General features: G+C 54.9%; 55 protein-coding genes and 1 pseudogene (1 of these 56 running past the window's edge). 30 read left to right on the top strand and 26 right to left on the bottom strand.

What is annotated here, in order from left to right:
- The 3 genes from BG55_RS06890 to exoX form a co-directional block, all read left to right on the top strand.
- A protein-coding gene (locus tag BG55_RS06890) for a DNA polymerase III subunit theta (RefSeq protein WP_034935866.1) crosses the window boundary here: on the top strand, positions 1 to 36 show its 3' portion. Its footprint begins 195 nt before the window's first position; 36 of the gene's 231 nt are visible here — the last part of the coding sequence; its start codon lies beyond the left edge, outside the window; it ends in the stop codon at positions 34 to 36.
- Between the two features lie 84 nt (positions 37 to 120).
- Entirely contained in the window at positions 121 to 879 is a 759-nt protein-coding gene (locus tag BG55_RS06885; RefSeq protein ID WP_034935865.1) for a carbon-nitrogen hydrolase family protein, read from the top strand.
- Between the two features lie 11 nt (positions 880 to 890).
- Positions 891 to 1,553 (top strand): exodeoxyribonuclease X, encoded by a 663-nt coding sequence (exoX, locus tag BG55_RS06880; protein ID WP_034935862.1) that lies wholly within the window; start codon positions 891 to 893, stop codon positions 1,551 to 1,553.
- Positions 1,554 to 1,720: 167 nt separating this feature from the next.
- Here exoX and BG55_RS06875 read toward each other — a convergent pair whose 3' ends face one another.
- Positions 1,721 to 2,293 (bottom strand): TetR/AcrR family transcriptional regulator, encoded by a 573-nt coding sequence (locus BG55_RS06875; RefSeq protein ID WP_034935860.1) that lies wholly within the window; start codon positions 2,291 to 2,293, stop codon positions 1,721 to 1,723.
- Positions 2,294 to 2,631: 338 nt separating this feature from the next.
- Here BG55_RS06875 and BG55_RS06870 point away from each other — a divergent pair, with 338 nt between their 5' ends.
- On the top strand, positions 2,632 to 3,582 hold the full coding sequence (locus BG55_RS06870; protein ID WP_200871600.1) for a quinone oxidoreductase family protein: 951 nt from the start codon (positions 2,632 to 2,634) through the stop codon (positions 3,580 to 3,582).
- A complete protein-coding gene (locus tag BG55_RS06865; protein WP_034935856.1) occupies positions 3,582 to 4,454 on the top strand; it encodes an arginase family protein in 873 nt (290 codons plus the stop codon). The genes BG55_RS06870 and BG55_RS06865 overlap by 1 nt, the downstream gene beginning before the upstream one ends.
- 72 nt (positions 4,455 to 4,526) lie before the next feature.
- On the opposite strand, the gene BG55_RS06860 is transcribed toward BG55_RS06865, so the two are convergent.
- Together BG55_RS06860 and BG55_RS06855 are read right to left on the bottom strand one after the other, a co-directional pair.
- Positions 4,527 to 6,587, bottom strand: coding sequence for a S9 family peptidase (locus tag BG55_RS06860; RefSeq protein WP_034935855.1), 2,061 nt, complete (start codon positions 6,585 to 6,587; stop codon positions 4,527 to 4,529).
- Positions 6,588 to 6,715: 128 nt separating this feature from the next.
- On the bottom strand, positions 6,716 to 7,369 hold the full coding sequence (locus BG55_RS06855; RefSeq protein ID WP_034935852.1) for a tellurite resistance TerB family protein: 654 nt from the start codon (positions 7,367 to 7,369) through the stop codon (positions 6,716 to 6,718).
- A 235-nt stretch (positions 7,370 to 7,604) separates the two neighbouring features.
- Between BG55_RS06855 and BG55_RS06850 the strand changes: the two genes are divergently transcribed.
- Positions 7,605 to 8,423, top strand: a complete 819-nt coding sequence (locus BG55_RS06850) for a sugar phosphate isomerase/epimerase family protein (protein WP_034935851.1) — start codon at positions 7,605 to 7,607, stop codon at positions 8,421 to 8,423.
- A gap of 253 nt (positions 8,424 to 8,676) precedes the next feature.
- Here the strand turns inward: BG55_RS06850 and BG55_RS06845 are convergent, their stop codons facing one another.
- The gene (locus BG55_RS06845; RefSeq protein WP_034935848.1) at positions 8,677 to 9,090 is read right to left on the bottom strand and encodes a YebG family protein; all 414 of its coding nucleotides are present in this window, start codon (positions 9,088 to 9,090) and stop codon (positions 8,677 to 8,679) included.
- Between the two features lie 138 nt (positions 9,091 to 9,228).
- Between BG55_RS06845 and purT the strand changes: the two genes are divergently transcribed.
- A complete protein-coding gene (gene purT, locus BG55_RS06840) occupies positions 9,229 to 10,407 on the top strand; it encodes a formate-dependent phosphoribosylglycinamide formyltransferase (protein ID WP_034935846.1) in 1,179 nt (392 codons plus the stop codon).
- Positions 10,408 to 10,508: 101 nt separating this feature from the next.
- Here the strand turns inward: purT and BG55_RS06835 are convergent, their stop codons facing one another.
- Entirely contained in the window at positions 10,509 to 11,147 is a 639-nt protein-coding gene (locus BG55_RS06835; RefSeq protein WP_034935845.1) for a bifunctional 4-hydroxy-2-oxoglutarate aldolase/2-dehydro-3-deoxy-phosphogluconate aldolase, read from the bottom strand.
- A gap of 223 nt (positions 11,148 to 11,370) precedes the next feature.
- Positions 11,371 to 12,846 (bottom strand): glucose-6-phosphate dehydrogenase, encoded by a 1,476-nt coding sequence (gene zwf / locus BG55_RS06830; protein ID WP_034935843.1) that lies wholly within the window; start codon positions 12,844 to 12,846, stop codon positions 11,371 to 11,373.
- A 375-nt stretch (positions 12,847 to 13,221) separates the two neighbouring features.
- On the opposite strand from zwf, the gene BG55_RS06825 reads away from it, so the two are divergent.
- From BG55_RS06825 to BG55_RS06800, 6 genes are all read left to right on the top strand, one after another.
- Positions 13,222 to 14,106, top strand: coding sequence for a MurR/RpiR family transcriptional regulator (locus BG55_RS06825; protein WP_034935839.1), 885 nt, complete (start codon positions 13,222 to 13,224; stop codon positions 14,104 to 14,106).
- A 105-nt stretch (positions 14,107 to 14,211) separates the two neighbouring features.
- A complete protein-coding gene (gene pyk / locus BG55_RS06820; protein WP_034935838.1) occupies positions 14,212 to 15,654 on the top strand; it encodes a pyruvate kinase in 1,443 nt (480 codons plus the stop codon).
- Between the two features lie 469 nt (positions 15,655 to 16,123).
- Positions 16,124 to 17,677 carry a pyridoxal phosphate-dependent decarboxylase family protein gene (locus tag BG55_RS06815; protein ID WP_034935835.1) on the top strand — a complete coding sequence of 518 codons (1,554 nt, stop codon included), beginning with the start codon at positions 16,124 to 16,126 and terminating at the stop codon, positions 17,675 to 17,677.
- An 8-nt stretch (positions 17,678 to 17,685) separates the two neighbouring features.
- Positions 17,686 to 18,975: a lysine N(6)-hydroxylase/L-ornithine N(5)-oxygenase family protein gene (locus tag BG55_RS06810; protein ID WP_034935834.1), complete on the top strand. Its 1,290-nt coding sequence runs from the start codon at positions 17,686 to 17,688 to the stop codon at positions 18,973 to 18,975.
- 1 nt (position 18,976) lies between these two features.
- Positions 18,977 to 21,331 carry a GNAT family N-acetyltransferase gene (locus BG55_RS06805; RefSeq protein WP_034935831.1) on the top strand — a complete coding sequence of 785 codons (2,355 nt, stop codon included), beginning with the start codon at positions 18,977 to 18,979 and terminating at the stop codon, positions 21,329 to 21,331.
- Between the two features lie 94 nt (positions 21,332 to 21,425).
- Positions 21,426 to 22,661: an MFS transporter gene (locus BG55_RS06800; RefSeq protein ID WP_034935829.1), complete on the top strand. Its 1,236-nt coding sequence runs from the start codon at positions 21,426 to 21,428 to the stop codon at positions 22,659 to 22,661.
- Positions 22,662 to 22,705: 44 nt separating this feature from the next.
- Here BG55_RS06800 and lpxM read toward each other — a convergent pair whose 3' ends face one another.
- The 3 genes from lpxM to znuA all read right to left on the bottom strand — a co-directional run bounded on the left by lpxM (position 22,706) and on the right by znuA (position 26,232).
- Entirely contained in the window at positions 22,706 to 23,677 is a 972-nt protein-coding gene (gene lpxM, locus BG55_RS06795; RefSeq protein ID WP_034935827.1) for a lauroyl-Kdo(2)-lipid IV(A) myristoyltransferase, read from the bottom strand.
- Between the two features lie 263 nt (positions 23,678 to 23,940).
- Positions 23,941 to 25,272, bottom strand: a complete 1,332-nt coding sequence (gene mepM / locus BG55_RS06790; protein WP_034935825.1) for a murein DD-endopeptidase MepM — start codon at positions 25,270 to 25,272, stop codon at positions 23,941 to 23,943.
- Positions 25,273 to 26,232: a zinc ABC transporter substrate-binding protein ZnuA gene (znuA, locus tag BG55_RS06785; RefSeq protein WP_034935824.1), complete on the bottom strand. Its 960-nt coding sequence runs from the start codon at positions 26,230 to 26,232 to the stop codon at positions 25,273 to 25,275. It abuts the gene before it with no gap.
- Between the two features lie 77 nt (positions 26,233 to 26,309).
- On the opposite strand from znuA, the gene znuC reads away from it, so the two are divergent.
- The 3 genes from znuC (at position 26,310) to BG55_RS06770 (ending at position 28,527) form a co-directional block, all read left to right on the top strand.
- Positions 26,310 to 27,062: a zinc ABC transporter ATP-binding protein ZnuC gene (gene znuC, locus BG55_RS06780; RefSeq protein ID WP_034935822.1), complete on the top strand. Its 753-nt coding sequence runs from the start codon at positions 26,310 to 26,312 to the stop codon at positions 27,060 to 27,062.
- Positions 27,059 to 27,844, top strand: coding sequence for a zinc ABC transporter permease subunit ZnuB (znuB, locus tag BG55_RS06775; protein WP_034935820.1), 786 nt, complete (start codon positions 27,059 to 27,061; stop codon positions 27,842 to 27,844). The genes znuC and znuB overlap by 4 nt, the downstream gene beginning before the upstream one ends.
- A gap of 206 nt (positions 27,845 to 28,050) precedes the next feature.
- Entirely contained in the window at positions 28,051 to 28,527 is a 477-nt protein-coding gene (locus BG55_RS06770) for a GNAT family N-acetyltransferase (protein ID WP_034935818.1), read from the top strand.
- 244 nt (positions 28,528 to 28,771) lie between these two features.
- On the opposite strand, the gene ruvB is transcribed toward BG55_RS06770, so the two are convergent.
- The 6 genes from ruvB to aspS form a co-directional block, all read right to left on the bottom strand.
- The gene (gene ruvB, locus BG55_RS06765) at positions 28,772 to 29,776 is read right to left on the bottom strand and encodes a Holliday junction branch migration DNA helicase RuvB (protein ID WP_034935816.1); all 1,005 of its coding nucleotides are present in this window, start codon (positions 29,774 to 29,776) and stop codon (positions 28,772 to 28,774) included.
- Positions 29,777 to 29,784: 8 nt separating this feature from the next.
- Positions 29,785 to 30,402 (bottom strand): Holliday junction branch migration protein RuvA, encoded by a 618-nt coding sequence (gene ruvA / locus BG55_RS06760; protein WP_034935814.1) that lies wholly within the window; start codon positions 30,400 to 30,402, stop codon positions 29,785 to 29,787.
- A gap of 117 nt (positions 30,403 to 30,519) precedes the next feature.
- On the bottom strand, positions 30,520 to 31,041 hold the full coding sequence (gene ruvC / locus BG55_RS06755) for a crossover junction endodeoxyribonuclease RuvC (protein WP_034935812.1): 522 nt from the start codon (positions 31,039 to 31,041) through the stop codon (positions 30,520 to 30,522).
- 43 nt (positions 31,042 to 31,084) lie between these two features.
- Complete coding sequence (locus tag BG55_RS06750; protein ID WP_034935809.1) at positions 31,085 to 31,828, bottom strand: YebC/PmpR family DNA-binding transcriptional regulator; 744 nt, start codon at positions 31,826 to 31,828, stop codon at positions 31,085 to 31,087.
- A 138-nt stretch (positions 31,829 to 31,966) separates the two neighbouring features.
- The gene (nudB, locus tag BG55_RS06745) at positions 31,967 to 32,401 is read right to left on the bottom strand and encodes a dihydroneopterin triphosphate diphosphatase (RefSeq protein WP_034935808.1); all 435 of its coding nucleotides are present in this window, start codon (positions 32,399 to 32,401) and stop codon (positions 31,967 to 31,969) included.
- Positions 32,401 to 34,200, bottom strand: coding sequence for an aspartate--tRNA ligase (aspS, locus tag BG55_RS06740; protein ID WP_034935806.1), 1,800 nt, complete (start codon positions 34,198 to 34,200; stop codon positions 32,401 to 32,403). Before aspS ends, nudB begins: the two co-directional genes overlap by 1 nt.
- Positions 34,201 to 34,629: 429 nt before the next feature.
- Between aspS and BG55_RS06735 the strand changes: the two genes are divergently transcribed.
- From BG55_RS06735 to BG55_RS06690, 10 genes and pseudogenes are all read left to right on the top strand, one after another.
- Positions 34,630 to 35,193: a hydrolase gene (locus BG55_RS06735; RefSeq protein ID WP_034935805.1), complete on the top strand. Its 564-nt coding sequence runs from the start codon at positions 34,630 to 34,632 to the stop codon at positions 35,191 to 35,193.
- Positions 35,194 to 35,285: 92 nt separating this feature from the next.
- Positions 35,286 to 36,110: a DUF72 domain-containing protein gene (locus tag BG55_RS06730; RefSeq protein WP_034935802.1), complete on the top strand. Its 825-nt coding sequence runs from the start codon at positions 35,286 to 35,288 to the stop codon at positions 36,108 to 36,110.
- A 120-nt stretch (positions 36,111 to 36,230) separates the two neighbouring features.
- A complete protein-coding gene (locus tag BG55_RS06725; protein WP_034935800.1) occupies positions 36,231 to 36,626 on the top strand; it encodes an MAPEG family protein in 396 nt (131 codons plus the stop codon).
- 87 nt (positions 36,627 to 36,713) lie between these two features.
- A complete protein-coding gene (gene cmoA, locus BG55_RS06720; protein ID WP_034935797.1) occupies positions 36,714 to 37,454 on the top strand; it encodes a carboxy-S-adenosyl-L-methionine synthase CmoA in 741 nt (246 codons plus the stop codon).
- Entirely contained in the window at positions 37,451 to 38,419 is a 969-nt protein-coding gene (cmoB, locus tag BG55_RS06715; RefSeq protein WP_034935883.1) for a tRNA 5-methoxyuridine(34)/uridine 5-oxyacetic acid(34) synthase CmoB, read from the top strand. Before cmoA ends, cmoB begins: the two co-directional genes overlap by 4 nt.
- A gap of 167 nt (positions 38,420 to 38,586) precedes the next feature.
- Positions 38,587 to 39,429, top strand: a complete 843-nt coding sequence (locus BG55_RS06710; protein WP_034935796.1) for a DUF3289 family protein — start codon at positions 38,587 to 38,589, stop codon at positions 39,427 to 39,429.
- A complete protein-coding gene (locus BG55_RS06705) occupies positions 39,426 to 39,818 on the top strand; it encodes a DUF943 family protein (RefSeq protein ID WP_034935793.1) in 393 nt (130 codons plus the stop codon). The genes BG55_RS06710 and BG55_RS06705 overlap by 4 nt, the downstream gene beginning before the upstream one ends.
- Positions 39,819 to 39,851: 33 nt before the next feature.
- Entirely contained in the window at positions 39,852 to 40,247 is a 396-nt protein-coding gene (locus BG55_RS06700; protein WP_071994989.1) for a DUF943 family protein, read from the top strand.
- Between the two features lie 7 nt (positions 40,248 to 40,254).
- Positions 40,255 to 40,521: pseudogene (locus BG55_RS06695) on the top strand (DUF3289 family protein); the annotation flags it as partial.
- Positions 40,518 to 40,910: a DUF943 family protein gene (locus BG55_RS06690; protein ID WP_034935789.1), complete on the top strand. Its 393-nt coding sequence runs from the start codon at positions 40,518 to 40,520 to the stop codon at positions 40,908 to 40,910. The pseudogene BG55_RS06695 and the gene BG55_RS06690, both read left to right, overlap by 4 nt.
- A gap of 150 nt (positions 40,911 to 41,060) precedes the next feature.
- Here the strand turns inward: BG55_RS06690 and cutC are convergent, their stop codons facing one another.
- Positions 41,061 to 41,816 (bottom strand): copper homeostasis protein CutC, encoded by a 756-nt coding sequence (cutC, locus tag BG55_RS06685; protein ID WP_034935788.1) that lies wholly within the window; start codon positions 41,814 to 41,816, stop codon positions 41,061 to 41,063.
- Between the two features lie 119 nt (positions 41,817 to 41,935).
- Here cutC and BG55_RS06680 point away from each other — a divergent pair, with 119 nt between their 5' ends.
- Complete coding sequence (locus BG55_RS06680) at positions 41,936 to 43,096, top strand: MalY/PatB family protein (RefSeq protein WP_034935786.1); 1,161 nt, start codon at positions 41,936 to 41,938, stop codon at positions 43,094 to 43,096.
- Here BG55_RS06680 and BG55_RS06675 read toward each other — a convergent pair.
- Positions 43,091 to 43,651 (bottom strand): VOC family protein, encoded by a 561-nt coding sequence (locus BG55_RS06675; protein WP_034935784.1) that lies wholly within the window; start codon positions 43,649 to 43,651, stop codon positions 43,091 to 43,093. The genes BG55_RS06680 and BG55_RS06675 overlap by 6 nt on opposite strands.
- Before the next feature lie 642 nt (positions 43,652 to 44,293).
- Here BG55_RS06675 and argS point away from each other — a divergent pair.
- Complete coding sequence (argS, locus tag BG55_RS06670; protein WP_034935782.1) at positions 44,294 to 46,024, top strand: arginine--tRNA ligase; 1,731 nt, start codon at positions 44,294 to 44,296, stop codon at positions 46,022 to 46,024.
- A gap of 129 nt (positions 46,025 to 46,153) precedes the next feature.
- Here argS and flhE read toward each other — a convergent pair whose 3' ends face one another.
- The 9 genes from flhE to BG55_RS06625 form a co-directional block, all read right to left on the bottom strand.
- The gene (gene flhE / locus BG55_RS06665; protein WP_034935781.1) at positions 46,154 to 46,546 is read right to left on the bottom strand and encodes a flagellar protein FlhE; all 393 of its coding nucleotides are present in this window, start codon (positions 46,544 to 46,546) and stop codon (positions 46,154 to 46,156) included.
- Positions 46,546 to 48,627 (bottom strand): flagellar biosynthesis protein FlhA, encoded by a 2,082-nt coding sequence (flhA, locus tag BG55_RS06660; protein ID WP_034935778.1) that lies wholly within the window; start codon positions 48,625 to 48,627, stop codon positions 46,546 to 46,548. Before flhA ends, flhE begins: the two co-directional genes overlap by 1 nt.
- Positions 48,627 to 49,772: a flagellar biosynthesis protein FlhB gene (gene flhB, locus BG55_RS06655; protein ID WP_034935776.1), complete on the bottom strand. Its 1,146-nt coding sequence runs from the start codon at positions 49,770 to 49,772 to the stop codon at positions 48,627 to 48,629. The genes flhA and flhB overlap by 1 nt, the downstream gene beginning before the upstream one ends.
- 204 nt (positions 49,773 to 49,976) lie before the next feature.
- Positions 49,977 to 50,621: a protein phosphatase CheZ gene (cheZ, locus tag BG55_RS06650; protein ID WP_034935775.1), complete on the bottom strand. Its 645-nt coding sequence runs from the start codon at positions 50,619 to 50,621 to the stop codon at positions 49,977 to 49,979.
- A 9-nt stretch (positions 50,622 to 50,630) separates the two neighbouring features.
- On the bottom strand, positions 50,631 to 51,020 hold the full coding sequence (gene cheY, locus BG55_RS06645; RefSeq protein ID WP_034935773.1) for a chemotaxis response regulator CheY: 390 nt from the start codon (positions 51,018 to 51,020) through the stop codon (positions 50,631 to 50,633).
- 49 nt (positions 51,021 to 51,069) lie between these two features.
- Positions 51,070 to 52,119: a protein-glutamate methylesterase/protein-glutamine glutaminase gene (locus BG55_RS06640; RefSeq protein WP_034935771.1), complete on the bottom strand. Its 1,050-nt coding sequence runs from the start codon at positions 52,117 to 52,119 to the stop codon at positions 51,070 to 51,072.
- Positions 52,119 to 52,991 (bottom strand): protein-glutamate O-methyltransferase CheR, encoded by an 873-nt coding sequence (gene cheR, locus BG55_RS06635; protein ID WP_034935770.1) that lies wholly within the window; start codon positions 52,989 to 52,991, stop codon positions 52,119 to 52,121. The genes BG55_RS06640 and cheR overlap by 1 nt, the downstream gene beginning before the upstream one ends.
- Before the next feature lie 25 nt (positions 52,992 to 53,016).
- Positions 53,017 to 54,630 (bottom strand): methyl-accepting chemotaxis protein, encoded by a 1,614-nt coding sequence (locus BG55_RS06630; protein WP_034935768.1) that lies wholly within the window; start codon positions 54,628 to 54,630, stop codon positions 53,017 to 53,019.
- A gap of 40 nt (positions 54,631 to 54,670) precedes the next feature.
- A complete protein-coding gene (locus tag BG55_RS06625) occupies positions 54,671 to 56,350 on the bottom strand; it encodes a methyl-accepting chemotaxis protein (RefSeq protein WP_034935766.1) in 1,680 nt (559 codons plus the stop codon).
- 646 nt (positions 56,351 to 56,996) lie between these two features.
- Between BG55_RS06625 and BG55_RS06620 the strand changes: the two genes are divergently transcribed.
- Positions 56,997 to 57,497: an RNA polymerase sigma factor gene (locus BG55_RS06620; protein ID WP_034935764.1), complete on the top strand. Its 501-nt coding sequence runs from the start codon at positions 56,997 to 56,999 to the stop codon at positions 57,495 to 57,497.
- Positions 57,494 to 57,671, top strand: a 178-nt coding sequence (locus tag BG55_RS23485) for a FecR/PupR family sigma factor regulator (RefSeq protein ID WP_152542672.1), incomplete at its 3' end; no start/stop codon positions are given. The genes BG55_RS06620 and BG55_RS23485, both read left to right, overlap by 4 nt.

Below are 57,671 nucleotides of genomic sequence, written 5' to 3'. Positions count from 1 at the left end.
TTTTCACGCCTGCCTTATGAACCGAAACAAAAATAGTATTTAATATTCGTGTTATTCCCTTGTGTTTACGCTGCGCTTAGGATGAGATACGTCTTCTGAAACTGCTATGCAGGAGAGTATATGTCCGTCTGGAGTGTCGCTGCGGCACAATCAGGGTCGCGTTCCGGAGAGACTGACTGGAACATCTCGCACCATCTTGAATTTATCCATCAGGCTGCTGAACATCAGGTTAATGTTCTGATTTTCCCCGAATTATCCCTGACGGGCTACGAGCTGGCCCTCAGCCGTGAACTGTCGATGAATATGGACGATCCCAGACTGGAACCCTTTGCTATCGCCGCCAGCCAGCATCAGATGATTATTGTCATCGGGTTGCCGTTACTGGATGGCGATCACACCCTGCTGTGCCCGTTGGCGTTTCTACCCGATGGCACACGTCTGGCGTATGGCAAGCGCAACCTGTTTGGTGATGAAAATCTTTTTTTTCAGGCGGGTGCCGGGATCCCGCTGTTTGGCTATCAGCGGCATAACATCGCGCTGGCGGTTTGCGCAGATATCAGCGTTGAGGAATACGCCCGGGACGCGGCCCTTCGCGGTGCTAATCTTTACGCCACGGGTGTACTGGCATCGGAAAAAGGTTATCAGCATGGCTGCGACTTTCTGGTGCGCTGGGCTACGCAATACAAAATGGCGGTGCTGATGGCTAATCATGCCCTGCCGACCGGTGGTTACCAGAGTGCCGGGAAAAGTGCCGTCTGGGACGAACAGGGTCGTCAGGTCGTGCAGGGTGGTAGCGGCGAACAGCTGGTCATCGCTCGCAGGACGGAGAGTGGTTGGCAGGGAGAAGTGCATCCGGTGCGCTTACCGACGGTAATCTGACAGAGAGCATTATGTTACGTGTGATCGATACTGAAACCTGTGGCCTGCAAGGCGGCATTGTCGAAGTGGCCTCAGTGGATGTCATTAACAACACCATTGTCAATCCCATGAGCGATCTGATTTGCCCCGATCGCCCCATCAGCCGTCAGGCTATGGCCATTCACCGCATTACTGAATCGATGGTGGCCGGTAAGCCCACCATCGAGCAGGCTATCCATCGCTATCATGGCAGCAACTATTACGTTGCCCATAACGCCAGTTTTGATCGCCGAATGCTGCCAGAGATGCAGGGTGAGTGGATTTGCACCATGACGCTGGCACGAGGTTTGTGGCCGGGCAGAAAATACGGCAACCAGGCGCTGCGGGAATCCCTGCAACTGGAGGTGGAAACGCCGCCTGGCCTGCACGCACACCGGGCGTTGTATGACTGCTACGTGACAGCGTCACTGCTTATTCGCATCATGACGTTTTCTGGCTGGGATGCCGGGGAAATGGTTCGCAGGATGCAGGTGCGTGGTTCTGCTGTCACTTTCCCATTTGGCAAATACCGCGGCAGTAAAGTTGATGAAGTGGTAAAGCGTGATCCCGGTTATCTGAAGTGGATGCTGAAAAACATTCCCGACCTGAATGCCAGCCTGCGTAGCGCCATTGAGCGGGCCCTGTCGGCAGAGTAAGCCGTGCGCCCAGCCTTTCACCGCCCCTGCGAATCTTTGCTGAAGCCCTGCTGCGCAACTGTTAAGCGGATATAAGCGTCATTACCGCCGGAATATGACCCTCATCGGGTCTGAATGGCCTGCCTCAACAGGCACAGACGCCCGTGTTCTGCTGGCGCAGAAATTTTTCAGCACAGCAGGCGGCGAAGCGTATCGCGAAAAGCGGGCAAGTCACGTTCAACTGAAAAGTCTTTGTTAATGGCTTTGCGGCCAATCAGCCCATCGACCAAAGCAAAAAGCATGATGGTCATCTCGTCGGTATCGATATCGTGGCGAAACTCTCCGGCAGCAATCCCCTGCACAATAATCTCCGCTATCCCCTGCCGCATGGCGATGTCGCTGGCAATAAATGTCTGCTGAAGGGCATGATTGCGCGCCGATTCGGCCATAATTTCTACCCAAAGGCGGTGGGTGACCGGATAACCGACGTCGCTGATACATGAACCAAGTAAAGAACAGACGCGCTGGAGAAAGGTTCCCTGATATGACTGCTGTTGAGCACTGAGTGCTGATTGTTGTTCTTCCAGCACAATAGCGGAGATGAGCTCATCTTTACCTTTGAAATAGGTGTACATCGCCCCCTGGCTGATACCCGCACGGGTAGCAATTTCTCTTACGCTGGTTGCGTTAAACCCCTTTTCAGCGAAACAGGCGGCGGCGGCGGCAACCAGCTTGTGATATGTTTCTGAATCTTTCAACATGACTCCACTCTCCTGTCGTGGCTGATTCTATCTTCTTTTGTGACGGGATAGCCATCAAACATTGATTCCCTTCCTGCTCACCCGTCAATTGCTGAAAACATCACCGCTTATTGCTGTGCCGTTTTTACGCTTTTCAGTAGGCTGCCAGTGAACGCGAGGCCAGCCAGCAGCAGTGGATGCGCGTTGTCAGCCATGCCCTTCAGCTCCAGGTTTTAAACAAAGCCGGTTGCGAAACAGACTAGGACACTGCAAAATGAATGAACGATCATTCATTTTCACAAAATTAAGGTGAGTCAATGAAAGCACTGGTGACAAATTCGTTCGGCCCGGAACCACAGATGCAAATCGAAACAAGAGCAATTCCTGAGACAAAACCGGGTTATTCTCTGATCAAAATGCATGCGGCCACCGTCAACCCCCTCTCAAACCTCATTCGTCTGGGAGAATTGCCACTGGCTGAAGCGCCTCTGGTACTGAGCAATGATGGCGCAGGAATTGTTGCCCGCAGCGATCTGTTTCCTGCGGGCACGCTGGTCGCTCTGTATGGCGGTGGTCAGTGCGGTATCACAGAGGATGGTTTTCAGCAGCAATGGGTGCTGGTGGAAAACAAACGACTGATGCCTTTACCGGCTGATTACCCTCCGGAGGCCGCTGCTGCGCTGCCGGTCAATTACATTACAGCCTGTCAGGCAGTCAACCGCCTCGGCAAAGTAAAGCCCGGAGACAGAGTGGTGATCAACGGCGCAAGCGGCTCTGTCGGCCATGCCCTGATCCAGACCGCCATACTGGCCGGTGCGGAGGTCATGGCTGTGGTTTCATCGGACGCTAAAGTGGCGTATGCCCGACAGGCTGGCGCGCAACATGTCATTAATTTATCGATGCAGGATCTGAAAAAAACCATCCTCAGCCTTACCAATAATCAAGGGGCTGATGTGGCATTCGATCAGGTGGGTGGGGAGCAGCTCCCGGCGTTACTCAGTGCCGTTCGGCCCAGGGGAACCGTGGTGTCCATTGGTTTTATTGGCGGTACGGAAGGAAAAATTGATATTCCGGACCTGGTTATCCATGAAAAAAAACTGCTCGGTTACGATACATGGATGGAAAGTGATGAGGAGATCGCCATCGCCATGAAGGCGGTGCAAAGGCATGTTGCCGAAGGGCATCTGCAGCCACGCATTGACAGTGTCTGGCCGATGGATAACTACGCCGAAGCTTATCACAGACTCTCTTCCCGCCAGGCCGCAGGCACTGTCCTGCTCAAACTCAATGATGACGGAGGGAGTAAATAATGAGTACTGCTGTGCATAACACCCTCAGACTGCTGTTCCCACAATGGCAGGGTGGCAATAACGAAAACTACTATTTTGGTTCACGTCTGCTGGCCTGGCTTGCTCCACCCACTATCGGGCCCACAGAAGAGGTGCCCGTCGTGCAGCCAGCGTCGACACCGCTGGTCACTGAAAATGGTATTGTCGGGCGGGAGCAAATCCGTACACAACTGGCGGCGGCCAGAAAAATTATCCACAGACACCAACCCGACAGTATGGTGGTTCTGGGAGGTGACTGTCTGGTATCACTGGCCCCCTTCTCTTACCTGGTTGAAAAATATGGTGACGACCTGGGTGTGCTGTGGGTCGATTCGCATCCGGATGTGATGGATCCACAACATTTTTCCCACGCTCATGCCCATGTGCTGGGCGCACTGATGGGATACGGCGACCCGGATCTGACTGAAAATATTCAGCGCCCTCTCTCCCCATGCAACATCATGATTGCCGGTATTCATCATCCCCTGCCGCATGAAGAGGCATTTATCGCCCGGCACGGTATCGCCACCTGCGGCCCGCAGGAGATTAAAAACGGTGCGCAGCCGGTGACAGACTGGATAGAGAAACAGGGCATTAAATATCTGGCGGTGCATATCGATCTTGATGTGTTGGATCCGACCCTGTTCCGCTCTGTGCTGTTCGCAAGAACCGCCAGAGGTAAAGACGATTTTGCGGGTGCAGCGGAAGGCAGACTGACAATCAATGAGGTGGTGACGCTGGTCAATCACGCCGCCAGCAGGTCGCAAATAGCCTGTATAACCCTGGCGGAACATCTTCCCTGGGATGCCATCAACCTGAAGAAAATGCTGGAATCTTTGCCGATGCCGGGCTGATGCCCGACCAGCCATCCTGCCCGCCACTCTGCGGGCATTCGGCAGAGTGGCGGCAGTCTTCGGGAGTAAAATTCAGTCAGCCGTGGGAGCGAGATTGCCCTGTGCCAGCGCGATCAGAAAGGTAAACTCATCCGCCACCCCTTCATAGAAGGTAAAGCGACCCGATTTACCGCCGTGGCCGGAGTCCATGTCGGTGTCGAGTATCAGCAGATTGTTATCGGTTTTCACATCACGCAATCTGGCAACCCATTTTGCCGGTTCCCAGTACTGCACCTGCGAGTCATGCAGGCCGGTAGTCACCAGCATGTGCGGATAGTTCTGCGCAATGACGCCATCGTACGGACTGTACTGACGGATATAATGATAGAACGTCTCGTCAGCCGGATTTCCCCATTCATCATATTCAGCGGTCGTCAGGGGAATTGACTCATCCAGCATGGTGGTTATCACATCGACAAACGGTACCTGAGCCACAATGCCATGAAAACAGGATGACGCCATATTGACCACCGCTCCCATCAACAGGCCACCCGCGCTGCCGCCCATGGCGTAAATTCTTTCCGGATCGCCATAGCCCTGCGCCACCAGCGCGTGGGTGGCATCGATAAAATCGTGAAAGGTATTCATTTTATTGAGCAACTTTCCGTCATCGTACCACTGCTGCCCCAGCTCACCGCCACCACGAATATGCGCAATGGCGAAGACAAAACCCCGATCTAACAGGCTCAGGCGACTGGCGCTGAAATCAGCATCCATACTGCTGCCGTAAGCACCGTAGCCGTATACCAGCAGTGGATTTTTTTTCGGCTGGAAATGTTGCCGGTGATAAACCAGCGACACCGGCACCTTCACGCCGTCGCGCGCGGTTATCCAGTGCCGTTCACTGCAATAATCGCCGGCGTTGAAACCTTTTACTTCAGTCTGCTTGAGCGTCCTGCGCTCGCCACTGTCCATGTCCAGCTCGTAAAGGGTATCGGGCGTGGTCATCGAGGAGTAACCGTAGCGCAGCAGCGCAGTTTCCGGTGAGGGATTGTAAGAGAGCCAGGTTACGCAGGCAGGGTCATCGAAAGCAATTACCACATCCCTGCCGGTCTTGCGACAGATCTGCCGCAGTCTGGTCTGCCCCTGCTCGCGTTCCTGCACCACCAACCAGTCACGGAACAGGCTGAAATCCTCCAGAAGAACAGGCGTGCGTGCCGGGATCAGGGTTTGCCAGCTGTCCTCACTGAACTGCTGGCTGTAATAAAGTGCAAAATTCTTCCCTTCCCGGTTCGAGCGAACCCAGAACTGTTGCTGATAGTGATCCACCGCGTACTCGTGATCTTTACGGCGTGGACAGAATATCTGTGGCTCAGCCGTGGCGGAATCCGCATCCAGCAACAAAATTTCACTGGTGGTGGTGCTGTTCAGACTGATAACAACAAACTGCTCAGAGGTGGTTTTGTGAACGCTGACGTAAAAGGTGTCGTCCTGCTCTTCATAAACCAGTTCATCTTCCTGTTGTGAGGTGCCAGGTCGGTGACGCCATACCTGCCACGGCAGCAGAGTCTGCCTGTCTTTCAGCACGTAATAGAACGTGCCGCTGTCCGCCCATGCAAATCCTGAAGAGACATGCTCCAGCACTTCCGGATACCACTCGCCGGTGGTCAGATTGAAGAAACGAATGTCGTACTGACGGCGTGACAGATAGTCCTCTGCCACCGCCAGCAGTTGATTATCCGGACTGATACCCAGTCCGCCGAGGGTATAAAAATCTGCGCCTGCCGCTCGCTGATTGCAGTCAAGCAGGATCTCCCATTGCTCCGGTGTGGCAGTGTCTTCCGGCTGGCGGGTATAAATTGCATACTCTTTGCCTTCCTCGTAGCGGCTCTGATAACGCCAGCCCCTTTTAACATAGGGCACGGAAAACTCACGTGGCGGAATACGTTGAATAATTTCCTTCAGCACCTCCTGCCGCAACGCCTGGTGCGGTGCCATAATCGCGCTGCCGTACTCATTTTCAGCTTCGAGATAGTCAACAACATCCTGCTGCTGACGCTGGTCATCACGCAGCCAGTAATAGTTATCGATGCGCGTCTCACCGTGCAGGGTCATTTCAACAGGAATTTTTCTGGCGATTGGGGGTTTCGGCATTATCGGACATCCACTAAGTCAGTCATGTCTGCTTAGTGTGGCATTTACCGCGCTGATTGTCAGGCGGGAGCCTGAAGCGGTCGGTGATAAAACAACAGCTTGGGGACAAAGATGCCCCCGGCGGGTGATCAGGCAGATAATTTTTGCTTTTCAGCCTGAATATCACTGGCAATACTCTCGCGAACATCCTGGGGTATTTTCAGTTCGTCTGCGAGAGCCTGAAGGTAGCTGCGCTCCATGAAATGGTCCACGTCAATCACCAGATTACTGAGGAAATAGACCTCCAGCGCTTCCTCCTCATTACTGATGTCCTTCGCCAGCTTTTGTGGATCCAGGGGCATATCAATGGCCTGCTGGATCATTCGCTCACCCTCTGCGCCCAGCCCGGCCTGCTGAATATGCTGGTCGATCGCCTGTCGCTCGTTATTGTCAATATGACCATCGCTTTTCGCCGCAAACACCAGCGCCTGCACCAGACGCTCCGCACGACGGTCTGGTGGCGAGAACTGCTGACCGAACTGCGGCTGGTCGCGGTGGGTTTCAGCGATACGCTGCTTATATTTATTCCACAGCACCGCCCCCGCCGCCGCGCTGCCGCCGATGATCAGCGCATTTTTCCCGTATTTCGTCAGCAGTTTGCGCGAAGATTTACTCGCTATCAGCAGGCCTGCCAGACCACCCAGCGCGCCCGGTGCCAGCATCTTGCCTAATCCCTCGCCACCACTTTTTCCCTGCTTACCATTGCCCAGCATATTTTGAATTTGTTTCAGCCAGTCAGCCATCGTCTTTCCTTTCAGTGACAGAAAACGTCCAGCATAGAGGGCGTTACGTCAAGAACCGTCAAGTCTGGAAAAGCCCCGAAAACAACCAGCTACACTTCGCTAACAAAGGAACAACACTATAATTAGCATGATAATCATTATGCCTGGCATTCGCGCAGGGAAGACAGCGGCATCTCAGGTTTTGACGGTAGAACTGATTCGACACTTAATCGCCGGATATCGGCTGAGGAAAATCATGCGATTTGCTCATAATCCCCTGTTTATCAACACGGTTATTTTAGGGGGAACACCCGAAGAAAAAATTGAGGCCGCAGCGCAGGCGGGCTTCAGTCAGATTGAACTCTGGCGGCAGGATGTGGAGAAAGCGGGCGGCGGCGTGCCGGGGATTATTGACCTGGTCAGCGCTAAAAATCTGGCATTTACCGATTATCAGGTGCTGCTGGATTTCGATGGCGCACCGGACGCCGTTCGTCAGCGAAAATGTGATGAAGCTTTGGTGATGCTGGATACGGCAGTGGCTCTCGGTGCAACCACGCTGCTGACGCCAGCATCAACCGCTGATAATTGTCTTGCCGGGCGCGAAGAGGAGGATATCCGCTGGCTGGTAGATGAGGCAGGCAGGCGGGGACTGAGGGTGGCCTTTGAAGCTATGGCATGGAGTACACACATTAACAATACTGCGGCAGCATGGCAGCTGGTGCAGCGTATCGATCAGCCGAATCTTGGTCTGGTGGTCGATGCTTTCCACATCTTTGCCCGTCGGCGCTCGGTAGCAGACCTGGCAGGGATCCCGATGGATAAAATCTTTCTGGTACAGCTGTCCGACCTCGCCGCCCTGCCCGATGAGCACGCGCTGGTCGACATCGCACGTCATAAGCGCCTGTTACCCGGCGAGGGGTGTTTCCCGCTGAACACCCTGCTGGATTATCTGGCAGAGGGTGGCTACAACGGACCTCTTGGCCTGGAAGTCTTTAACGACCAGTTGCATCAGCGTGCAGCTCACGACGTGGCAATAGAAGCCATGTCTGCCCTGAAGCGATGTTGTGGCATCTGAATAAATCTGCCGCTGTGCTGCAATGGAAAACGTCGTCCAATCCGGCGACGCTCCGGAGCCGGTTCGACGGGTAAACCCGGTTCATCTGGCAAACTGGTCGCCGCATCGCATCTCCTGTGGTTACCCCGTAAAATAAGGTAACAGCACGCACGTCGTGGAGCACAACGCCAGACTCCCGGCACACTGCCGGTCACCGAAGTCGCAGGCCCCGGATGAGAGGACCGCAGCAACGGACGGATTTCGTTTGCTGACCTCAGGCTACCTTACTGGCGCGGGAGGGTTTGCCTGCACCGATCGCTTTCAGTTTGTTCTTCGGTTCTGCTTCATCCGTGGCGTCTGCCAGAGTGTCGCTTTCCTGCCCGGTATCAACAGCCTTGCCGGGCTCCCCGGCCGGGTTCAGGTCGTTGCCTTCCATGCTCACATTCGCACGCTCAGGTTGTTTGCTGGTACGCAGAATATGTGCAAGGGCATCTTTATTCTCTGCGAGGAACAGTCCGAGTATTTCGCGCTGCTCTTCGTCAATCGTCAGCGGGGCCACACCAAGCCAGTCGGAGAAGACTTCCGCCATATCCAGCATTTTGTCGTAGGCATCGGCTTCTTTTTTACTGGCGAAAGTCATTTTTTCCTCACCTTTTCTGACCACAACATATTTTATTTCAACAGCCATTGTTTCCACCTTATTTAACTGTATTTTTATACAGTATAACAGTGATGATTTCCCTTCTCAAGCCCGTAAATCGGATGTATGCGCAATCGTTTTCGTTTATACTGCGCGCGTTTTTTTCCTTCCAATCAGGTAGACATTATGACAACTCTTGGTACTGCGCTGCGCCCCGCCGCCACGCGTGTAATGCTGTTAGGATCGGGTGAACTTGGCAAAGAAGTCGCGCTGGAATGCCAGCGCCTTGGCGTGGAAGTTATTGCCGTCGATCGCTATGCCGACGCACCCGCCATGCATGTGGCGCATCGCAGCCATGTCATCAACATGCTGGATGGCGAAGCACTGCAAGCCCTGGTGGCGTCAGAACGTCCTGACTTTATTGTGCCGGAAATCGAAGCCATCGCGACAGATATGCTGATTGAGTTGGAAAAACAGGGGCAAAAGGTGGTGCCGACCGCGCGTGCCGCCCGTCTGACCATGAACCGCGAAGGCATTCGTCGCCTGGCCGCTGAAGAGCTCTCCCTGCCCACCTCAGACTACCGCTTTGCCGATGATGAGCAGGCTTTTCATCAGGCCGTCCAGGCAATTGGCTTCCCGTGCATCGTCAAGCCGGTCATGAGCTCGTCCGGTAAAGGACAAAGTTTTATTCGTGAAGCCTCACAGCTGAAGGCAGCCTGGGAATACGCCCAGCAGGGTGGACGCGCCGGGGCCGGGAAAGTGATTGTTGAAGGTGTGGTGAAATTTGATTTTGAGATAACCCTGCTGACTGTCAGCGCGGTTGATGGCATCCATTTCTGCGCCCCCATTGGTCACCGTCAGGAAGAGGGGGATTACCGCGAATCATGGCAACCCCAACAGATGAGCGCCCTCGCCCTGCAACGCGCTGAGGAGATCGCAGCAAAGGTGGTTACCGCGCTGGGTGGTCAGGGCCTGTTTGGCGTCGAGCTGTTTGTCTGTGGTGATGAAGTGGTGTTCAGCGAGGTTTCTCCACGTCCACACGATACCGGGATGGTCACGCTGATTTCGCAGGACCTGTCAGAGTTCGCACTGCATGTCCGTGCCTTCCTCGGCCTGCCAGTGGGCGCTGTTCGCCAGTATGGTCCGGCGGCCTCTGCGGTGATCCTGCCTGAACTGGACAGCGACAACGTGCAGTTTGCGCAGCTGGCAGAGGTGCTTGGGGCAGGTCTGCAACTGCGTCTGTTCGGCAAGCCTGAAATTCACGGTAAGCGGCGGATGGGGGTTGCGCTGGCAAGCGGTGAAGATATTGCCGATGCGATACAACGTGCCATCAACTGCGCAGCGGGCGTCAAAGTCAGCGGCTGAGAAGCATAAAGGTTTGGCACAGTGCGCTTCTCCCCGCTCCGCCAATAAAGAAAGGATGGCATTTGCCATCCTTTCGCGCTTTACCGGCTGGTCCGGAAGCGTTAAGCCGCACCGGCAACGGCTTCTTTCGCCAGTCGGGTAATGCGTTCATAATCCCCGGCTTCCAGCGCATCCGCAGGCACCAGCCACGAGCCGCCAATACAAAGCACGCTTTTCAGGGCCAGATAATCACGGTAATTAGCCGGTGAAATCCCGCCGGTTGGACAGAAACGTACCTGCGGGAAGGGTCCGCCAATCGCCTGCAACGCCTTAACGCCACCGTTGGCTTCCGCCGGAAAAAACTTAAACTCACGCAGCCCGTAATCCATCCCGGTCATCAACTCTGAAACCGTACTGATGCCCGGGATCAACGGCACGGAACCCGCTACGGCGGCTTTCAGCAGCGGCTCGGTCAGACCCGGACTGATGGCAAACTGCACGCCTGCATCAGTGACTGCTTTTAACTGCTCCGCATTCAGCACCGTGCCCGCGCCGACGATAGCTTCCGGCACCTCGTTGACCATCGCTTTTATCGCCTCCATCGCACAGGCGGTACGCAGCGTCACTTCCAGCACTTTCACGCCGCCCGCCACCAGTGCCTTCGCCATTGGCACCGCATGTTCCAGCTTGTTAACCACAATCACCGGCACAACCGGGCCGGTCGTCAGGATCTGTTCTGCACTTATTTTCCAGTTACTCATCGACCTGCTTCTCCTGTCTTGCCAGCCCTGGGAGTGACTGGCTAAAGCGACGCGCAACGCGTCTGGATAGTGATGTTGTTCACTACCATACAGGACAGTTGCCCGGTACGTCCATGTGATTGAACTTTTTTTGAAACAGCGGTTTATTTTTTAACGTCGGCGCAGGGCATCACCTTTCAGCAATAAAAAAACCCGCCTGAGCGGGTCTTATCGTACGGTGAAATCACTCAAATTCATTCCAGGAACGGCCATCACGGGTGATCATCGCCACCGAGGCAACCGGTCCCCAGGTGCCGGCCTGGTAAGGCTTGGGCGCTTCTTTATCTGCCGCCCAGGCTTCCATGATTGAATCGACCCACTTCCACGCCTCTTCCACCTCATCACGGCGAACAAACAGCGCCTGAATGCCGCGCATGGTTTCCAGTAACAGACGCTCGTAGGCATCCGCCAGATGCGACTGGTTAAAGGTTTCTGAGAAGCTCAGATCCAGCTTGGTGGTTTGCAGATTGTGTTTGTGGTCCAGTCCGGGAACCTTGTTAAGGATCTGGATCTCAACCCCTTCATCCGGCTGTAAACGGATGGTCAGCTTGTTCTGTGGCAGTTCCTGCCAGGATTCTTTGAACAGGTTGAGCGCCGGATTTTTGAAATAGACCACCACTTCAGAACACTTGGTTGGCAGCCGTTTACCGGTACGCAGGTAGAAAGGCACGCCTGCCCAGCGCCAGTCGTCAATATCCACGCGGATAGAGACAAAGGTTTCCGTATTGCTGGTTTTGTTGGCGTCTTCTTCTTCCAGGTAACCCGGTACTTTCTTACCCTGCACAAAGCCCGCGGTATACTGGCCACGCACGGTTTTATCACGCACGTTAGTGTGGTCAATACGACGCAGCGAACGCAGCACTTTTACCTTTTCATCACGGATACGGTCGGCAGAAAGATCGGCGGGTGGTGACATGGCAATCATGGTCAGCACCTGTAACAGATGGTTCTGGATCATGTCACGCATCTGACCCGCTTTATCAAAATATCCCCAGCGCCCTTCGATACCCACTTCTTCTGCCACGGTGATCTGCACGTGGTCGATGGTGCGGTTATCCCAGTTTGAGGCAAACAGCGAATTGGCAAAACGCAGCGCCAGCAGGTTCAGTACCGTCTCTTTACCCAGATAATGGTCAATGCGGAACACCTGGTTTTCTTCAAAAAATTCACCGACCTGATCGTTAATTTCCTGGGAGGTTTCCAGTGAAGTACCCAACGGCTTTTCCATCACCACACGGGCTGGCTGGGCATTAAGTTTGGCAGTGCCCAGACCTTTGCAGATAGCGCCAAACGTGCCCGGCGGCATGGCGAAATAGTTAATGGTCACGCGTTTTTTCTGGTCCAGCATTTTACCCAGTTTGGTAAAATGGCTGGTGTCGTTAACGTCCAGGTTACAGAAGTCGAGGCGGCTGCTCAGTTTGTCCCAGAGTGCCTCATCAATCTTCTCCTTCATAAAGGTTTCCAGTGCTTCCCGCACCACTTTGGTCCAGGCTGCTTTATCCCAGTCCGCCCTTCCCACGCCAATAATGCGTGACTCTTCATGAATCTGACCGGCTTTTTCCAGCTGATACAGGGATGGCAACAGTTTCCGGCGAGCAAGATCGCCTTTAGCACCGAAAATGACCAGATCGCATACCTGGGCCGTTTGTGTAACCGCCATTATATTCTCCTCGTTGCAGGATAAGCCTGACCTGCTAAATCCGTAACACTCAGGCTCTTATTGTAATTTTCTTTCAGTACAATGTACTGCTTTTGTTCGCTCCGCGTAAACCGACCTGCACGCCTGCCGCACAGAGAAACCAGATTGTGCAAATTTTAACGGCGGTAAACAGGTCTTTTATTGCGCGATTATTGATCGTTTTTTGTCGACTGGCCTGCGCGGGTAAAACCGGACAGAGTTCAAATTCTGGCAAAAAAACGTGACAAAGCGCACCCGCCCTCTGCCCCCGCCCTGAGCACGCTTGTATATTCTCTACAAAATGACATCGATTTCTCCTTTGGTTGAAATCGCCAGAATGTATCAGCGGACACCGTTATGACTATGCTGGAAAGAATTCAGTCTCAGCTGGAAAATCTGAGCAAATCCGAGCGCAAAGTGGCTGACGCCATTGTTGCCGCCCCCGAAACAATAATCCATCTCAGTATCGCCCTGCTGGCCCGCCAGGCTGGGGTCAGTGAACCCACCGTCAACCGTTTCTGTCACCGTTTACAGACCCGGGGCTTTCCGGACTTTAAGTTAGAGCTGGCGCAAAGTCTTGCCACGACGGGCACGCCCTGGGTCAGCCGCGTAATTGACGAAAACGACAGCGTGGAGACCTGGTCCGGCAAGATATTTGAATCGGCGATGGCAGGTCTGGACAGGGTTCGCCACAATCTGGATCCTGTCGCCATCACTCGCGCGGTGGACCTGCTGAGCCGGTCTCAAAAAATTGCCTTTTTCGGCCTGGGCGCGTCTGCCGTGGTGGCACAGGATGCGATGAATAAATTTTTTCGCTTCAATGTGCCTGTCATCTGTTCCGATGATATTGTGATGCAGCGGATGCACTGCATCAACAGTACGGAAGACGATGTAATCGTGCTTATTTCCTATACCGGACGCACTAAAAATTTAGTCGAACTGGCGCAACTTGCGCGGGAAAACAGAGCAACGGTGCTGGCGATAACCTCGCCAGACTCATTACTGGCACGTGTTGCCACGCTGGCGTTGTATGTTGATGTGCCGGAAGACACTGATATTTATATGCCTATGGTGTCACGACTGGCACAGCTTACGATAATTGATGTACTTGCCACCGGCTTCACGCTGCGGCGCGGTGCAACATTCCGCGACAATCTCAGACGTGTCAAAGCGGCGTTGAAGGAGTCACGATTCGACAGGGAAGACCTGACAGCGCAGCCAGACCGGCCCGCATTTCGGTAGTTAAATGGGCAACAGGCCAACAGACATCGCCTGAATATTATAAAATACTAAACCTTTACAGGGATTGCTCCGGCATCACCCCTTTCAAAGTCAACGGAGTCATACATGTCCAGACGTCTCAGAAGAACCAAGATTGTAACCACCTTAGGCCCGGCAACCGATCGCGATAATAACCTCGAAAAAATCATCGCTGCCGGTGCCAACGTTGTGCGTCTTAACTTCTCCCATGGCACCCCGGAAGATCACATGCAACGTGCGGACAGCGTGCGGCAGATTGCGGCGAAACTGGGTCGCCACGTCGCCATCCTCGGCGATCTTCAGGGGCCAAAAATTCGCGTTTCTACCTTCAAAGAAGGAAAGGTCTTTCTGAGCGTGGGCGACCGCTTCTTACTTGATGCCAGTCTTGCCAAAGGTGAAGGCGACAAAGAGAAGGTTGGTATCGATTATAAAGGCCTGCCTGCCGACGTGGTGCCCGGCGACATCCTGCTGCTGGATGATGGTCGTGTGCAGCTAAAGGTGCTGGAGGTTCAGGGGATGAAAGTCTTCACTGAAGTTACCGTGGGCGGCCCGCTTTCCAATAACAAAGGCATCAACAAACTGGGTGGCGGTCTGTCTGCTGAAGCGCTGACGGAAAAAGATAAAGCCGACATCCTGACCGCAGCAAAAATTAACTGTGACTACCTGGCCGTGTCGTTCCCGCGCTGTGGTGAAGACCTCAACTATGCCCGTCGTCTAGCCCGTGAAGCCGGATGCGAAGCAAAAATCGTCTCCAAGGTGGAACGCGCTGAAGCGGTTGCCACCCAGGAAGCAATGGATGACATTATTCTCGCCTCTGATGTGGTGATGGTGGCAAGGGGCGATCTCGGCGTCGAGATTGGCGATCCTGAACTGGTGGGGATCCAGAAGGCGCTGATCCGTCGGGCGCGCCAGCTGAACCGCTCGGTGATCACCGCCACGCAGATGATGGAATCAATGATCACCAATCCTATGCCGACCCGTGCTGAAGTGATGGACGTGGCAAACGCCGTGCTGGACGGCACCGACGCGGTGATGCTGTCGGCTGAAACGGCAGCCGGTCAGTACCCTGCCGAGACCGTCACCGCGATGGCGAAAGTGTGCCTGGGTGCCGAGAAGATCCCCAGCATTAACGTTTCCAAACATCGTCTGGATGTGCAGTTCGACAATATCGAAGAAGCCATCGCCATGTCAGCCATGTATGCCGCCAACCACCTGCAAGGGGTGACGGCAATTATTACCATGACCGAATCGGGACGCACCGCGCTGATGACGTCGCGGATCACCTCTGGCCTGCCGATTTTCGCCATGTCACGTCACGAACGCACGCTCAACCTCACCGCCCTCTATCGCGGGGTAACGCCGGTCTATTTCGACAGCAACAACGATGGCGTCGCGGCCGCGCACGATGCGACTAACCTGCTGCGTGACAAAGGTTTTCTGATGTCGGGCGACCTGGTCATTGTCACCCAGGGCGACGTGATGAGCACCACCGGCACGACCAACACCAGCCGTGTGTTGCGCGTGGAGTAATCCTGCTTACTGACCCGCTTCAGGCGCTCAGTTCACAGCTTTCGTCATCCGCGATATGCGGATGACGAAAACCTCATCAGCCAGATCATCTGCCTCTTCCCCGCCACTTTTTTGTCCATGCCCGTTATTCTTTGCCCGCTCCCGTTCCTGGCTGGTTATATTTTGAGACACTAAAATGTGATCTGCATCACATTTGTGACATTAACAATGCTTATCACAACTTTGTCACAATAATCCTATTGAATGATAATGATTGCTATTTATAATCCCATTCTCAATTACATCAGACACAAACAGGTAACAAAACCATACTAAAACAAGGTTTTTTAGCTTAACAAAGCGAATAAACCTTTCCGATGTTTCAACGGGAAATCTGTTTTCCCAACAATACGTTAATGACTCTGAACTGACGATGGCCGTCATTGCTTCTGATGGCAGGACTGTTCACATCTGCAAAAAGGAACAGAATATGGTTTTACGTTCGCACACTCAGCCAGTACAGGACTTGCATCCTTTCCCGGACAACAGCGGGCACCGGCAATATATTTTCAACGATCAGCAATTAGCCGCGTGGAACCAGCAAACCCAGGAGGTGCTGGCACTGCTGAGCAATACCGTGCAGGGCGTGGAGAAACCATTCAGCGGTATTCTGCCCCATGAACTGGCCCCGCAATTTGCCGGTGTCGATCTTGATTCGCCACTGGGCAGCAACGAAGCGGCACTGGAAGAACTTCAGGCGCTCTATCTGCGCGATGCGGTGTGGTTCCATCATCCCAAATACGTTGCACATCTGAACTGCCCGGTGGTACTGCCTTCGCTGATGGCTGAACAGATCATGGCGGCCGTAAACAGCTCGGTCGATACCTGGGATCAGAGTGCAGGCGGCACGCTGATTGAGCAGAAAGTCACTGACTGGACGCTGAGTCGTATTGGCCTGCCGCAGACGGCAGACGGCATTTTCACCAGCGGCGGCACGCAATCTAACCTGATGGCAATGCTGCTGGCGCGGGACAGCTGGTGTGCCAGACACCATCCCGGACATCTGATTAAGCATCAGGGGCTGCCGCCAGAGGCCAGCAAGTGGCGGGTCTTCACCTCCCGCCTGAGCCATTTCAGCATCCAGAAATCGATGGCGATCCTCGGCCTGGGCTATGATGCGGTGATCCCGGTCGATTACGACGAGCACTACCGTATGGATGCTGCGCTGCTGGAGCAGGAGATCCAACGTTGCCATCAGCAGGGACTGATTCCGATTGCGGTGGTGGCCACCAGTGGCACCACCGATTTCGGCAGTATCGATCCGTTACAGGACATCGCGCGTTTATCGCAACACTACGGTTTGTGGATGCATGTCGATGCGGCCTACGGCTGTGGTCTGCTGGTTTCACCTCAGCACCGCCAGCGCCTGAAAGGCATTGAACTGGCTGATTCCGTCACCGTTGATTACCACAAATCTTTTTTCCAGACCGTCAGTTGCGGGGCTTTCTTTGTCCGGGATAAACAGCACCTGAGTCACGTTACTCACCATGCTGATTATCTCAACCCGTTGAGCGCTCAACAGGAAGGTACGCCAAATCTGGTCAATAAAAGTATCCAGACCACCCGCCGTTTTGATGCGCTGAAAATGTGGCTGACCCTGCGTGTGATGGGACCGGATGCCCTGGGTGAAGCTTTCGATGCCATCATCGCCCTGACCGGCACCGCCCATCAGTTACTGAGCGCGCATCCGTCAATCGAGGTGCTGCATGCGCCGGAACTGACCACCCAGATTTTCCGCTACGTCCCGCGTTCCGGCATGAGCGACAGCGCCATTGACGAGATCAACGCCGCGATCCGCAAAGCGCTGTTCCGCTCCGGCAATGCCGTTATCGCCGGCACCAAAGTTAACGGCCATCAGTACCTGAAATTCACCCTGCTGAACCCCAACACCACCGTTGCAGACCTGGAAGACGTCATTGCGTTGATTGCGCATTATGGTCGGGAACAGGTGCGAGCATCAGCGTTCAGCGCGGCAAACCAGTGAGAGAGGCTATGAAAACAATTTATGATTTCATCGGCATTGGCATCGGCCCGTTTAATCTGGGTCTGGCCTGCCTGAGCGAGCCGGTAGACAACCTGACCGGCGTATTTCTTGATCAAAATCCCGGCTTTGACTGGCACACCGGAATGATGCTGGAAAGCGCTCATTTGCAGACGCCTTTTATGGCCGATCTGGTTACGCTGGCCGATCCCACCAGCCCTTACAGCCTGCTCAACTACATGAAAGAGAAAGGCAAACTTTACTCTTTTTACATCCGGGAAGATTTTTTCCTGATGCGTAAAGAGTACAACCAGTACTGCCAGTGGGCGGCGGCGAAGCTGAGTAATCTGCGCTGGAATACCCGCGTTGAATACGTCAGCTACAACGAGGATGATGCCTGCTACCACGTACGCAGCGTTGACACCGTCAACGGCGCCAGTCAGCTGTGGTATGCCCGTCGCCTGGTGCTGGGCACCGGTCCGCAGGCCTGGATGCCGTCATGTTGCCGTGCGCACCGTGAACGCCTGACCCACTCCAGCGAATACCTGGTGAACAAGGCCGCGCTACAGCAGAAAAAGTCAATTACCGTGCTGGGCAGCGGTCAGAGTGCCGCAGAGATTTACTACGACCTGCTGACTGACATTGATAAATACGGTTATCAGCTTAACTGGGTCACCCGCGCGCCCCGCTTCTATCCGCTGGAATACACCAAGCTGACGCTGGAGATGACCTCGCCGGAGTGGATTGACTATTTCCACGATCTGCCGCCAGCGAAACGTGACGAGCTGAATGCCCGACACAAGAACCTGTATAAAGGCATTAACAGCAGTCTGATCAACGACATTTACGACCTGATGTACGTCAAGCGCCTTGATGGTGAGTTGAACGTCAACCTGTTCACCCATGCAGAACTGTGTGACATGCGGCGCACGCCGGACGGCGAGCTGGAGCTGTTCCTGCATCAGCAGGAACAGGGCAAAGATTTCACCCGTCGCACCGAGGGTCTGGTGGTCGCTACCGGCTACCATTATCAGCCGCCGATGTTTATTGAGGGGATCAGCAGACGCCTGCGTTGGGATGAAAAAGGCCGCTACGACGTGCAGCGTAACTACAGCATCGACCTGCACAATCAGATCTTTGTACAGAACGCCGAACTGCATACCCACGGTTTTGTCACCCCGGATCTGGGGATGGCCTGCTACCGCAATTCGGTTTTACTGCGCGAACTGGCAGGTCGGGAGGTCTACCCGATCGAACGGCAGATCGCTTTCCAGACCTTCCCGGCACAGACGGAGCGTTAAAATGACCCGGACTCCCTTATTTCGCACCACCCGCCCTGCCGGTCAGTTTACCCTGCGCCCGATGCAGGCTGAGGACGCCTTGCTGATCCACAGCTGGGTCACCCGTGATTACGCCCGCTTCTGGGGGATGCAGGACGACACGCTCGAACAGGTTGCGAGCTTTTATCAGAAGCTGACTGCCGCTAATCCCCAGGCCGCATTGATTGGTTGCTGCGATGACAAGCCGGTGTTCCTGATGGAGTTTTATCAGGCCAGCGAGGATGAGGTCGGGAAATTCTATCCGGCACAGGAAGGCGATTATGGCATGCATATTCTGATCGCCCCGGCCAACAATCCCGTGCAGCAATTCAGCTGGCAGGTGTTCACCGTGGTAATGGATTACATGTTCAGCCTGCCTGCCGTAAAACGGGTGGTGGTTGAACCGGACGTGCGTAACCAGAAAATTCACCCTCTTAACAAGCGTGCCGGATTTCGTTACCAGCACACCATTGATATGGGACACAAAACCGCGTGGCTGGCCTTCTGCCAGCGCGAAGATTACCAACACTCTCTGATGCAGGAAACGTTGACCATGAACAGTACCCATCCTCTGCTTACCGGCAGCCACCTGTCAGGCGATAACTGGGCGCAGGCTAACCGGATGTTGATCCGCAAAGCGCTGGCTGAATTTGCCCATGAACTGATTATTACTCCGACCGCGCTGGGCGATAACCGTTTCTCGGTTGCCGTTCCCGCCGGTGAAGCTGACTACCAGTTTACGGCCCGCCGCCTGGCGCTGGACCACTGGGAGATTGATGCAGACTCGCTGATCAAACAGGAGAACGGCCAGCCGCTGACGCTGGATGCGCTTCAGTTTATCGTTGAGTTCAATCAGCAGATCGGTATCCCGCAGAATCTGCTGGCAACCTACATGGAAGAGATCACCAGCACCCTGTGCAGCAGCGTGTTCAAATTGCAGAAAAACAACCCGGACAGCGCCGAACTGGTTCACGCAGATTTCCAGACCGTTGAAGCAGCGATGACCGAAGGCCATCCGTGTTTTGTCGCTAACAACGGCCGCATTGGTTTTGACGCCCGTGACTATCTGGCCTACGCCCCGGAAGCCGCCGCACCGGTAAATCTGGTATGGGTGGCGGTCCACCTGCGCAATGCCCATTTTTCCAGCCTGAGTACGCTGGATTATGAGCAGCTGATGCGCGATGAGCTGGGCCAGCCACAGATAGATGCCTTTAATCGCACGCTGTCAGATCTGGGCGTGGCAGCAGATGACTATCTGTTTATGCCGGTTCACCCCTGGCAGTGGCAGAACAAGCTGCTGACGGTGTTCGCACCGGATATTGCCAACCACGATATTATCTATCTTGGCGCGGGCGAGGATCAGTATCAGGCACAGCAGTCGATTCGTACCTTCTATAACCGCAGCCAGCCGCAAAAGCGTTATGTCAAAACCGCCCTGTCAGTGCTGAATATGGGCTTTATGCGCGGCCTGTCACCCTATTACATGGCCACCACCCCGGCAATTAACGAGTGGCTACAGACGCTGGTGGAGAAAGACGACTGGTTGCAGCGTTGTGACTTCCGCATCCTGCGTGAAGTGGCGGCGGTGGGCTATCACAACCGCTACTACGAGCGCGCCATCAGCGGCGACTCAGCCTGGAAAAAGATGTTTGCCGCCCTGTGGCGTGATAATCCGGTGGCACAACTGCCATCCGGCCAGCGGCTGATGACCATGGCTTCTTTCCTGCATGTTGATAAACATCAGCAGGCGTTGCTGCCCGCGCTGATTGCCGATTCGGGACTCGATGCTAACCAATGGATAAAGCGCTATCTGACCTGCTATCTCAGCCCGCTGCTGCACTGTTTTTACCAGTACGATCTGGTCTTTATGCCGCATGGCGAAAATCTGATTATTCAACTGGAAAACAATGTGCCGGTTGCGGCCTGGATGAAGGATATCGGCGAAGAAATTGCGGTAATGAACCCGGACGCCGTTCTGCCGGAAAAAGTACAGCGCCTGGCGGTGGACGTGCCGGAAAATCTTAAGCTGCTGTCGGTGTTTACCGATGTGTTTGACTGCATTTTCCGCTTTATCAGCGCGATCCTCGATCAGTCCGGCACCCTGCCACAGGCACAGTTCTGGCAGGCCGTCGCCGACTGCGTTAAAGAGTATCAGCAGGCACACCCACAGCTGGCGAGTAAATTTGCCCGCTATGATCTGTTCACGCCTGAATTTACCCGCTCCTGCCTGAACCGTCTGCAACTGGCCAATAATCAGCAGATGATCAATCTGGCGGACCCGGCTGAGAACCTTAAATTTGCAGGAACGCTGAGCAATCCGATTGCCGCCCTGCGTTAAAAAGCGCATTGAACCAGCATAAAACTGGTGTATGTTGACGCGGTCGCTTCGGTGACCGCGTTTTTTATTATGACAACTGCTGGAAGGAGCCTGCATGGCCTCATTTATTCCGGTGTCGGTCCTGACCCGCCGCCATCTGATTTTTCCCTTTTCACTGGTGCTTTTTGAGTTCGCCACCTATATCGCCCACGACATGATCCAGCCGGGCATGTTGCTGGTGACCAGCGAGTTTAACGTTGGGCCGGAGTGGGTTTCCACCTCGCTGACCGCTTATCTGGTTGGCGGTATTGTGCTGCAATGGCTGCTGGGGCCGCTTTCCGACAAACTGGGGCGACGTCCGGTGATGCTGGCAGGGGTGGCGTTCTTTATTCTCACCTGCTTTGCCACTCACTGGGTGCAGAATATTGAGCAGTTTATCCTGCTGCGTTTTCTTCAGGGGATCAGCCTCTGTTTTATCGGTGCCGTCGGCTACGCCGCCATTCAGGAAGCCTTTGATGAAGCGCTGAGCGTAAAAATGATGGCGCTGATGGCCAATATTGCCTTACTGGCTCCGCTGGCCGGCCCGCTGGCCGGGGCAGCCTTTCTGACCATCAGCGACTGGCGCAGTATGTTCTGGCTGTTTGGGGCAATTACCGCTGTGGCCCTGCTCGGCCTGTGGTTCACCATGCCGGAAACCTCAGGCGATCGCACCACCTCCATCTCGCTGAAATCACTGGGCAGGGGCTACGCTAAACTGCTGGCTGACCGCCAGGTGATGGGGGGTTCAATTGCCATCGGGCTGGTTACCGTTCCCTGCCTGGCCTGGGTTGCTTTGTCTCCGGTGATTCTGATCCATGATGAAGGCCTGAGTAAAATGAGCTACGCCCTGCTGCAACTGCCGGTGTTCCTGGCGATGATCGCCGGTAACCTGACCCTCGGCCGCATCGCCGGGCGTCTGCCTCTGGAGAAGCCGCTGCGCCTCGCCGCCTGGCCGGTACTGGGCGGGCTGTTGCTGGCAGCCCTTGCCACCACCCTCAGCCCACACAGTTATCTGTGGCTGACCGCCGGACTCAGCCTGTATGGCTTTGGCACCGGGCTGGTGAATGCCGGTCTGTACCGCCTGACACTCTTTTCCAGCGAGGCAGGCAAAGGGAGCGTGGCGGCGATGTTAGGCATGGTCAGTATTGTGGTGTTCGCGGGCGGGATTGAACTGGCTAAGGCGGGCTATTTTCGTGGTGGCAGCAGCTGGTTCAGTCTGGCGAATCTGCTGTGTGGCCTGCTGTGGTTCTGGCTGGTGCGGGCATTTTTGCAGGAGCGCAAGCGCCGCAGCGCCATTGTCAGCGTCGAATAATCCACCGGCGGAACCGATGTTCCGCCGGGGATAGCCAGTACGGGTTATTTTTTGCGCCAGAGATCCTTACGCCGGTAAGGCTCGATTTCACCCTCTTTACGGGTTTTTAGCAGCTTGAGTATCCAGGCATACTGTTCAGGATTTGGCCGCACAAAGTTCTCCACTTCTTCATTCATCCGGCGCGCCAGCGTGCGGTCGTCGGCATCCGGCAGATCATCCATCGGCTGGCGCAGATGTATCTCAAGCTGCTGACTGCGCGAATTATAAACCGGGAACAGCGGCACCACTCTGGCACGACAGACTTTCATCAGTCGTCCCAGCGCAGGCAGCGTGGCTTTGTAAGTGGCAAAAAAGTCGACAAACTCGCTGTGTTCCGCACCGTGGTCCTGATCGGGCAGATAATAGCCCAGATACCCCTGACGCACTGAACTGATAAAGGGCTTAATACCGTTGTCACGGGAATGCAGACGGCCACCATAGCAGCGACGAATTGCATTCCACATATAGTCCATCAGTGGATTGCGCTGATGATTAAACATCGCGGCCACTTTGTGGCCTTCCTGAGCCAGTGCCATCGCCGGAATATCCACCGCCCAGCCATGGGGCACCAAAAAAATGATGTTCTGTTTATCCGCCAGCAGGGGGTCAATAATTTCCCGGTTATGCCAGATGATACGCTGACGGGCGTGCACCGGGCGCATCGCCAGCTCAGCCATCATCACTATCGACTGTGGCGCGGTGGCAAACATCTGGTCAATAATCTTTTCCCGCTCCAGTTCAGACACTTCTGGCATACAGTAAAACAGATTAATTTGCGCACGCCGACGGGCGCTTTTGGCGACCTTTCCGGCAAAGCGCCCCAGCCCGCCCAGAAGGGGGTCGCGGACTCGGGCAGGCACCCAGGCCATTGCGGCGCAGGCCCCTATCGCCAGCCAGTTTCCCCAATATTTTGGCAGGAGAAAAGATGGCTGAAAGACCGGAATAAATTCATTGCTGCTTTTTTTGCTGTTATCCATGCACTCGCCTCAAACAATAAGCGGCTAATGATAGTGCTGGCGGGCGATTTTGCAATGCCTGCGCTGTTATGCCACTGCATTAACAGCCGTTTTCGCAGAATACGACAATGATTGCGCCCTGAAACAGGTGCACTATCGCCTGCTAACGGATGCTGATTGAAAAGGATTCTCTGCTGCGGAGCACCTCAGCAGGCCGTGGGTTTCCGCCGACAATAAAAAACCGGCAGGAGCACCCGCCGGCTGTATAAGATAAAAGTTCAGCGTTATTTGAAGTGCAACTGCGGCAAGACCTCCCGCACCTGGGCCAGATAGGTCGAGCGTTCTTTACCGGTCAGTCCTTCCATACGCGGCAGTCTGGCCGTCAGTGGGTTGACCGCCTGGTTATTGATCCAGACTTCGAAATGCAGATGCGGGCCGGTGGAGCGCCCGGTGCTGCCGGACAAACCGATGCGATCGCCGCGTTTCACCTTGTCGCCCGGACTGACCAGCAGTTTCTTCATGTGCATGTAGCGGGTCATATACTGCCGACCATGACGGATGGTGACATAGTTGCCCGCCGCACCGCTGCGTTTGGCGACGATAACTTCCCCGTCACCAATCGCCAGCACCGGCGTGCCCAGCGGTAAGGCAAAATCAACGCCTTTATGCGGCGCGATACGCCCGGTAACCGGATTGAGACGGCGTGGATTGAATTCGGAAGACACCCGATACTGACGGGTGGTTGGAAAACGCATAAAGCCCTGTGCTAACCCGGAACCGTTGCGATCGTAGAATTTCCCGTCTTCGGCACGGATGGCATAATAGTCTTTACCGCCCGAGTGCAGGCGCACCCCGGCCAGCTGACTTTGCTGGCTTTTGCCATCCAGCATTTCGCGGGACATCAGCACCGCAAACTTGTCGCCACTGCGCAGTTTGCGGAAATCCATCTGCCATTGCAGCGCCTTGATCACCGCACTGATTTCACCACTGCTCAGCCCGGCATCTCTGGCGCTGTTCACAAAGCTGCCGTTAACCGTGCCGGAGACCACGCTGTTGCGCCATTCGCCTTTCTGGATTTCCGATGAAAGTTTGAAGGTGTCGCCGGAGCGGTCATAGGTGCGGGTTTCACGACGGGAAACTTCCCACGTCATCCGTTGCAGCTGGCCGTCGTTGTTCAGCGTCCAGGAGATCTGCTGCCCGACGTTCAGGTTACGCAGTTCCTTATCTGCCTGACTCAGCTGATGGATATCTCCAGAGTCAATGCCGTATTGATTGAGAATGCTGCTGAGCGTGTCACCCGACGAGACAACATAATCGTGCGTGCCCGCTTCGTTCGGCACATCCTGATCGATTTCATCCTGGGGAACATCATCATCCGGCGGCGCGGTGTCCTGATCCAGCGGCTCACTGGCATCCGGTAGCATGGTGCGTAACTGGCTGCTGTCCAGCTCAATATTTTTAACAACGGGATTTTCGGCAACCGCCGAAGGATGGTAAATATACGGCCGCCAGACGGAGACGGCCAGTGTGGTTACGCTCAGCAAACCCAGCATGATGCGGTGGGTTCGCGGCAATGTGTTAAACGCTATGGCGACAGCGCGGGCAATCTGCTGCACTTAGTTATTCCTCTGGTCTCCTTTCAGGCAGCTCGCATACTGGCTTGACAGCTGTGAGAGGAATTTCACGTAGCTGTCCTGGCTGACAGTGATATTGGTTCCCAGCGGATCCAGCGTTCCTGAACGCACTTTGGTTCCTCTGGCAACCGCATCGATAACGGCTGGCCTGAATTGTGGCTCAGCAAAGACGCAGACGGCCTTCTGCTCAACCAACTGTGTTCGAATCTGATGTAAACGCTGAGCACCGGGCTGAATTTCAGGGTTAACGGTAAAATGTCCCGTTGGGGTCAGGCCAAAATGTTTTTCAAAACAGGTATAAGCATCGTGAAAAACGAAATAACCCTTTCCTTTTACCGGTGCAAGCTGAGTCCCTATGTGCGTATCGGCGCTGGCCAATTCTGCCTCAAAATGTCGCAGGTTCGCGTCTAGTTTGTCTCTGCTTTGCGGCATAAGTTCCAATAATTTTTCATGGATTGCAACCGCAGATTGTCTGGCTATGTCAGGGGACATCCACAGATGCATATTATATTCGCCGTGATGATGATGATGGGCTGCTTCAGCCGTGCCCTCGCCCCCCTCTTCCTGCCCATGCTCATCATCGTCGCCGCCGCGTAACAGCAGTGGTTTTACCGTCGGCAGAGCGGCCAGCTGGAGGGATTTTTGCGCCGGAAGTTGAGCCACCGCTTTCGGCATAAAGGCTTCCATTTCTGGCCCCACCCACACCACCAGATCCGCACCGCGCAGGCGTTTCAGGTCTGAAGGGCGCAGGGAATAATCATGTTCAGACGCCCCGTCGGGCAGTAACACCTCTACCGGCGTAACGCCATCGGCAATGGCTGCGGCAATAAAGCCCAGCGGCTTGACGGAAGCCACCACCGCAGCCTGAGCGGCGGTGATCGGGGCAGCGGCTAAAGCCAGGCTGCTGAGGAGGGGCAACAGCGACAATTTTTTCTGTAACATAATGATTCAGTCCATCGTGACGGGTCGATGGGGTGTGATATTATAACATTCGAAAACTTCTGCAACCCGTAATCACTATGTCATCTCTGATTAGTCTGGAAAAAATATCTGTCAATTTTGGGCAACGGAATGTCTTATCCAATGTCTCTCTGACGCTGCAATCCGGTAAAATACTCACCCTGCTGGGACCCAATGGCGCAGGCAAATCGACTCTGGTCCGCGTAGTGCTGGGATTACTTCCGGCAAGCCAGGGCAAGGTCGTTCGCGCTGACGGCCTGCCTATTGGTTATGTGCCGCAAAAGATTCACCTCGATAACACGCTGCCGCTTAGCGTTGAACGCTTTATGCAGCTGCGCGGCGGCGTGAAGCGCGCCGACATCCTGCCTGCGCTAATCAGGGTTCAGGCGGCGCAGTTGCTGAATTATCCGCTGCATAAACTCTCCGGCGGTGAGATGCAGCGTGTGCTGTTGGCCCGCGCCCTGCTCAACCAGCCGCAGCTGCTGGTGCTGGATGAGCCCACGCAGGGAGTGGATGTTAATGGTCAGGTGGCGCTGTACGATCTGATCGATCAGCTGCGTCATGAGCTGAACTGTGCGGTGCTGATTGTTTCACACGATTTGCATCTGGTGATGGCGAGAACCGATGAGGTGTTGTGTCTCAACCAGCACATCTGCTGTTCCGGCACGCCGGAAGTGGTTTCACAGCATCCGGAATTTATCTCTATGTTTGGTTCCCAGGCCGCTGGTCAGCTGGCGATTTATCGTCATCATCATAACCACCGCCACGACCTTCAGGGACGTATCGTGTTACGCAGAGGACAGGGACAGTGATTGAATTATTACTGCCCGGCTGGCTGGCCGGGTTTTTACTGACGCTGGCCGCCGGTCCGCTGGGTTCATTCGTGGTCTGGCGCAGAATGTCCTACTTTGGCGACACGCTGGCACATGCTTCCCTGCTTGGCGTTGCTTTCGGTTTACTGCTGAATATTAATCCGTTTTATGCGGTGATCGCCGTCACCCTGCTGTTATCGCTGCTGCTGGTGTGGCTGGAGCGCCGTCCACAGCTGGCGATTGATACCCTGCTGGGCATTCTCGCCCACAGCGCGCTGTCGCTGGGACTGGTGGTGGTCAGTCTGATGTCAGGCGTGCGCGTGGATCTGATGGCGTATCTGTTTGGCGATCTGCTCTCGGTTACCCCGTCAGACCTCTGGGTGATCGGCACGGGCGTGGCGCTGGTGCTGGCAGTGCTGGCGATAAACTGGCGGTCGCTGCTGGCAATGACCATCAGTCCCGATTTGGCGCAGGTGGATGGCGTTAATCTGAGCAGAGCAAGAATAGTGCTGATGCTGATCACCGCCCTCACCATCGGCGTGGCGATGAAGTTCGTTGGCGCGCTGATTATCACCTCGCTGCTGATCATTCCGGCTGCAACCGCCCGTCGCTTTGCCCGCTCTCCGGAGCAGATGGCAGGTTTCGCGGTGCTGGTGGGGATGCTTTCCGTCACCGCTGGCCTGGCGTTCTCGGCCAGTTACGATACCCCTGCTGGTCCGTCGGTGGTTCTGGCGGCCGCCCTGCTGTTTGTGCTCAGCCTGGGCAAAAAGCAGACGGTTTAATTCTGTGATGGGATCAACGCCTGTGCAGAAGATCCAGCGCTGTCAGGCCTGGGAAACGGTGCAGTGCCGGATATGCAGGTATGGCAGCCGGGAGAAAGACGTCGCTATGTCAGACGGTTAATTCTTTTTCCGGGAAAACAATAAGACGGGAAAAAATCAAGTCAACGGGCAGTTAAAGATCATCACGGAAAATATAAGGAACACCAATGATCCAGTTCCGTCCAATGCGCGAAGATGAGTATTCTGATTATCTGGAATATTTTATTGCTGATTATGCACGAGAGATTTCGTCAAATTACCGGCTGTCAGCAGGCGATTCAGAGAAAAGAGCAAAACAGGAGATTGCTGAAAGTCTTCCTGAAGGGGTAGATACACCGGGGCAGGTTTTACTCTGTTTAACCGCCAGGCTGGATAATGCAACCAGCCACGTCGGCTACCTGTGGTATAAACCCGATACGGCAATGCGTACCCTCTTCATTTACGATTTCCATATATTTCACGCCTTTCAGGGGCAGGGATTGGGGAAACAAGCTCTTCGCGCCTTTGAACAGGAAATGCAGGATAACAATTTCCAACAAATCAGGCTTCGGGTTGCCGGTGACAACGCGCGAGCCCGACATCTCTATGAAACCATTGGATTTGGTGTCACGGGAATCAACATGAGTAAAACGATAAAAGAGTGAAGGGACGGTAATCGAGCGGGATGATTTGGCGACCTGGAGTGACAGCGTTCGGTCAGCTAACCGTCGTTACCCGCTGTCACTTTTTTACCCGTCAAAACGGACCATTTCTGATGTCGATTTAGTCTTCAGTCAGCGATCAAAAAACGGCTGTCTCAGATGAAACAGCAGTATGACGCGATTAACTGACAGCCATTAGCCTGATATGAAAGCATTTGTTGTCAGCAGAAAAAAACCGCTTCGGCGATTACGCGTCCCGGCTGATACCGAAATGTTTATAGGCATGTTGTGTGGCGATACGTCCACGCGGCGTACGTTGAATAAATCCCTGCTGGATCAGATACGGCTCCAGCACGTCCTCAATGGTTTCGCGCTCTTCGCCAATCGCCGCCGCCAGGTTATCCAGCCCCACCGGGCCGCCGGTGAACTTATCGATAATCGCCAGCAGCAACTTACGATCCATATAGTCGAAACCTTCGGTATCGACATTGAGCATATCCAGCGCCCGTGCCGCCACTTCGCCGCTGAGATCGCCTGCGGCACGGACCTCGGAGAAGTCACGGACGCGGCGCAGCAGTCGGTTCGCTATGCGTGGTGTACCACGGGAGCGGCGGGCAATTTCCAGCGCGCCTTCATCACTCAAGGCCAGGCCAAGACAGGCGGCGCTGCGTGCCACAATGTGTTGCAGGTCTTCGACCTTATAGAATTCCAGCCGTTGCACAATACCAAAACGGTCGCGCAGCGGCGACGTCAGTGACCCGGCGCGGGTGGTGGCACCGATCAGCGTAAAGGGCGGCAGATCAAGTTTGATGGAGCGGGCAGCCGGGCCTTCGCCAATCATGATATCCAGCTGGTAATCTTCCATCGCCGGATACAGCACCTCTTCCACTACCGGCGACAGGCGGTGGATTTCATCGATAAACAGCACGTCGTGCGGTTCAAGATTGGTCAGCATCGCCGCCAGATCGCCCGCTTTTTCCAGTACCGGTCCGGATGTGGTACGCAGGTTCACGCCCATTTCGTTAGCAACGATATTAGCCAGCGTGGTTTTACCCAGCCCCGGCGGGCCAAAGATCAACAGGTGATCCAGCGCATCGCCACGCATTTTGGCTGCACGGATAAAGATATCCATCTGCTCACGCACCACCGGCTGACCGACATACTCAGCCAGCAGTTTGGGCCGGATGGCGCGGTCGATGACCTCTTCTTCAGATATCGTTCCCGGCGATACCAGGCGGTCGGCTTCAATCATGCTTTACCTCAGATGGCTGCGCGCAGGGCTTCACGGATTAAGGTTTCACAATCGGCGTCAGGACGGCCAACTTTGCTGATCATCCGGCTGGCTTCCTGGGGTTTATATCCCAGTGATACCAGCGCAGCAACCGCCTCGCTTTCAGTATCATTGACCGCCGCCGCAGGCTGAACCTCGCTGGTCAGCGCAAAGGGCACATCAGCGGCAAACAGATCGCCATGCATCCCTTTGAAGCGGTCTTTCATCTCCACCACCAGCCGCTCGGCGGTTTTTTTACCCACGCCGGGTAATTTCACCAGCGCCGCGATCTCTTCACGCTCCACGGCGGTGACAAACTGCTGCGCCGACATACCGGAGAGGATCGCCAGCGCCAGTTTTGGCCCGACGCCGTTTACTTTTATCAGCTCACGAAACAGCGCCCGCTCCTGTTTGCTGTTAAAACCAAACAGCAGCTGCGCATCTTCACGCACCACAAAGTGGGTAAAAACGATCGCTTCATGATTCAGCTCAGGAAGTTGATAAAAACAGGTCATCGGCATATGCACTTCATAGCCAACGCCGTTGGCTTCCAGCACCACCAGCGGCGGCTGTTTCTCCAGGATATTGCCTCTCAGACGACCAATCACGTTTGCTTCCTTCAGAAAAGATGATGTGCGGTTATACCATAAAAAAAGCTGGATGAATATCCAGCTTAGTCTGACCGGGGTGAGAAAACAGGGCGGGAATGCGGTCATCGGCAGAGGTCAGCGCAGCCGTCCTCTTGCCAGATTCAACTGCCCTTCCCCGATACGGTTAATATTCTGACTGAGATGGCAATGGGTGATGGCAATAGCCAGCGCATCCGCTGCATCCGCCTGGGGGCTGACGGAGAGTTTCAGCAACGTTTTTACCATATGCTGAACCTGGCTTTTCTCCGCGCCTCCGGTCCCGGCCACCGTTTGTTTCACCTGGCGCGCAGCGTATTCAAATACCGGCAGATCGTGATTAACCGCCGCCACAATCGCACAGCCGCGCGCCTGACCCAGCTTCAGCGCCGAATCGGCATTTTTCGCCATAAAAACCTGCTCAATGGCGAAGAAGTCCGGTTGAAACTGGGTAATTATTTCGCTGACACCGGCGTAAATCAGCTTCAGGCGCGACGGCAGATCGGTGACGTTAGTGCGAATGCAGCCACTGCCCAGCCAGCTTAACTGCCGTCCCACCTGGCGGATAACACCATAGCCTGTAATACGCGAGCCCGGATCGATACCAAGAATCACAGCCATCAGCTTTCTCCGGACAGGCGGGTTTGCGGTCGGCGCAACACCATTACAGCGTCGCCGCCACCTCATCGGAGATCTCACCGTTATGGTAGACTTCCTGCACGTCGTCGCAGTCTTCCAGCATGTCTATCAGGCGCAGCAGCTTCGGTGCGGTTTCTTCATCCATATCCGATTTGGTCGAGGGGATCATGGTGACTTCCGCTGAATCCGGGGTCAGTCCGGCGGCGATCAGCGCGTCTTTTACCTCGCCGAGCGATTCCCAGGCGGTGAACACGTCAATGGCACCATCATCATATGACATGACATCGTCGGCACCCGCTTCCAGCGCCGCATCCATCACCGTATCTTCTTCCAGACCCGGCGCGAAAGAGATTACCCCTTTGCGGGTGAACAGATAGGCTACCGAGCCATCCGTCCCCAGGTTGCCACCGGTTTTGGTAAAGGCATGGCGCACTTCGGATACGGTACGGTTGCGGTTATCGCTCAGGCACTCCACCATCACTGCCGTACCACCCGGACCATAACCTTCATAAATAATGGTTTCCATGTTGCTGTCATCATCACCACCGACGCCACGGGCAATCGCCCGGTTCATGGTGTCGCGGGTCATATTGTTGGACAGCGCTTTATCCATCGCCGCACGCAGACGCGGGTTTGAACCGGCGTCGCCCCCGCCCAGTTTTGCGGCGGTAACCAGCTCACGAATAATTTTGGTGAAAATTTTGCCGCGCTTGGCATCCTGCGCCGCTTTGCGGTGTTTGGTGTTTGCCCATTTACTGTGACCAGCCATTTTTTAATTCTCTCCTCGCCCCCCGGAGGCTTGCTGAGTGCCGGTAGCATTCGCTGGCAGCGAACACCGACCACATCGTTTACACCCGGGGGTTCAGCTAAACTCTGTCGTCCTGTCACAGACGACGACGGTTAAACATTACTGCACAAATTCTTCAATTGCCTGACGGTTACTCCACGAGCAGGTCAGCGCCGCGGCCTGCGCTGGCTTAAGCCAGCGGAAAGCGGAATGCTCACTCAGCGCAATGTCCCGCTCTGTCGGCAGCGCCAGGCTGAACCAGTGCTCACGGTTATGTGTCACGTCAGGTGCGTAGCGATGGCGGAAGTGGGCGAAGATTTCGAATTCTATCTGCCGGTGGCAATCCACCAGCTCAAGTCCTTCCGCCCGGATAGCGATCCCGGTCTCTTCCCACACTTCACGCTGCGCGGTTGCCGCGAGACTTTCGCCCGCTTCCTGGCTGCCGGTGACCGACTGCCAGAATGCCGGGTCGTCGCGCCGCTGTAACATCAGCACCCGCCCGGTATCGCGGGCGAAAATCACCACCAACACCGATACCGGATGCTTGTAAAGCATCAGTTGTTCTCTGGCGTTTCGCCAGCAGTGGACGGCTGATATTTTTTCGCCACCTCAATACCCAGTTCCGCCAGTGAGGCCGGATTCGCAAAGCTTGGTGCCTCGGTCATCAGACAGGCCGCTGCGGTGGTTTTCGGGAAGGCGATAACGTCACGAATATTGTCGGTGCCGGTCAGTAACATCACCAGCCGATCGAGGCCAAAGGCCAGTCCGGCATGGGGTGGCGTGCCGAACTTCAGCGCATCGAGCAGGAAGCCAAACTTTACACGCTGTTCCTGTTCGGTAATACCCAGAATGCCAAACACCGTCTGTTGCATCTGACCATTATGAATACGCACCGAACCGCCACCCACCTCATAGCCATTGATCACCATATCGTAGGCGTTGGCGATGGCGGTTTCCGGCGCGTTGTTCAGCTGCTCCGGCGTCATATCACGCGGTGCGGTGAATGGATGGTGCATCGCGCTCAGACCGCCTTCACCATCGCCTTCAAACATCGGGAAATCCACCACCCACAGCGGAGCCCAGCCATCGTTGCGGGTGATATTCAGGTCACGGCCCACTTTCAGCCGCAGAGCGCCTAACGCATCCGCCACCACGCTGGCGCTGTCGGCACCGAAGAAGATGCAGTCGCCGTCGCCAGCACCGGTACGCGCAAGGATACTTTCCACAATGTCCGCGCTGAGGAATTTAGCGACCGGGCTGGTGATGCCGTCCAGGGCAGCATCACGCTGGTTGACCTTCATCCAGGCCAGGCCTTTGGCACCGTAGATTTCAACAAATTTACCGTATTCATCAATCTGCTTACGGCTGAGTTGGGCACCGCCCGGCACACGCAGCGCTGCCACGCGTCCTTTCGCATCGTTGGCCGGTCCGGAGAAGACCTTAAACTCCACCTGCTGCAACAGATCGGCAACGTCCACCAGCTCCATCGGATTACGCAGGTCGGGCTTGTCGGAACCATAGCGGCGCATGGCGTCAGCAAAGGTCATCATTGGAAAATCGCCCAGGTCGATGCCTTTCTCCTGCTGCCAGAGCTGGCGAACCATGGTCTCCATCAGCGTACGCACCTGAGGTGCGGTCATAAAGGAGGTTTCCACATCGATCTGGGTGAATTCTGGCTGACGGTCGGCGCGCAGGTCTTCGTCGCGGAAACATTTCACAATCTGGTAGTAGCGATCGAAACCGGACATCATCAGCAGCTGTTTAAACAGCTGTGGGGATTGCGGCAGTGCATAAAACTTACCTTTATGTACGCGGCTGGGCACCAGGTAGTCGCGGGCCCCTTCCGGCGTCGCTTTGGTCAGCATGGGCGTTTCGATATCCAGAAAACCGTTGTCATCCATAAAACGACGGACAAAGCTGGTGATTCTGGCACGGGCTTTCAGGCGCTGGGCCATCTCCGGACGACGCAGGTCGAGATAGCGATATTTCAGACGGGCTTCTTCGCTGTTGGTCTGATTGGAATCCAGTGGCAGCGGTTCGGCACGGTTGATAATGGTCAGATCGGTAGCGAAAACCTCAATGTCACCCGTGGCCATCTCGCTGTTTTTGTTTTTCTCATCACGGGCGCGCACCAGACCGGTAAGCTGAATGCAAAATTCGTTACGCAGCTCAGAGGCCAGTTTAAACGCGTCCTGACGGTCAGGATCGAAAAAAACCTGAACGATACCTTCGCGGTCACGCATATCAATAAAGATCAGGCTTCCCAGGTCGCGGCGGCGATTAACCCAGCCACACAATGTTACCTGCTGTCCGACGTGAGACAGGTTGATCTGTCCGCAATACTCAGTACGCATAACGATATCCTTTAAACTTCGCCGCTCACCGGCAGCAGGTTGCTCTGTTCAGCCCCGGAGCGGCTGCGCTGCCGTGAAAAAAGGCGGCCATTATAATGTAAAAACCCCGGCACGATAAGAGCCACCACGCACTCTGTGTCAGTGATAATGCGCCGATCGTCTCACCTGGCCGGTTACTCACAAAAGCTAACAAATTTGCAGCCTGTCTGACATTGTGACTGCCGCCGGTTTTCAGCGATGATCGGCAGTCTTACAGCCTGTCCCACCCGGGGTTATGGTCGCCGCCCGTCCGCACACCGACAGCGCGCCGAAACCGGAACCTGCACGCAGTGGGTGAGGATATCGGGTACTGCCCGGCGCCGGAATGGCAGGTAAAACAGCCTGATGGCAGAGGCTTTTAATCATTTCGCCTTTATGACAGGAGAGATCATGCTGGAATTAACTGCGGCGTCCACCGCCCTGGTACTGATTGATTTACAGGAAGGTATCCTGCCTTTTGCTAAAGCCCCCCATAGCGCCACTGAGGTGGTGTCGCGGGCGGCGATGCTGGCAGAAAAGTTTCGCGCCGTCGGTGCGCCGGTAGTACTGGTGCGCGTTGGCTGGGCGGACGATTTTGCTGATGCACCGAAGCAACCGGTGGATGCCGCCAGCGGCGGCCCGTTACCGGATAACTGGTGGGCATGGCCTCCCGCCCTCGGCAGGCAACAGAGCGATATTCTGGTCACCAAGCATCAGTGGGGAGCATTTTATGGCACGGATCTGGAGCTGCAACTGCGCAGGCGCGGTATTGATACCCTTGTGCTGGGTGGCATATCGACCAATATCGGCGTCGAATCCACCGCCCGCAACGCCTGGGAACTGGGCTTTAAGCTGGTGATTGCTGAAGATATTTGCAGCGCAGGCAGCGAGGCGGAGCACCGCGGCAGCTTCAGCCACATCTTCCCCCGGCTGGGGCGGGTACGCTCCAGCGAACAGGTGATTGCCGCATTGTGATGCAGCCGATCAGCTAAAAGGACGTACGGGCTGTTGCCCCCGCAGGGTTGAATTGGTTACATTTCATTGCCGTTGGATCACAGGAAAGGCAAGTGAAAACCTTTTATCTCGGACTGCCGCAGTGGCAGCACCCACAATGGAAAAAGCTGGGCATCGTCACCCTGGCGGATTACGCCCGCTATTTCAACTGCGTGGAAGGGAACACCACGCTTTATGCCCTGCCACGCCCGGATATTGTCCAGCGCTGGCGGGACATGACTCATGACGATTTCCGCTTCTGTTTTAAATTTCCTGCCACCATCACTCATCAGGCAGCGCTGCGGCAGTGTGACACGCTCACCGCCGAATTTTTTGCGCTGATGGAGCCGCTGGCCGCCCGCCTGGGCCAGTACTGGCTGCAACTGCCTGCCGCCTTCAGCCCGGCCGATCTTCCCACGCTGTGGGCATTTCTTGACGGGTTGCCCGACAGTTTTCGCTACGGCGTGGAGGTTCGCCATCCGCAATTTTTTGCCAAAGGTGAAGCCGAGCAGGCGCTCAATCGCGGCCTGCACCAACGTGGGGTTAACCGGGTCGTGCTGGATACTCGTGGTGTACATGCCGCTATCCCCTCTGACGCTGCCATTATTGAGGCCCAGCGTAAAAAGCCCCGCCTGCCGGTCCATGCGGTGATGACCGCAGACCAGCCGATGGTGCGTTTTATCGGTGGTGATGATCGGCAGGCCAACCTGCGCTGGTTCCAGGCGTGGCTGGACAAGCTGCCGCAGTGGTGTGAACAGGGCCAGCCGTGGCTGTTTATTCACACGCCGGATGTGGCTTTTGCGCCTCAGCTGGTGCAATACCTGTGGCCTGCGCTGCAACAGGCCCTGCCGCAGGTGGGCGCCATGCCAGACTGGCCGCAGCAAAATTCGCTGTTCTGAGCGGGTCAACGCCCTGCCACCACTCACGGCTGCATCCGTTGCGGCTGCATTGTGTATGACAGTGCCCGCTTTCACCGCTATTATTGGCGACGGGTTTTTTTAGTGCTAAACGGAGTCAGGATGGTCAGCGCACTGTACGTGGTAACTGGAGCACTGTTTCTCATCGTGTTAACGCTTCAGGTGGTTCGTTTACGCCGCCAGTATCGGGTGGCACATGGTGACGGCGGGTTTTATGACTTGCAGATAGCAATTCGTATTCATGGCAACGCGGTGGAAACCATTCCTCTTGCTCTGTTGCTGCTGGTGATGATGGAGATGAACGGCGCGGAAATCTGGATGCTGCATCTGGTAGCTCTGCTGTTTTTTATCGGGCGCGGGCTGCACTGTTACGGTATGCGCACCAGCATTCTGCTTTGGCGCAAAAATGGCATGATGTTAACCCTGCTCTCCCTGCTGGCCATGATCATCCTCAACCTGATCTTCCTGCCGTGGGATCTGGTGCTGCCCCTGCACTGAAACAGGTAATTTCCTGGCAGAAAGGATGCACCCCACGCTGCTTTCTGCCAGAATAGCGCCTTTGCGTTTTCAGGCGGATTTACCACTATGTCAGACCGCGATACGCTGTTCGCTGCACCCATTGCCAGACTGGGCGACTGGACCTTTGACGAACGCGTGGCCGAAGTTTTTCCCGATATGATCCAACGCTCGGTGCCGGGTTATTCCAATATTATTTCGATGATTGGCATGCTGGCCGAACGTTTTGTTCAGCCCGATACGCAGGTCTATGACCTGGGCTGCTCACTGGGCGCCGCGACCCTCTCCGTGCGCCGCAATATTCACGTTTCCGGCTGCAAAATTATCTCGGTGGACAATTCCCCGGCGATGATTGAACGCTGCCGTCGCCACATTGATGCCTTTCGGGCCGACACGCCGGTAGAGGTGATTGAAGCAGATATTCGTGATATCCCCATCGACAATGCGTCCATGGTGGTGCTGAATTTCACCCTGCAATTTCTGGAACCTGATGAACGTCAGGCGCTGCTGAACCGGATATTTGACGGGCTGCGCCCCGGTGGCGCGCTGGTTCTTTCGGAGAAGTTCAGCTTTGCCGATGCCGATGTTGGTGAGCTGCTGTTTAACATGCATCATGATTTTAAGCGTGCTAATGGCTACAGCGAGCTGGAAATCAGCCAGAAGCGCAGCATGCTGGAAAACGTCATGCTGACCGACAGCGTTGAAACCCACAAATCACGCCTGCGGACCGCCGGATTTGAGCATGTGGAGCTGTGGTTTCAGTGCTTCAATTTTGGTTCACTGATCGCGCTGAAAGCAGGTGCAGCCTGATGGATTTTGGTAATTTTTATCAGCTGATCGCCAAAGGCCCCTTGTCCTGCTGGCTGGAGACGCTCCCTGCACAGATTGCCAGCTGGCAGCGGGAACAGTTGCACGGCCACTTCAAAAACTGGGATCGTGCCGTGGAGTATCTGCCACTGCTGCAACCGGAAACGCTGGATCTGCTGCACAGCGTCAGCGCCGACAGCAGCCAGTTAAGCGATCGTCAGCGCAGCGGAATCGAAAAGCTGTTGCGTAACCTGATGCCGTGGCGTAAAGGACCGTTTTCGCTGTACGGCACAAAGATTGATACCGAATGGCGTTCAGACTGGAAATGGCAGCGGGTGTTGCCACATATCTCCCCTCTTGCCGGGCGCACTATCCTCGACGTGGGCTGCGGCAGTGGTTATCACATGTGGCGGATGGTGGGTGCCGGTGCGCATCTGGTGGTGGGTATCGACCCGATGCAGCTGTTTCTCTGCCAGTTTGAAGCGGTACGTAAACTACTGGGCAACGATCAGCGTGCGCATCTGCTGCCGCTTGGGATCGAGCAGTTACCTGAACTGAAAGCCTTCGATACGGTGTTTTCAATGGGCGTGCTCTACCACCGCCGTTCCCCGCTTGATCATCTCTTCCAGTTGAAAAATCAGCTGGTCAGCGGCGGCGAACTGGTGCTGGAAACCCTGGTGATTGACGGTGATGACCAGGCGGTGCTGGTGCCGGGAGAACGGTATGCACAGATGCGTAACGTGTGGTTTATTCCGTCAACCGGCGCGCTGAAGAACTGGCTGGAAAAATGTGGTTTTGTCGATGTGCGCATCGCGGATCACTCTGTGACCAGCACCGATGAACAGCGCCGCACCGACTGGATGACCAGCGAATCGCTTGCCGAGTTTCTTGACCCGCAGGACCCTGGCAAAACGGTGGAAGGCTATCCGGCCCCGCTGCGGGCGGTGCTGATAGCGCGTAAACCCTGAAGATGCCGGTGAGCGGCATCGCAGAAGAGTCAGTCACAACCCGGTCAGGCTGGTTGTGACCTACCATAAGGATTAGTCTGTTGCTCCCGCTATCAGCTGGCGGGCAGCCACAGACAGCGTAACCACGAGGTCTGTTTTAACAGTGCAAAAGTAAAGGAGTACTTTTTGTGACTAACGCTATCTTTCCTCAAACAATATTTACGACACAGCGTCGCTTTAATGATTACGGTGCCAGCGATATGCGTCACGGCAATCTGTCTGAAGCAAGGTTGAAAAGTGAATTCGGGCTGACAACGATATCCAACGTGGTTGACCCTTATTCACTCACCCGGTTGACTGCCTTTAATAATCCCCAGGCGCGTTTCTCTGGCGCATACGGTGGTGTTCATCGAGGCGGAAAGGTCAGCATTCAGGAATGTGCGCGGCTGTTGTTTAAAGAAATGCAGATAACCTCTTTGCCTTTTTCCTTTGTTGGCCCTTACAGACATCTCATTAATCAGATGTTAAGACACTTTCAACGTGCATCAGGCTCGCCTTTTAATGATGCTCAGCTGAATGCGGCTTATCGAAACAAAATTATTTCTGAAAATTCAGCTGAGTGTACAAAAACTGTACTTAAAAAAATCATTAATGACTTAGTCGATTACACCAGCAAAGGAATTCCCTCAGAAAAAATGAATATTTTTAAGAAAAATATAAAAACAACCAGACTTCCTAAGTTTGATTCATTCCTGAATAAAATAAATGGAATGGGTATAACGGTGCATGACGTTCATGCAACCAGGATTGATATACTGAGCCTCGATGTCAATGAAAAAGGCTGGAAAGCCAGCGTCAGATTTACGGCACAGGATCACTTTGGTCTTGATGCTGAAGATATAAGAAAACAAAAATTTAATCAGTTCCAGTTTTTCAGGATTTGGTTTATTCTTCAGCACTTCAATAAATTTGGCTTTCGTCCATTCCTTACAAATATGGAAGCAGTAATAACAATTGGAGGTGAGCGATGAAACGCATTTTATTTGGATGTTTATTTGTCGTTCTGATAGCCATTGGCACTTTTTTTTGGCTAAACAACAGAAGTGTTACTGTAATAGACGGCCACTATGTAAGAGGCTCAGCGCAGGTTATTGTAAACAGGCTACCATTGCTGGACTCTTCTAAGGTCAAGTGGTGGGAGAATAATCAGAAAGCAATACGCGAGAAATTCCATATACCTCAAAATGGACAAGATCCATTGCTCATCGTTATATATGCTTTTGGGGAAGGATACAAGGAGGAAGGTAAGGAGGACAGAATGTGTTTCGACGATATGGCACCTCCCCGGAACTGCATAGATAAAAACATTCTTATGATGATATGGCGCACAAGGGACGGCGGTGTTGAGTATGACTTTTGAACGTCGTCTGTCCGCAGGCTAAGAAGGTAGCCAATGAAACAGATGATTTCCTGTACTGCTTTATTGTTATTAACAGCAGGTGTTCTATTGTTTTTCTATAATGATAAGCGGTCAGTTAAAGTAATTGATGCACACTATGATGGAAGTTCAGTACAGGTTATTGTAGACAGGTTGCCTTTTACTGAGGAAAAAAAGATTAAATGGTGGAGCAGTAATCAGGATGGAATACGCCAAAAATATCACATCCCTTCCGACAGTTCCGGACCATTTCTGATATTTATTTATCAGTTCGGAAAAGGCTATCAAGAAGAAGGCAAAAAAGATCGTGCGTGTTTCAAAGACATCTCTTCACCAAAAAATTGCCTCGATAAAAATATACTTATGACCATCTGGCGCACAAGGGAGGGTAGCGTGAAGTATGATTTTTGAGTGTTGTGGAATGGATATAACAGTGCATGACGTTCATGCAACCAGGATTGATATACTGAGCCTCGATGTCAATGAAAAAGGCTGGAAAGCCAGCGTCAGATTTACGGCACAGGATCATTTTGGTCTTGATGCAGAAGATATAAGAAAACAGAAATTTAATCAGTTCCAGTTTTTCAGGATTTGGTTTGTATTGCAGCGATTTAACAAGTTTGGCTTTCGACCATTTTTAACAAACATGGGCGCAACAATTGAAGTGTCAGGTTTAAGAAAATGAAAAAATTATCAATTCTTCTGGTGGTAATTCTAATATCTGGCATTGTTTTCTTCTTTTTTTCTGAAAGGAAAACCACCTCAGTGATAGATGTGCATTATAATGGCAGAACTGCTCAGGTTATTGTGGATGAGTTACCTTTCACTGATTCAGGTAAACTTAAATGGTGGCTGGATAGCGAGGGTGAGATACTTCAAAAATACAAAATCCCATCTGGTGATGCCGGGCCTTTTTTAATAACTGTTTACGCCTTTGGAGACGGTTACAAGGAAGAAGGTAAAGAAGATCGCAGATGTTTCGATGATATAACCCCGCCACGCAATTGCCTCGATAAAAACAGACTTATGACCATCTGGCGCACAAGGAAGGGTAGCGTGAAGTATGATTTTTAAAAACGCTGCCCGGTGTCAGCGTTGAAATTTCTTTACGGCAGGCCCCACAGCCAGAGAATTGACAGATAAAAAAAGCCCCACCAAAACGATGGGGCCTGGTACTTGCAAGCATCACGTCAACGGACCGGCGTGCTGCGCGGCAAAATCGGGTCAGGCGACTCTGACAGGGGAACTTTGCAACATCGCAATTTTCATCGCTTCCACCATGTCACTGTCCACGCAGGTGCGACTGAACTCGTCGGTTTCCACCACTGAACTCATCGACACCCCGGCTTTACGGTAGCGCATCGGGGAAGCAATTCGCTGACTGGCAGAGCTGTGCAACTCAGTCAGTCCCGCATCAATAAACTTTTGCAGGTTGCCCAGTCTGACTCCGGCACCGGCAATGATGATTGGACCCTGGGTCAGGCGATTAAGTTCCTTTAATAAGGGTAATCCACTTTCCGCGCTTTGCTGCTGCCCGGAAGTGAGGATCCTGGCGACGCCTAAATCAGTTAACTGTTGCAATGCCATTAACGGGCTGTGACAGAGATCAAATGCGCGGTGAAAAGTCACCTCCATCCCCCTGCAAAGCCCCATTATCTGCTGCATCCGCGGCAGATCGATATGACCATCCACATCAAGTATTCCCACCACCAGCCCCGGAAATCCCAGTTCACGAATAAAGGCAATATCAGATTTTATCTCACTGAATTCAGCGGCAGTAAAACAGAAATCCCCGCCACGGGGGCGAACAATCGGATGAACCGGGATACTCAACGTTTTACGCACCTGCATCAGGCTACCCGCGGAAGGGGTCAGTCCTCCTTCAGACGGCGCAGCACACAATTCAATACGATCTGCGCCTGCTTTCTCTGCGGCTGAGGCACATTCAGCGCCATAGCAGCATACCTCCAGTTTCAGCATCCTGTTCTCCTGTTAATCTCTGCCTGCTGATTGTGTAAATCGTTCCCGATCTTTACTCTGAGTTATGTTGTTATATCTGCACATTCTGTTCAGCAATTATATTAGCGGGAATCACCAATATGGTATGCAATTTCGACCAACGCATCGATCGCCGTCACAGCGATAGTCTTAAATGGAATAAATATGGCGACAGCGACGTTCTGCCTCTGTGGGTCGCTGACACTGATTTTCGCTCTCCCGATTGTATTATTGATGCGCTGAAAAAGCGGGTTGAACACGGTATTTTTGGTTATGGCAGCGCGCCTGCTGAACTGACTGAAGTGCTGATCAGGCGGATGGCGGAACGCTATCGCTGGCAGATAAAACCTGAATGGGTGGTTTTTTTGCCGGGCGTGGTCAGCGGGCTGAATATCGCCGTTCGCGCCCTGACTGAATCACACCAGGGCACCATTGCCCCAACACCAATTTATCCACCCTTCCGCTCCGCCGCCAGGCTGGCGCAGCGTACACAACTGAATGCGCCAATGCGACTTCAGCAACAGCGCTGGGTAATGGATCTGGATTCGCTGGAAAGCCAGATGACCGGCAGCGAAAAGCTACTGATGCTGTGTAATCCACACAACCCTGGCGGGACAGTGTACCGCCGGGATGAACTGGAGCAGCAGTTGCATTTTGCACAGCGCCATGACCTGTTCGTCTGTTCTGATGAAATTCACTGCGACCTGCTGATGGAACTCGAACTCAGACACATTCCCTTTGCCAGTCTGAATGATGATGCTGAACAGCGTTCGGTTACCCTGCTGTCGCCATCCAAAACCTTTAATATCGCCGGTCTGGGTGCGTCAGTGGCGATCATTCCCGACAAAGGAATGCGCAGCCGCTTTAACGCGGTGCGACAGGGAATTGTTCCCTCTGTGGATATTCTGGCGTTAACCGCCGCGACGGCCGCCTGGCGCGATGGTCAGCCCTGGCTGGAACAACAGCTAAACTACCTGCGTAAAAACCGTGACTGGCTGACGGAGAAAATCAACGCTATCAACGGCCTGTCGGTGGTGTCGCCAGAGGCATCCTACCTGGCCTGGATTGACGCCAGTCAGTTGAACGTTGCCAATCCGGCCCTGTTTTTTGAATGCCACGGCCTCGGTTTTTCACCGGGCGCTGATTTTGGTGACCGTGGCTTCGTCCGCCTGAATTTTGGCTGCCAGACGGACCTGTTAAAAGAAGCGATAAGAAGAATGGAAAACGCGGTGAAGAATCAGCCCGCAGCGCCCGCTTTATAGCTCACTCTGTACGATCTCCTTCAGACTCCAGGGATGGAATTTGATGGTGACACGCCCGTCTGAAACCGCAAGCACGGGATTGGCCAGGCTCTCCCCGTCTCCCTTTGGGGTGCTTTGTTTGACCGAGATACCCGGCTGTAACAACCCTTCCCCGCTACAGAGTGCCAGCGCCCGGCTGGCAAGAGACGCCTCCGCACCGCGCAGCACAATTTCCACATGCTCCCAGCCTTCGTGGCGATAACGTTTTTCCCCCGGCCAGGGCAGCTCAACGACGGGGATCTGCCACGGTCCCACTTCCAGAGGCTGCGCCAACTCAAACAGCGCGATCGGGCGGCCATTGATGTTTTTTTCCGACAGCAACGTGCCATGCTGCAGAAAACCTTTTTTCCAGCGTTCCGCTGTTTCTGTCTGATTACAACGCACCGCAATATGATCTGCCTGCAAACCGGTTAATTCCAGACCTACCGTCTCAGCAAGCGAGTAAACAGATTGCAAAAAAACCGGTAAATCTTTCACCAAATCGTTTAATTCTTCGGTAGCGTTACCTTTAAACATGCTGTCACCTTGTTATTACTACAAAATTGATAATGACTAAAATGGCAGGTTTGCAAAACAGCCCGGCAACAATATAACTATTTTAAAATTTAATTACTTCTGATTGAACTAAAGAACAACTGCTGGAGAAAATTTACAAACCCTTCCATTGACTTTACATTAATTGCAAAAAAAATAACATGCAACACAATGATTTTATTGAATTTAAAAAGAATCCTAACGCCAGTCTTAATTTATCTCCGGTATATTGCGCGGCAATTGCGTTTCTTATAAATTCAATCTGCTCTTTTAAAGGAACACCAAAATGCTCATGTTCATCTTACTCGCTGTGCTGCTTGTCATGGTTGGTTTTGCGTTTCTCCGTCACTGGAAAATACGTAAACACCATAAGACTATTGCCAACCCCTGGCGTCAAAACCGCCGCCGTCAATAATTTACCGGGCGGGAAACATCTGTGCCGTTGCTTCCCTCCCTGTTCATTCAGCCTGAACGCCTCCTGGCTAACTGCATCCGAAATGCAGTATACTTTTCCCCTTATTTTTTAACGGCGTCAGCCTGCGGCAACCCTGTTCACCGGCTGGCATCGTGCAGACAATGACCTGCGCTCAACGCCAGGCCCACCCAGATCATTAAGGTAATCAGTTGAATATTCAGGCTCTTCTCTCAGAAAAAGTCAGTCAGGCGATGATCGCAGCAGGCGCTCCGGTCGGTTGTGAGCCTCAGGTACGGCAATCGGCTAAAGTGCAGTTTGGCGATTATCAGGCGAACGGCATCATGGCCGTGGCGAAAAAACTGGGTAAAGCCCCGCGTCAACTGGCGGAAGAGGTGCTTACTCATCTTGATTTGCAGGGTATCGTCAGCAAAATTGAGATCGCCGGACCCGGCTTTATTAATCTGTTTCTTGATTCGACATGGCTTGCCAGCCAGGCCGAAAGCGTGATTAATGCGCCGCGCCTCGGTGTGGCGGCAGTGGCTCCGCAGACCGTGGTGATTGACTACTCAGCCCCCAACGTGGCCAAAGAGATGCACGTCGGTCATGTCCGCTCAACCATTATTGGTGATGCCGCCGCACGTACCCTTGAATTTCTTGGTCACAAGGTCATTCGCGCTAATCATGTGGGCGACTGGGGAACCCAGTTCGGCATGCTGATTGCCTTCCTGGAAAAACAACAAAACGAAGATCACACCCCTGTCGCGCTGGCCGATCTGGAAGCCTTCTACCGCGAAGCCAAGCGGACTTATGATGAGGATCCGCTGTTTGCTGAACGCGCCCGTGGCTATGTGGTGAAATTGCAGGGTGGCGACGAATATTGCCGCACAATGTGGAAAAAGCTGGTCGACATCACCATGTCACAAAACCAGATAATCTATGACCGCATGAACGTCACCCTCACCCGCAACGATGTGATGGGTGAAAGTCTGTACAACGATATGCTGCCGGGTATCGTCGCCGATCTGAAGGCCAAAGGGCTGGCGGTGGAAAGTGAAGGCGCTACCGTGGTGTTCCTCGATGAGTTTAAAAACAAAGAGGGGGAACCGATGGGGGTCATCATCCAGAAAAAGGATGGCGGTTACCTCTATACCACCACCGACATTGCCTGTGCGAAATACCGCTACGAAACGCTGCACGCCGATCGCGTGCTTTACTACATCGATTCACGCCAGCATCAGCATCTGCACCAGGCCTGGACGATTGTGCGCAAAGCCGGTTACGTACCGGAATCTGTTCCGCTGGAGCACCACGCTTTTGGCATGATGCTGGGCAAAGACGGTAAGCCGTTCAAAACCCGCGCCGGTGGCACTATTAAGCTCTCCGACCTGCTGGATGAAGCCGTGGAAAGAGCCACCCGGCTGGTGAGCGAAAAGAATCCGGAGATGCCAGCCGACGAGCTGAAAAAGCTGGCAAATATTGTGGGCATCGGCGCGGTAAAATACGCCGACCTGTCGAAAAGCCGCACCACCGACTATATCTTCGACTGGGACAACATGCTGGCCTTTGAAGGTAACACCGCTCCCTATATGCAATATGCCTACACCCGTGTCCTTTCGGTTTTCCGTAAAGCGGGAATTGATGAAAGCGCACTGAATGGTGAAATCCGCCTCGGTGAGGAGCGTGAAGCCGCGCTGGCGGTGCGTTTGTTGCAGTTTGAAGAGACCATCACCCAGGTTGCCCGCGAGGGAACGCCCCATGTGATGTGTGCCTATCTTTACGATCTGGCGGGCCTGTTCTCCGGGTTTTACGAGCACTGTCCGATTCTGACGGCAGCCGATGAAGCCACCAGACAGAGCCGTCTGAAACTGGCTTTGTTGACTGCGAAAACCCTGCGTCAGGGGCTGGAGACCTTAGGGATAGAAACGGTAGAAAGAATGTAATGCCGAAGAAGTGGCGGCTGTCGTCACTTCGTTAACGGCAGCACGCCTTGTCCTGGCAGGACGCGCAAAATACCGTCCTGCCCGATTCCCGATCAACGCCGCGAGCGCTTCCCGATACGCCCCGCGACATCAGCGATAATTCACCATCACTTCATTGCCCAGCACCCGCAACGTCTGCGGCAGCCTGCCCTTGCCCTGAACGCCATAAACAAAACGCAGGGTTTCTCCGGCATCGACGTTGGTCAGCCCACGCGTGGTGCCACTTGCCCCCTCCAGAACCACGCAGCGCGTCCGGGCGCAGAGATGCACCACCAGCCCTGAAGGCGGGGGAGCATTCAGGGTGTAACGCCAGGCAATCTGGGTCATCGCCCCACTCACTTTCTCCGGCGCGCTCAGGGCCGGTGAAAACATCTGTTGACCACGAAGTTGTAGCCCGGGTCCGGATCCACTGGCCTGCCAGGCTCCCCCCGCCAGCGCCATGCCGGGCAGACACAGCAGTAACCACCCTGCCCAATGGCGCATCAGTGGCCACCTATGGTCGAGGTCATGCGGATCTGACGATTATCGGTCAGCTCAAGATTAGAAATCACCATCAGCTGCGGCAGGTTACGACGCAGGAAACGGGCCAGCAGCGCGCGTAATGGATGATTAACCAGCAGCACCGGCGGCGCACCCAGCGCCTCCTGGTGGGCCAGCGCACTCTGCGCCTGCGCCAGTAAACGGTCGGCCAGTCCGGGTTCCAGTCCGCCGCCGCCCTGAAGCGCCTGAAGCAACAGACGCTCCAGCGTGGTATCCAGCCCGATAACCTGGGCCTCGCCGTTACCGGGGAACCACTGCTGGGTTATCGCCCGGCCTAGCGCCACACGCACCACCGAGGTCAGCTCGTGCGGATCGTTTTGCACCGGCGCGTGCTCGGCCAGCGTCTCAATAATGGTGCGCATATCCCGGATGGAAACCCGCTCCGCCAGCAGATTTTGCAGCACTTTGTGCAGGGTGGTCAGGGTGATCACGCCGGGGATCAGGTCTTCGGTCAGTTTTGGCATCTCCTGGCTGACCCGATCCAACAGCTGCTGGGCTTCCTGACGGCCAAACAGCTCACTGGCATGCTGACCAATCAGGTGATTAAGGTGGGTTGCCACCACGGTGCTGGCCTCCACCACGGTAAAGCCCTGAATCTGCGCCTGCTCTTTCAGGGCGCTGTCAATCCAGATGGCGGCAAGGCCGAATGCCGGATCGACGGTGGCTTCACCCGGCAGCGTACCGGCGGCGGTGCCGGGATTAATCGCCATCCAGCGCCCCGGATAGGCATCGCCACTGCCAATCTCCACGCCTTTCATCAGAATGCGATAGCGGGCTGGCGGCAGCTCCATATTGTCACGGATATGGACCACCGGCGGCAGGAAGCCCATCTCCTGGGCGAATTTCTTACGAATACTGCGGATACGGCCCAGCAGCTCGCCATCCTGCATATGGTCCACCATCGGGATCAGGCGGTAGCCCACTTCCATGCCCAGCGAATCTTCCAGATGGACGTCGGTCCAGGAAGCCTCAACGTTGGCTGGCGTTTCAACGGTTTTCACCATGCCACTCTGCGGCTCGGGTTTCGGTTGATTCTCCTTACCACGCAGATACCAGGCCAGCCCCAGCAGGGCGCTGGTAAAAAGCAAAAAGACAAAGTTGGGCATCCCCGGCACCAGGCCGAGCATCCCCAGCACGCCTGCACTGAGCATCATCACCCGTGGATTTTTGAACAGCTGGGTCACCATCTGCTCACCCACATCCTGCTCGGTGCTGACGCGGGTGACGATAACACCGGCGGCGGTGGAGATCACCAGCGCCGGGATCTGCGCCACCAGACCATCACCGATGGTCAGCAGCGTGTAGCTTTCAGCCGCGTGACCAACATCCATACCATGCTGCACCACCCCCACCAGCAGGCCGCCGATAACGTTGATCACCATAATCATGATCCCGGCGACCGCATCACCGCGCACAAACTTACTGGCACCGTCCATCGAGCCGTAGAAGTCCGCTTCCTGGGTCACTTCAGCACGACGTTTTTTCGCCACCTCTTCGCCAATCAAACCGGCGTTAAGGTCAGCATCGATGGCCATCTGCTTACCCGGCATCCCGTCGAGCACAAAACGCGCGCCCACTTCCGCGATACGGCCGGCACCTTTGGTGATAACCATAAAGTTAATGATCACCAGGATAATAAACACCACGATACCGATGGCGAAGTTTCCCCCCACCAGGAAATGGCCGAAGGCTTCCACCACATGCCCGGCGGCACCCGCTCCGGTGTGCCCTTCCATCAGAATGATACGGGTGGAGGCGACGTTCAGCGCCAGACGCAACAGCGTGGAGAACAGCAGAATGGTCGGGAAGGCGGCGAATTCCAGCGTCCGTTGGGTGAACATCGCCACCAACAGCACCATAATCGACAGGGCAATATTAAAGGTGAACAGCAGGTCGAGGACGAAAGCCGGCAGCGGCAGCACCATCATCGACAGGATCATCAGAATCAATACCGGGCCGGCCATCACCTGCCACTGGGTATCTTTAACCTTAGGTAACCGTAATAAGGTGGAAAGAGGAGCCATCAGTCTTTTTCTCCTGGATCAAAATCGAGTGCTTCCGGCACCGGTAAATTATGGGGTTTCTTCGGCGCCAGGCCCCCTTCCAGCTTCCAGCGACGCAGCTGCCAGACCCAGGCTAACACTTCAGCCACTGCGGCATAGAGCGTGCCGGGGATCTGCTGACCAATTTCACTGTGCCGGTAGAGCGCACGCGCCAGCGGCGGGGCTTCCAACAGCGGGATCCGGTGCTCTTTGCCCAGTTCGCGGATGCGTAAAGCAATCTCACCCGCCCCTTTCGCCACCACTTTAGGTGCGCTCATCTTCAGTTCGTCATATTTCAGGGCGACAGAAAAGTGTGTCGGGTTGGTGACAATCACATCGGCTTTGGGCACATCGGCCATCATGCGGCGACGGGCAGCTGCGCGCATCTGCTGGCGGATACGTCCTTTAACGTGGGGATCGCCTTCCTGCTGCTTGTATTCATCGCGGATATCCTGGCGGGTCATCCTCAGCCCTTTGTAATAGCTGTAGAGCTGCCAGAACACGTCGAATCCAACCATGGGTGCCAGTCCCAGTACGATCAAAATACTGCACAGAGCAATCATGTTCAGGCACTGGGCCAGCGCGGTGTAGGGCGACTCGCTGATCAGTCTGAGCATTTCCGGCCAGTGGTGGCGGATATACAGCCAGGTGATCACCCCGACCAGCACCGCTTTCAGCACCGACTTGAGCAACTCCGCCGCCGTCTGACCAGAAACCAGGCGGCCAAGCCCCTTAATCGGGTTCATCTTGCCAAAATCGAACTTAATCGCCTTCCCGCTGATCATCACGCCACCGAGCAGCATCGGAGCAGCAATCGCCACCAGTACCAGTCCGGCCATCATCGGTATCAGAGCAAACACCGCCTGTAGCAGCAGGGTGCTCATCTGGCGCAGCATCTGACTGGTGTCACTGACCACCGAGTGATTGAAGTTAAGTCCTTCTGCCAGTAGCTCACCGATTTTATGCGCCATCGAGCCACCGCCAATCCACAGGATGCTCAGTCCCGCCACCAGCATCAGCACCGAGGTCAGCTCGCGCGAACGCGGTATCTGGCCTTCTTCACGCGCTTTTTCAAGTCGGTGGGCCGTTGCGGCTTCGGTCTTTTCCTCTTCGCTGTCCCCGGACACGGCAGCTCACCTTCACAACAGAAATTTTGCTCAGAATGCCAGAACGGCGCAGGAATAATGCGGCGAGTAAACGCGTAAATACGGGGTTATTTGGCTGATAAGCCATGAATGAATAATCCCACCGGCCAGACAGAGTTCGGGCCGGTGGGTTACAGCGCGCCGGGGAAATCAGCGCGGCGTCAGGCGGTTTTTCGCCCCTGTGGCTTAAAAACCAAGGCTGTCGAGCAGGTCATCCACCTGGTCCTGATTCGCCACCACGCCAGGCGCGGTGCCGTTGATCTGTGGACCATTAAGCAGGCTGTTGGCATCTTTTTTCGGGCGATCCGGCTGGTCAGGAATATTCTCCAGCAGCACCATCAACAGCTGACGCTCAATCTCCTGGATAACATCCATCATGCGCTTGATTACCTGACCGGTCAGGTCCTGGAAATCCTGCGCCATCATGATTTCCATCAGCTGGGCGTTGGTGAAACTGGTATGAACCGGGACGGATTCCAGATAACCACGGGTATCCGAAACCAGTGAGCGGGCATCTGCCAGTTCAATGGGATTTTCAAACCACTCATCCCAGCGTCCCTTCAGTGCTTTTGCTCCATTCTCCATCTCTGTCTGACGCGGCTGAGACGCTTCCACACAGTTCAGCGCACGTTCCGCCGCCTGAGCAGTCATTTGTACGACGTAATCCAGACGGTCGCGGGCGTCAGGAATGGCTTCTGCCGCTTCAGCAATCGCCTGGTCCAGACCCAGCTCACGCAGGCTGTCACGCAACATGCGCGTCAGCGAACCGATTCGGGAGATAATGTCCTGCGCCGAGGCAGCATCAACATTTGGTTTCGGAATAGTGCTCATCTCGGCTCCTTACATACCCAACTTTTCGAAGATTTTACCTAACTTCTCTTCGAGTGTGGCTGCTGTGAAGGGTTTAACAACATAGCCGCTGGCACCCGCCTGAGCAGCCGCAATAATGTTCTCTTTCTTCGCTTCCGCCGTCACCATCAGCACCGGCAGTTTGCCAAGCGTGCCATCGGCACGGATAGTTTGCAGCAGTTGCAGACCATCCATATTGGGCATGTTCCAGTCGGAGATGACGAAGTCAAAGCCACCGGCGCGCAACTTGGCCAGGGCATCAACGCCATCCTCAGCTTCTTCAACATTGTTGAAGCCAAGTTCTTTCAGCAGGTTACGGACGATACGACGCATGGTATTAAAGTCGTCGACCACCAGAAACCGCATATTTTTATCAGCCATAGTTACTCCTGTTTTGTGTAGCCCCGCAGGACGGGCGCTGCGTTATACGTTAAATTCTTAATGCCTGTCCGGCGCTAATTTTCGCCAGCATATGCTGGCTGACCTGGTGCAAATCCACCACTTCACTGGCTCCCCCAAGTGCGATTGCCTCGCGGGGCATGCCAAATACCACACAGCTCGCTTCGTTCTGCGCGATGGTCCAGGCACCGGCTTTATTCATCGCCAGCAGACCTGCCGCACCATCGTTGCCCATCCCGGTGAGGATTACCCCCACGGCGTTACGGCCCGCAAACTGCGCCACTGATTTAAACAACACATCTACCGACGGTTTGTGACGATTAACCGGCGGCCCGTCATTCAGTTTCACCTGATAGTTGGCACCGCTGCGCGCCAGCTCCAGGTGCATCGCGCCCGGCGCGATATAAGCATGACCGGGCAAAATACGCTCACCGTCTTCGGCCTCTTTCACCGTTATCTGGCAGAGCTTATTCAGCCGCTCGGCAAAAGAACGGGTGAAACCCGGCGGCATATGCTGAGTAATCAGCAGTGCCGGGCTGGTGGCAGGCAGCGGCTGTAATACATGGCGGATAGCTTCGGTGCCGCCGGTGGACGCGCCGATAGCAATCAACTTTTCACTGCTCAGCAGCGGTCCGGCTTTCAGCATCGCCGGTGCCGGTAAAGGGCCACGAGTATAGAGTTTGGCTTTCGCCGCCGCCCGCACCTTATCGCCAATCATCTGGCTGTAGGCCATCATGCCTTCACGAATACCCAGCGAAGGTTTGGTGACGAAATCGACCGCCCCCAGTTCCAGCGCGCGCAGCGTCACTTCAGAACCTTTACCGGTGAGAGAAGAGACCATCACCACCGGCATGGGCCGCAGCCGCATCAGTTTTTCCAGAAAATCCAGCCCGTCCATGCGTGGCATTTCCACATCCAGCGTCAACACGTCCGGGTTATGCTCTTTGATCAGTTCTCTCGCCACTAACGGGTCCGGGGCGGAGGCAACCATCTCCAGGTCCGGATGGCTGTTGACGATTTCGGTCATCAGCTGACGCATCAGCGCCGAATCATCAACACATAATACTCTGATTTTGCCCATTATCTTTCCTTAGTCAGTCCGTAGACCGTCTGGCCGCGCAGATAAAATTCTTTACTGATCTGGCTGAAGTTCTCGGAATGTCCGGCAAACAGTATTCCACCAGGTTTCAGCAGCGGAACAAAACGCCGCAGAATCTTTTCCTGTGTCTCTTTATCGAAATAAATCATCACATTACGGCAAAAAATTGCATCAAACGGCCCCGGCAGCGCCCACTCATTGCCCAGCAGGTTAAGCTGGGCAAAGGTCACCGCATTCGCCAGCTCCGGGCGCACACGCACCATCCCGGAGTGCGGGCCGGTGCCGCGAAAGAAAAAACGCTGCATTTGCTGCGGAGAGAGCGTCCTCAGCTCCTCCTGGCGGTAGACCCCGGCCAGCGCCTTCTCCAGTACCTGGGTGTCAATATCACTGGCATGCACCTGAAATTTTCCCGGACCGCTGCCCAGGGTTTCCGCCAGCGTCATCGCCAGCGAGTAGGGTTCCTCACCGGTTGACGCCGCCGCACACCATACGTTGAAACTGCCGCTGCGCTTTTTCGCGTGCTCGGCCAGAATCGGAAAATGGTGCGCCTCGCGGAAAAACGCCGTCAGGTTGGTGGTCAGTGAATTAATAAACGCCTGCCACTCCGGACTGTTAATGTCGTTTTCCAGCAGCGCCAGATAACGACCAAAATCGTCGATGCCCAACATCCGCAGCCTGCGCACCAGACGGTTATAAACCATCTCCCGCTTGTGGTCGGCCAGCACGATGCCCGCACGCTGATAAATCAGCTGACTGATACGTTTAAAGTGCGCATCAGATAACGGCAGGCGCTGCACCATCTGGGCCAGCAGCGTTGGGTTTTCCTGCGATGCTAATGACGTCGATTTTTTCATGTATTGCCACCCAGCAAAGTACTGATTAAGGGGTTAAAACCAGGCTATTTTCCCTGAATGGTGCCAGAGCAAGCCGGTCAGTGCTCCCCTCAGAGGGGGCGAGTGAAAATTTCTTCACCGCTTGTGTTAAATGGTCCGCCTGCGCTTCCAGCGCTTCGGTTGCGGCGGCGGCCTGCTCCACCAGCGCGGCGTTTTGCTGCGTCACCTGATCCATCTGGCTCACCGCCAGCGCGACCTGCTCAATTCCGCGACGCTGTTCGTCGGATGCCGAGGCAATTTCGCCCATGATGTCATTTACCCGCGTCACGCTCTGCACAATCTCTTCCATCGTTTCCCCGGCTGAGGCGACCAGCGTCGATCCCTGTTGCACCCGGCCAACCGACTCTTCAATCAGTCCTTTTATCTCACGGGCTGCCTGAGCGCTGCGCTGGGCGAGACTGCGTACCTCACCGGCAACCACCGCAAATCCCCGCCCCTGTTCCCCGGCGCGGGCGGCTTCTACCGCCGCATTGAGTGCCAGAATGTTGGTCTGGAAGGCAATGCCGTCAATCACCCCGGTAATGTCGCCAATCTTTTTCGAGCTGGCGGCAATTTCATTCATGGTGGTCACCACCCTGCCGGTCAGCGCGCCCCCTTTGTGTGCCGTGGTGGAGGCGTCTTTCGCCAGCTGTGATGCCTGACGGGCGTTGTCGGCGTTTCCGCTTACCGTCGCCGTCAGCTGTTCCATACTGGCTGCCGTTTCTGCCAGCGAGGCCGCCTGCTGTTCGGTGCGGGCTGACAGATCATTATTCCCTGAGGCCATTTCACGGATGCCGGTGTGCATTTCGTGGCTGCCATCGCGCACCGCGCTGACCGTTCCGGCCAGGGAGGTTTGCATACTTTGCAGGCTGCCAAACAGCTGGCTCAGTTCATTACGCCCGGAGGCGTCGATATGCCCACCCAGGTTTCCCGCCGCAATCCGCTCAAAATGACGTCGCATCATAGCCAGAGGCCCAATTACCGCTTTTCTCACCCAGATGATGCCCGCCAGGGTTACCAGCAGTGAGGTCACCACCGCCACGATGAAAATCACCTTCGACTGGGTATAAAAACTTTCACCGGCCCGGCTGGCGTGCTCACGCATCTGATCGATATACACCATCCACAGGTTGTACTGGACCTGGAAGCGGTCCTGCTTACCCTGGGTAGGTGAATCAAGAAAATCCTGCAACTGGTTGTTTTGCAGATAAGCAATCAGCTGCGCCGGCTCCCGGGAATAGTTGTCATATTCCGCCTTCATTGCCTGCTTCAGCTGCTGTGCTTCCGGCGTGCTGACCGCAATGGCATCAAATTCCTTATAGGCTTTATCGGCAGCGTTGAGATCTTCCTGAGCCTTTGTCATCAAACTTATTACCTGATCGCGAGGTTTTCCCAGTGCCGCACGCGTTCCGGCACGGCTCAGGGTGACACGGGCGCTGAGCAACGCCGCCCAGCTCTGTCCCAGCGATTCACGCTGATTGCCGCTGACTTCCACGTCGTGCAGGTTACGCGCATCCAGGCGGAAAGAATTAAAGGAAAGACCACTGCTGACAATCTGCATCAGGCAAAACAGCCCCAGTAAAAACAGAATCACGGTGGCGATACGAATCCGGCTGAACATCAAAATCTCCTGCTTAGTCGCACTTAGCGGCAAAAATGAGTTAAAAGGTTTCCCAGTTATTATCAGAAACCGGCGCTGCCAGCGCTTTGCGCGGCGTTGCAACCGGCGTCAGCAGGACGTTTTGTTCGCTTCTGCTGTTATTAACGGCCTGGATGACATTTTCTTTACGGATGCGGAACACGCTCACCGACTGTGACAGACGACGCGCCTGCTCCTCCAGCGCCGCAGATGCAGTGGCTGATTCCTCCACCAGCGAGGCGTTCTGCTGGGTAACGCGGTCCATTTCGGTCACCGCTGCGCCCACCTGATCGATACCGCGACTCTGTTCGTCAGAGGCCGACGAGATTTCCCCCATAATGTCGGTCACGCGCGTGACGGCGCTGACAATCTCGCTCATGGTTTCTCCCGCGCTTTCCACCAGAACCGAGCCACTGTCGACGCGGGACACCGAATCCTCGATCAATCCTTTAATTTCTTTCGCCGCCTGGGCGCTGCGCTGTGCCAGATTGCGCACCTCACCGGCCACCACCGCAAAGCCGCGCCCCTGCTCCCCGGCCCGCGCCGCTTCCACCGCCGCGTTCAGCGCCAGAATGTTGGTCTGGAAGGCAATACCGTCAATCACGCTGGTGATATCGGCAATTTTCTTCGAGCTACCGGCAATGTCGTGCATGGTTTTCACCACGCCATCCACCACCTTCCCGCCCTTCAGCGCCGTATCAGAAGCGCTGCGCGCCAGCTGCGAAGCCTGACGGGCGTTTTCGGCGTTCTGTTTCACCGTGGCGGTCAGCTGTTCCATACTGGCGGCGGTCTGTTCCAGCGACGCCGCCTGCTGTTCAGTTCGTGCGGAGAGATCGTTGTTGCCGGCGGAGATTTCACCGGCCCCGGAATAGATCGCATCGGAGCCGTCGCGCACCTCACTCACCGTACGCACCAGCGACTGCTGCATATCACGCAGGTTTTGCGCCAGCTGCGCCATTTCATTGCGCCCTTCCACCGCAATCGGATGGGTCAGATCGCCCTCCGCAATGCGGCGGATCTGCGCAATGTTACTGTTCAGGGGATGCAGCAGAATGGTATTGATTCCCCGCCAGACTGCGGCGGTGGCCAGCAGGAAGGTGACCAGCACCGTCCACAGCGTCCAGATGGCATGTTGATACGCATCGTCATTGGCCTGACTGCCCTCTGCCGTCAGCTGGTTATTTCTTTCCAGCCAGGCGTTATAGGTTTTGTCGAAACTGTCCTGATAGCTCTGGGTGGGCTGGGCGATAAAGTCGTTAAAATTGCCGTTTTGCAGCATGACAATCAGAGAAGATAGAGCGTCGTGAAACTGCTGATACCCCGCCTGGAGGGCTTTAACGTTCTCCGCATTTCTACCTTTTTCTGACAGACTGGCATTAAACACCGCCAGCGATTTGTCTGCTGCGTCCAGGCTCTGCTGCGCCTGCGTCACCAGTTCGTTGACCGTGGCTCCGGAGCCAGCCTGCTTCGCATCCAGCAGATAACGAATTCCGGCCCGGTTCAGCGTGTTGCGGGTCTGGATCAACGCAATCCACGCGCTGCCCATCGCCTGCTGTAGCGTGCGCAACTGCTGATTGAACTGAAAGTTTTTCTTATCATTATGTACCGTGTTGTAAAACAGTCCGCCGGTTCCTGCCTGAAGAACAGCAAATAACACCAGCACACCGGCAAGACCGGTGACGACTTTTATACGCTTGAACATAACCACCTCAGAACAGGGTCAATTGACCTTCTTATCGGCAGCCGGTGGGGGATCTTTATCCCGTAAACTACCGGTTGCTGCTTTCCCGACCAGTTAGCTGACCAGGGGCCGGGTAAGAATCGTCTGACACCTGATACGGGCGGCTCCTGACATGATGCTGAGAGGGCCACCGCCGTTCGGCGGCTGCGCCAGCAACAGGACTCAACAGAAATATTTATATACAGCATAGTCAGGGAATAACCGCACGGCGATGGCTTCAGGCAGGCGCGTGCGCACAGAGACAGGTTGGCAGCTACGGTGCTGAGTCTGGCTGTTTCGTCTGTATAATCCCGGAAACGCCTCCGTTGCTTGCCCGGGGCTAACCGGTATCCATACAACTGAGGAGAGCGAGAAGACTTCCTTAGCTGATACCAGCTCCCCTGGCGTACGTTACCCGGGGTGGATCCACTCCTGCCATGCACTGTTCAACTGGTTCAGCGCGATGTGGCCCGACAGCAGCCGTGTTGACCGCGAATTCTTTTCACTCGCCCTTCCCCCGGTTATTACTATATGATTGCCGCCGGTAGTTAAGAACGATAATTATTTTCATTCAAATCTCCGTCTCTTTTTCATCTCCGCAGAAATGCGCGGTTGCCGGGAAGCCACATTGTCAGCGTTTGAGCGTTACTACAGCGAACTGTTCCGCTTTTTGAGCGGCAAGCTGCGGGATAAATACCTCGCGGAAGAACTCACCCAGGAGACATTCAGCCGCGCGCTGGCCTCCCCGGAACAGGTTTCCTCACATCGTGGCCTGCTCTACCGTATCGCCAGAAATCTGCTGGTCGACCTCTATCGTGTGCAAAAACAGCATGAAGATGCTCCGGATATGGATGCTGACGACCTGCCTGCCCCGGGCCACGAACAGCCCGACAGCCTGCTGGAAAACCAGCAGTATATCGAGCATATCGTCGCCGCCATTGAGCAGATGCCACCCCGTTGCCGCGAGGCTTTTATCCGCCATCGCATTGACGGCCAGTCGCAGAGTGAAGTCGCCGCCAGCATGGGAATTTCAATCAACATGGTGGAAAAGCACATTATTCGCGCCATGCTGGCCTGCCGCGCGAGCCGTGAAAGCAGGCAGGATGAACCAACAGGGAGGCCACAATGATGACGCAAGACCAGCAGGCGATTGCTGAACAGGCGATTCGCTGGCTGCTTCGCCAGCAGGAAGGCATGACCGTAAGCGAAAAGGAGGCGTTCCGGCGCTGGCTGCAGAACCCTGCCCACCGGGCGGAGTATCAGGATCTGACCATCCTGTGGCAGCAAACGGCGGCCATTCCCG

This window comes from Erwinia mallotivora (assembly GCF_000590885.1).
GTDB lineage: Bacteria > Pseudomonadota > Gammaproteobacteria > Enterobacterales > Enterobacteriaceae > Erwinia > Erwinia mallotivora.
The sequence above is the reverse complement of the archived record's forward strand: the minus strand, read 5'-3'. Positions and strand labels throughout refer to the sequence as shown.

What these genes read in the sequence shown, in the direction of transcription:
- BG55_RS06705 (WP_034935793.1), top strand. Translation starts at nt 39,426, where the DNA reads ATGAAACGCATTTTATTTGGATGTTTATTTGTCGTTCTGATAGCCATT.
- purT (WP_034935846.1), top strand. Translation starts at nt 9,229, where the DNA reads ATGACAACTCTTGGTACTGCGCTGCGCCCCGCCGCCACGCGTGTAATG.
- BG55_RS06770 (WP_034935818.1), top strand. Translation starts at nt 28,051, where the DNA reads ATGATCCAGTTCCGTCCAATGCGCGAAGATGAGTATTCTGATTATCTG.
- BG55_RS06885 (WP_034935865.1), top strand. Translation starts at nt 121, where the DNA reads ATGTCCGTCTGGAGTGTCGCTGCGGCACAATCAGGGTCGCGTTCCGGA.
- zwf (WP_034935843.1), bottom strand. Translation starts at nt 12,846, where the DNA reads ATGGCGGTTACACAAACGGCCCAGGTATGCGATCTGGTCATTTTCGGT.
- BG55_RS06810 (WP_034935834.1), top strand. Translation starts at nt 17,686, where the DNA reads ATGAAAACAATTTATGATTTCATCGGCATTGGCATCGGCCCGTTTAAT.
- BG55_RS06625 (WP_034935766.1), bottom strand. Translation starts at nt 56,350, where the DNA reads ATGTTCAAGCGTATAAAAGTCGTCACCGGTCTTGCCGGTGTGCTGGTG.
- BG55_RS06860 (WP_034935855.1), bottom strand. Translation starts at nt 6,587, where the DNA reads ATGCCGAAACCCCCAATCGCCAGAAAAATTCCTGTTGAAATGACCCTG.
- BG55_RS06855 (WP_034935852.1), bottom strand. Translation starts at nt 7,369, where the DNA reads ATGGCTGACTGGCTGAAACAAATTCAAAATATGCTGGGCAATGGTAAG.
- BG55_RS06675 (WP_034935784.1), bottom strand. Translation starts at nt 43,651, where the DNA reads ATGTTTAAAGGTAACGCTACCGAAGAATTAAACGATTTGGTGAAAGAT.
- cheY (WP_034935773.1), bottom strand. Translation starts at nt 51,020, where the DNA reads ATGGCTGATAAAAATATGCGGTTTCTGGTGGTCGACGACTTTAATACC.
- BG55_RS06690 (WP_034935789.1), top strand. Translation starts at nt 40,518, where the DNA reads ATGAAAAAATTATCAATTCTTCTGGTGGTAATTCTAATATCTGGCATT.
- pyk (WP_034935838.1), top strand. Translation starts at nt 14,212, where the DNA reads ATGTCCAGACGTCTCAGAAGAACCAAGATTGTAACCACCTTAGGCCCG.
- flhE (WP_034935781.1), bottom strand. Translation starts at nt 46,546, where the DNA reads ATGCGCCATTGGGCAGGGTGGTTACTGCTGTGTCTGCCCGGCATGGCG.
- BG55_RS06875 (WP_034935860.1), bottom strand. Translation starts at nt 2,293, where the DNA reads ATGTTGAAAGATTCAGAAACATATCACAAGCTGGTTGCCGCCGCCGCC.
- BG55_RS06700 (WP_071994989.1), top strand. Translation starts at nt 39,852, where the DNA reads ATGAAACAGATGATTTCCTGTACTGCTTTATTGTTATTAACAGCAGGT.
- BG55_RS06800 (WP_034935829.1), top strand. Translation starts at nt 21,426, where the DNA reads ATGGCCTCATTTATTCCGGTGTCGGTCCTGACCCGCCGCCATCTGATT.
- znuC (WP_034935822.1), top strand. Translation starts at nt 26,310, where the DNA reads ATGTCATCTCTGATTAGTCTGGAAAAAATATCTGTCAATTTTGGGCAA.
- BG55_RS06735 (WP_034935805.1), top strand. Translation starts at nt 34,630, where the DNA reads ATGCTGGAATTAACTGCGGCGTCCACCGCCCTGGTACTGATTGATTTA.
- BG55_RS06750 (WP_034935809.1), bottom strand. Translation starts at nt 31,828, where the DNA reads ATGGCTGGTCACAGTAAATGGGCAAACACCAAACACCGCAAAGCGGCG.
- cutC (WP_034935788.1), bottom strand. Translation starts at nt 41,816, where the DNA reads ATGCTGAAACTGGAGGTATGCTGCTATGGCGCTGAATGTGCCTCAGCC.
- BG55_RS06630 (WP_034935768.1), bottom strand. Translation starts at nt 54,630, where the DNA reads ATGTTCAGCCGGATTCGTATCGCCACCGTGATTCTGTTTTTACTGGGG.
- cheZ (WP_034935775.1), bottom strand. Translation starts at nt 50,621, where the DNA reads ATGAGCACTATTCCGAAACCAAATGTTGATGCTGCCTCGGCGCAGGAC.
- BG55_RS06825 (WP_034935839.1), top strand. Translation starts at nt 13,222, where the DNA reads ATGACTATGCTGGAAAGAATTCAGTCTCAGCTGGAAAATCTGAGCAAA.
- BG55_RS06870 (WP_200871600.1), top strand. Translation starts at nt 2,632, where the DNA reads ATGCAAATCGAAACAAGAGCAATTCCTGAGACAAAACCGGGTTATTCT.
- nudB (WP_034935808.1), bottom strand. Translation starts at nt 32,401, where the DNA reads ATGCTTTACAAGCATCCGGTATCGGTGTTGGTGGTGATTTTCGCCCGC.
- cmoA (WP_034935797.1), top strand. Translation starts at nt 36,714, where the DNA reads ATGTCAGACCGCGATACGCTGTTCGCTGCACCCATTGCCAGACTGGGC.
- exoX (WP_034935862.1), top strand. Translation starts at nt 891, where the DNA reads ATGTTACGTGTGATCGATACTGAAACCTGTGGCCTGCAAGGCGGCATT.
- BG55_RS06865 (WP_034935856.1), top strand. Translation starts at nt 3,582, where the DNA reads ATGAGTACTGCTGTGCATAACACCCTCAGACTGCTGTTCCCACAATGG.
- BG55_RS06805 (WP_034935831.1), top strand. Translation starts at nt 18,977, where the DNA reads ATGACCCGGACTCCCTTATTTCGCACCACCCGCCCTGCCGGTCAGTTT.
- BG55_RS06815 (WP_034935835.1), top strand. Translation starts at nt 16,124, where the DNA reads ATGGTTTTACGTTCGCACACTCAGCCAGTACAGGACTTGCATCCTTTC.
- lpxM (WP_034935827.1), bottom strand. Translation starts at nt 23,677, where the DNA reads ATGGATAACAGCAAAAAAAGCAGCAATGAATTTATTCCGGTCTTTCAG.
- cheR (WP_034935770.1), bottom strand. Translation starts at nt 52,991, where the DNA reads ATGAAAAAATCGACGTCATTAGCATCGCAGGAAAACCCAACGCTGCTG.
- flhA (WP_034935778.1), bottom strand. Translation starts at nt 48,627, where the DNA reads ATGGCTCCTCTTTCCACCTTATTACGGTTACCTAAGGTTAAAGATACC.
- aspS (WP_034935806.1), bottom strand. Translation starts at nt 34,200, where the DNA reads ATGCGTACTGAGTATTGCGGACAGATCAACCTGTCTCACGTCGGACAG.
- BG55_RS06725 (WP_034935800.1), top strand. Translation starts at nt 36,231, where the DNA reads ATGGTCAGCGCACTGTACGTGGTAACTGGAGCACTGTTTCTCATCGTG.
- BG55_RS06680 (WP_034935786.1), top strand. Translation starts at nt 41,936, where the DNA reads ATGGTATGCAATTTCGACCAACGCATCGATCGCCGTCACAGCGATAGT.
- BG55_RS06640 (WP_034935771.1), bottom strand. Translation starts at nt 52,119, where the DNA reads ATGGGCAAAATCAGAGTATTATGTGTTGATGATTCGGCGCTGATGCGT.
- ruvB (WP_034935816.1), bottom strand. Translation starts at nt 29,776, where the DNA reads ATGATTGAAGCCGACCGCCTGGTATCGCCGGGAACGATATCTGAAGAA.
- BG55_RS06845 (WP_034935848.1), bottom strand. Translation starts at nt 9,090, where the DNA reads ATGGCTGTTGAAATAAAATATGTTGTGGTCAGAAAAGGTGAGGAAAAA.
- BG55_RS06835 (WP_034935845.1), bottom strand. Translation starts at nt 11,147, where the DNA reads ATGAGTAACTGGAAAATAAGTGCAGAACAGATCCTGACGACCGGCCCG.
- BG55_RS06850 (WP_034935851.1), top strand. Translation starts at nt 7,605, where the DNA reads ATGCGATTTGCTCATAATCCCCTGTTTATCAACACGGTTATTTTAGGG.
- znuA (WP_034935824.1), bottom strand. Translation starts at nt 26,232, where the DNA reads ATGTTACAGAAAAAATTGTCGCTGTTGCCCCTCCTCAGCAGCCTGGCT.
- ruvC (WP_034935812.1), bottom strand. Translation starts at nt 31,041, where the DNA reads ATGGCTGTGATTCTTGGTATCGATCCGGGCTCGCGTATTACAGGCTAT.